Annotated in this window: 56 protein-coding genes (1 of these 56 only partly in view); 33 read left to right on the top strand and 23 right to left on the bottom strand. The window is 66.1% G+C overall.

What is annotated here, in order from left to right:
* The 6 genes in view from fghA to ACOI1H_RS08015 are tightly spaced (at most 3 nt apart) and all read left to right on the top strand, a layout consistent with a single transcriptional unit that may run on beyond the window.
* Positions 1-644, top strand: the 3' portion of a protein-coding gene (gene fghA / locus ACOI1H_RS08040; protein ID WP_422436495.1) for an S-formylglutathione hydrolase. Its footprint begins 184 nt before the window's first position; 644 of the gene's 828 nt are visible here — the last part of the coding sequence; its start codon lies off the left edge, out of view; its stop codon occupies positions 642-644.
* A complete protein-coding gene (locus ACOI1H_RS08035) occupies positions 610-1,110 on the top strand; it encodes a YaiI/YqxD family protein (RefSeq protein WP_422436494.1) in 501 nt (166 codons plus the stop codon). The genes fghA and ACOI1H_RS08035 overlap by 35 nt, the downstream gene beginning before the upstream one ends.
* Positions 1,111-1,113: 3 nt before the next feature.
* Positions 1,114-1,746, top strand: a complete 633-nt coding sequence (locus ACOI1H_RS08030) for an HAD family hydrolase (RefSeq protein ID WP_422436492.1) — start codon at positions 1,114-1,116, stop codon at positions 1,744-1,746.
* Complete coding sequence (locus tag ACOI1H_RS08025; protein WP_422436490.1) at positions 1,743-2,657, top strand: ornithine cyclodeaminase family protein; 915 nt, start codon at positions 1,743-1,745, stop codon at positions 2,655-2,657. Before ACOI1H_RS08030 ends, ACOI1H_RS08025 begins: the two co-directional genes overlap by 4 nt.
* Positions 2,644-3,435 (top strand): phytanoyl-CoA dioxygenase family protein, encoded by a 792-nt coding sequence (locus ACOI1H_RS08020; protein ID WP_422436489.1) that lies wholly within the window; start codon positions 2,644-2,646, stop codon positions 3,433-3,435. The genes ACOI1H_RS08025 and ACOI1H_RS08020 overlap by 14 nt, the downstream gene beginning before the upstream one ends.
* On the top strand, positions 3,432-4,328 hold the full coding sequence (locus ACOI1H_RS08015) for an alpha/beta fold hydrolase (protein WP_422436488.1): 897 nt from the start codon (positions 3,432-3,434) through the stop codon (positions 4,326-4,328). The genes ACOI1H_RS08020 and ACOI1H_RS08015 overlap by 4 nt, the downstream gene beginning before the upstream one ends.
* A gap of 5 nt (positions 4,329-4,333) precedes the next feature.
* Here the strand turns inward: ACOI1H_RS08015 and ACOI1H_RS08010 are convergent, their stop codons facing one another.
* Positions 4,334-5,575 (bottom strand): MFS transporter, encoded by a 1,242-nt coding sequence (locus ACOI1H_RS08010; RefSeq protein ID WP_422436486.1) that lies wholly within the window; start codon positions 5,573-5,575, stop codon positions 4,334-4,336.
* A gap of 67 nt (positions 5,576-5,642) precedes the next feature.
* Between ACOI1H_RS08010 and zapE the strand changes: the two genes are divergently transcribed.
* The gene (gene zapE, locus ACOI1H_RS08005) at positions 5,643-6,698 is read left to right on the top strand and encodes a cell division protein ZapE (protein WP_422436512.1); all 1,056 of its coding nucleotides are present in this window, start codon (positions 5,643-5,645) and stop codon (positions 6,696-6,698) included.
* A 211-nt stretch (positions 6,699-6,909) separates the two neighbouring features.
* Here the strand turns inward: zapE and ACOI1H_RS08000 are convergent, their stop codons facing one another.
* The 5 genes from ACOI1H_RS08000 to ACOI1H_RS07980 all read right to left on the bottom strand — a co-directional run bounded on the left by ACOI1H_RS08000 (position 6,910) and on the right by ACOI1H_RS07980 (position 11,721).
* Positions 6,910-7,443, bottom strand: a complete 534-nt coding sequence (locus tag ACOI1H_RS08000; protein WP_422436485.1) for a hypothetical protein — start codon at positions 7,441-7,443, stop codon at positions 6,910-6,912.
* Between the two features lie 104 nt (positions 7,444-7,547).
* Positions 7,548-8,837 (bottom strand): bifunctional folylpolyglutamate synthase/dihydrofolate synthase, encoded by a 1,290-nt coding sequence (locus tag ACOI1H_RS07995; protein WP_422436484.1) that lies wholly within the window; start codon positions 8,835-8,837, stop codon positions 7,548-7,550.
* A gap of 85 nt (positions 8,838-8,922) precedes the next feature.
* Positions 8,923-9,861 carry an acetyl-CoA carboxylase, carboxyltransferase subunit beta gene (accD, locus tag ACOI1H_RS07990; RefSeq protein ID WP_422436483.1) on the bottom strand — a complete coding sequence of 313 codons (939 nt, stop codon included), beginning with the start codon at positions 9,859-9,861 and terminating at the stop codon, positions 8,923-8,925.
* A gap of 56 nt (positions 9,862-9,917) precedes the next feature.
* A complete protein-coding gene (locus tag ACOI1H_RS07985) occupies positions 9,918-10,805 on the bottom strand; it encodes a CPBP family intramembrane glutamic endopeptidase (RefSeq protein ID WP_422436481.1) in 888 nt (295 codons plus the stop codon).
* Positions 10,806-10,842: 37 nt separating this feature from the next.
* Complete coding sequence (locus ACOI1H_RS07980) at positions 10,843-11,721, bottom strand: type II CAAX prenyl endopeptidase Rce1 family protein (protein WP_422436480.1); 879 nt, start codon at positions 11,719-11,721, stop codon at positions 10,843-10,845.
* A gap of 128 nt (positions 11,722-11,849) precedes the next feature.
* Here ACOI1H_RS07980 and ilvD point away from each other — a divergent pair, with 128 nt between their 5' ends.
* The 7 genes from ilvD to ACOI1H_RS07945 all read left to right on the top strand — a co-directional run bounded on the left by ilvD (position 11,850) and on the right by ACOI1H_RS07945 (position 19,247).
* On the top strand, positions 11,850-13,613 hold the full coding sequence (ilvD, locus tag ACOI1H_RS07975; protein ID WP_422436478.1) for a dihydroxy-acid dehydratase: 1,764 nt from the start codon (positions 11,850-11,852) through the stop codon (positions 13,611-13,613).
* Between the two features lie 65 nt (positions 13,614-13,678).
* On the top strand, positions 13,679-14,239 hold the full coding sequence (locus ACOI1H_RS07970; protein WP_422436476.1) for a dihydroxy-acid dehydratase: 561 nt from the start codon (positions 13,679-13,681) through the stop codon (positions 14,237-14,239).
* Positions 14,240-14,310: 71 nt separating this feature from the next.
* Positions 14,311-15,084: a DUF6478 family protein gene (locus tag ACOI1H_RS07965; protein WP_422436475.1), complete on the top strand. Its 774-nt coding sequence runs from the start codon at positions 14,311-14,313 to the stop codon at positions 15,082-15,084.
* A gap of 15 nt (positions 15,085-15,099) precedes the next feature.
* On the top strand, positions 15,100-15,480 hold the full coding sequence (locus tag ACOI1H_RS07960) for a hypothetical protein (RefSeq protein ID WP_422436474.1): 381 nt from the start codon (positions 15,100-15,102) through the stop codon (positions 15,478-15,480).
* 63 nt (positions 15,481-15,543) lie between these two features.
* A complete protein-coding gene (locus tag ACOI1H_RS07955; RefSeq protein ID WP_422436473.1) occupies positions 15,544-17,568 on the top strand; it encodes an FAD-dependent oxidoreductase in 2,025 nt (674 codons plus the stop codon).
* Positions 17,565-18,209 carry an SGNH/GDSL hydrolase family protein gene (locus ACOI1H_RS07950; RefSeq protein WP_422436472.1) on the top strand — a complete coding sequence of 215 codons (645 nt, stop codon included), beginning with the start codon at positions 17,565-17,567 and terminating at the stop codon, positions 18,207-18,209. Before ACOI1H_RS07955 ends, ACOI1H_RS07950 begins: the two co-directional genes overlap by 4 nt.
* Positions 18,210-18,341: 132 nt before the next feature.
* Positions 18,342-19,247, top strand: a complete 906-nt coding sequence (locus ACOI1H_RS07945; RefSeq protein ID WP_422436470.1) for a LysR family transcriptional regulator — start codon at positions 18,342-18,344, stop codon at positions 19,245-19,247.
* Positions 19,248-19,423: 176 nt separating this feature from the next.
* Here ACOI1H_RS07945 and ACOI1H_RS07940 read toward each other — a convergent pair whose 3' ends face one another.
* Genes ACOI1H_RS07940 through ACOI1H_RS07925 form a run of 4 tightly spaced genes read right to left on the bottom strand, consistent with a single transcriptional unit; the run spans position 19,424 to position 22,357 of the window.
* Entirely contained in the window at positions 19,424-20,359 is a 936-nt protein-coding gene (locus tag ACOI1H_RS07940) for an OmpA family protein (RefSeq protein WP_422436468.1), read from the bottom strand.
* Positions 20,356-20,922, bottom strand: a complete 567-nt coding sequence (locus ACOI1H_RS07935; protein ID WP_422436467.1) for a peroxidase-related enzyme — start codon at positions 20,920-20,922, stop codon at positions 20,356-20,358. Before ACOI1H_RS07935 ends, ACOI1H_RS07940 begins: the two co-directional genes overlap by 4 nt.
* Positions 20,919-21,638, bottom strand: a complete 720-nt coding sequence (locus ACOI1H_RS07930) for a GNAT family N-acetyltransferase (RefSeq protein ID WP_422436465.1) — start codon at positions 21,636-21,638, stop codon at positions 20,919-20,921. Before ACOI1H_RS07930 ends, ACOI1H_RS07935 begins: the two co-directional genes overlap by 4 nt.
* Positions 21,635-22,357, bottom strand: a complete 723-nt coding sequence (locus ACOI1H_RS07925; RefSeq protein WP_422436464.1) for a competence/damage-inducible protein A — start codon at positions 22,355-22,357, stop codon at positions 21,635-21,637. Before ACOI1H_RS07925 ends, ACOI1H_RS07930 begins: the two co-directional genes overlap by 4 nt.
* A 40-nt stretch (positions 22,358-22,397) precedes the next feature.
* Between ACOI1H_RS07925 and sfsA the strand changes: the two genes are divergently transcribed.
* From sfsA to ACOI1H_RS07910, 3 genes are all read left to right on the top strand, one after another.
* Positions 22,398-23,096, top strand: a complete 699-nt coding sequence (sfsA, locus tag ACOI1H_RS07920) for a DNA/RNA nuclease SfsA (protein ID WP_422436510.1) — start codon at positions 22,398-22,400, stop codon at positions 23,094-23,096.
* Positions 23,097-23,162: 66 nt separating this feature from the next.
* The gene (map, locus tag ACOI1H_RS07915) at positions 23,163-24,032 is read left to right on the top strand and encodes a type I methionyl aminopeptidase (protein WP_422436463.1); all 870 of its coding nucleotides are present in this window, start codon (positions 23,163-23,165) and stop codon (positions 24,030-24,032) included.
* A 161-nt stretch (positions 24,033-24,193) separates the two neighbouring features.
* Positions 24,194-25,231 (top strand): TRAP transporter substrate-binding protein, encoded by a 1,038-nt coding sequence (locus ACOI1H_RS07910; RefSeq protein WP_422436461.1) that lies wholly within the window; start codon positions 24,194-24,196, stop codon positions 25,229-25,231.
* Between the two features lie 37 nt (positions 25,232-25,268).
* Here the strand turns inward: ACOI1H_RS07910 and ACOI1H_RS07905 are convergent, their stop codons facing one another.
* From ACOI1H_RS07905 to ACOI1H_RS07895, 3 genes are read right to left on the bottom strand one after another with little or no spacing between them, the layout of a single operon-like run.
* Positions 25,269-25,910 carry an HAD family hydrolase gene (locus tag ACOI1H_RS07905; protein WP_422436459.1) on the bottom strand — a complete coding sequence of 214 codons (642 nt, stop codon included), beginning with the start codon at positions 25,908-25,910 and terminating at the stop codon, positions 25,269-25,271.
* Positions 25,907-26,461 carry an RsmD family RNA methyltransferase gene (locus tag ACOI1H_RS07900; RefSeq protein ID WP_422436458.1) on the bottom strand — a complete coding sequence of 185 codons (555 nt, stop codon included), beginning with the start codon at positions 26,459-26,461 and terminating at the stop codon, positions 25,907-25,909. Before ACOI1H_RS07900 ends, ACOI1H_RS07905 begins: the two co-directional genes overlap by 4 nt.
* Positions 26,458-27,669 (bottom strand): NAD(P)/FAD-dependent oxidoreductase, encoded by a 1,212-nt coding sequence (locus ACOI1H_RS07895; protein ID WP_422436456.1) that lies wholly within the window; start codon positions 27,667-27,669, stop codon positions 26,458-26,460. The genes ACOI1H_RS07900 and ACOI1H_RS07895 overlap by 4 nt, the downstream gene beginning before the upstream one ends.
* Positions 27,670-27,754: 85 nt before the next feature.
* Here ACOI1H_RS07895 and ACOI1H_RS07890 point away from each other — a divergent pair, with 85 nt between their 5' ends.
* Positions 27,755-28,246, top strand: coding sequence for a peroxiredoxin (locus ACOI1H_RS07890; RefSeq protein ID WP_422436454.1), 492 nt, complete (start codon positions 27,755-27,757; stop codon positions 28,244-28,246).
* A gap of 46 nt (positions 28,247-28,292) precedes the next feature.
* On the opposite strand, the gene ACOI1H_RS07885 is transcribed toward ACOI1H_RS07890, so the two are convergent.
* Genes ACOI1H_RS07885 through ACOI1H_RS07855 form a run of 7 tightly spaced genes read right to left on the bottom strand, consistent with a single transcriptional unit; the run spans position 28,293 to position 34,956 of the window.
* Positions 28,293-29,144, bottom strand: coding sequence for a mechanosensitive ion channel family protein (locus ACOI1H_RS07885; protein ID WP_422436453.1), 852 nt, complete (start codon positions 29,142-29,144; stop codon positions 28,293-28,295).
* A complete protein-coding gene (locus ACOI1H_RS07880; RefSeq protein WP_422436451.1) occupies positions 29,144-29,431 on the bottom strand; it encodes a 4a-hydroxytetrahydrobiopterin dehydratase in 288 nt (95 codons plus the stop codon). The genes ACOI1H_RS07885 and ACOI1H_RS07880 overlap by 1 nt, the downstream gene beginning before the upstream one ends.
* Positions 29,428-30,606, bottom strand: coding sequence for a GNAT family N-acetyltransferase (locus tag ACOI1H_RS07875; protein ID WP_422436449.1), 1,179 nt, complete (start codon positions 30,604-30,606; stop codon positions 29,428-29,430). Before ACOI1H_RS07875 ends, ACOI1H_RS07880 begins: the two co-directional genes overlap by 4 nt.
* Positions 30,607-30,637: 31 nt before the next feature.
* Positions 30,638-31,393, bottom strand: a complete 756-nt coding sequence (locus tag ACOI1H_RS07870) for a glycerophosphodiester phosphodiesterase family protein (protein WP_422436448.1) — start codon at positions 31,391-31,393, stop codon at positions 30,638-30,640.
* The gene (locus tag ACOI1H_RS07865) at positions 31,390-31,851 is read right to left on the bottom strand and encodes a RidA family protein (protein ID WP_422436446.1); all 462 of its coding nucleotides are present in this window, start codon (positions 31,849-31,851) and stop codon (positions 31,390-31,392) included. The genes ACOI1H_RS07870 and ACOI1H_RS07865 overlap by 4 nt, the downstream gene beginning before the upstream one ends.
* A 58-nt stretch (positions 31,852-31,909) precedes the next feature.
* Complete coding sequence (locus ACOI1H_RS07860) at positions 31,910-33,214, bottom strand: HlyD family type I secretion periplasmic adaptor subunit (RefSeq protein ID WP_422436444.1); 1,305 nt, start codon at positions 33,212-33,214, stop codon at positions 31,910-31,912.
* Positions 33,211-34,956, bottom strand: coding sequence for a type I secretion system permease/ATPase (locus ACOI1H_RS07855; RefSeq protein ID WP_422436442.1), 1,746 nt, complete (start codon positions 34,954-34,956; stop codon positions 33,211-33,213). Before ACOI1H_RS07855 ends, ACOI1H_RS07860 begins: the two co-directional genes overlap by 4 nt.
* Before the next feature lie 224 nt (positions 34,957-35,180).
* Between ACOI1H_RS07855 and ACOI1H_RS07850 the strand changes: the two genes are divergently transcribed.
* The gene (locus ACOI1H_RS07850) at positions 35,181-35,654 is read left to right on the top strand and encodes a hypothetical protein (protein ID WP_422436441.1); all 474 of its coding nucleotides are present in this window, start codon (positions 35,181-35,183) and stop codon (positions 35,652-35,654) included.
* Here ACOI1H_RS07850 and ACOI1H_RS07845 read toward each other — a convergent pair whose 3' ends face one another.
* Positions 35,655-37,784: a transglycosylase domain-containing protein gene (locus ACOI1H_RS07845; protein WP_422436439.1), complete on the bottom strand. Its 2,130-nt coding sequence runs from the start codon at positions 37,782-37,784 to the stop codon at positions 35,655-35,657. It abuts the gene before it with no gap.
* Positions 37,785-38,058: 274 nt separating this feature from the next.
* On the opposite strand from ACOI1H_RS07845, the gene ACOI1H_RS07840 reads away from it, so the two are divergent.
* The 8 genes from ACOI1H_RS07840 to ACOI1H_RS07805 all read left to right on the top strand — a co-directional run bounded on the left by ACOI1H_RS07840 (position 38,059) and on the right by ACOI1H_RS07805 (position 46,392).
* Positions 38,059-38,397: a P-II family nitrogen regulator gene (locus tag ACOI1H_RS07840; RefSeq protein ID WP_422436437.1), complete on the top strand. Its 339-nt coding sequence runs from the start codon at positions 38,059-38,061 to the stop codon at positions 38,395-38,397.
* A 30-nt stretch (positions 38,398-38,427) separates the two neighbouring features.
* On the top strand, positions 38,428-39,795 hold the full coding sequence (locus ACOI1H_RS07835; protein WP_422436435.1) for an ammonium transporter: 1,368 nt from the start codon (positions 38,428-38,430) through the stop codon (positions 39,793-39,795).
* Positions 39,796-40,019: 224 nt separating this feature from the next.
* Positions 40,020-40,358: a P-II family nitrogen regulator gene (locus tag ACOI1H_RS07830; protein WP_422436433.1), complete on the top strand. Its 339-nt coding sequence runs from the start codon at positions 40,020-40,022 to the stop codon at positions 40,356-40,358.
* A 41-nt stretch (positions 40,359-40,399) separates the two neighbouring features.
* Entirely contained in the window at positions 40,400-41,692 is a 1,293-nt protein-coding gene (locus tag ACOI1H_RS07825) for an ammonium transporter (RefSeq protein WP_422436508.1), read from the top strand.
* Positions 41,693-41,792: 100 nt separating this feature from the next.
* On the top strand, positions 41,793-42,791 hold the full coding sequence (gene dgcN, locus ACOI1H_RS07820) for an N-acetyltransferase DgcN (RefSeq protein WP_422436432.1): 999 nt from the start codon (positions 41,793-41,795) through the stop codon (positions 42,789-42,791).
* Between the two features lie 68 nt (positions 42,792-42,859).
* Positions 42,860-43,825 carry an N-acetyl-D-Glu racemase DgcA gene (gene dgcA / locus ACOI1H_RS07815; protein ID WP_422436431.1) on the top strand — a complete coding sequence of 322 codons (966 nt, stop codon included), beginning with the start codon at positions 42,860-42,862 and terminating at the stop codon, positions 43,823-43,825.
* Between the two features lie 4 nt (positions 43,826-43,829).
* Entirely contained in the window at positions 43,830-44,687 is an 858-nt protein-coding gene (locus tag ACOI1H_RS07810; protein WP_422436429.1) for a D-amino-acid transaminase, read from the top strand.
* Between the two features lie 112 nt (positions 44,688-44,799).
* The gene (locus ACOI1H_RS07805) at positions 44,800-46,392 is read left to right on the top strand and encodes a DEAD/DEAH box helicase (protein WP_422436427.1); all 1,593 of its coding nucleotides are present in this window, start codon (positions 44,800-44,802) and stop codon (positions 46,390-46,392) included.
* Between the two features lie 81 nt (positions 46,393-46,473).
* Here ACOI1H_RS07805 and ACOI1H_RS07800 read toward each other — a convergent pair whose 3' ends face one another.
* Entirely contained in the window at positions 46,474-47,697 is a 1,224-nt protein-coding gene (locus tag ACOI1H_RS07800; protein WP_422436425.1) for a Coenzyme F420 hydrogenase/dehydrogenase, beta subunit C-terminal domain, read from the bottom strand.
* A gap of 179 nt (positions 47,698-47,876) precedes the next feature.
* Here ACOI1H_RS07800 and ACOI1H_RS07795 point away from each other — a divergent pair, with 179 nt between their 5' ends.
* The 3 genes from ACOI1H_RS07795 (at position 47,877) to ACOI1H_RS07785 (ending at position 51,530) form a co-directional block, all read left to right on the top strand.
* Positions 47,877-49,043 carry an MFS transporter gene (locus ACOI1H_RS07795; protein ID WP_422436423.1) on the top strand — a complete coding sequence of 389 codons (1,167 nt, stop codon included), beginning with the start codon at positions 47,877-47,879 and terminating at the stop codon, positions 49,041-49,043.
* Positions 49,044-49,107: 64 nt separating this feature from the next.
* Complete coding sequence (locus tag ACOI1H_RS07790; protein ID WP_422436421.1) at positions 49,108-50,130, top strand: aspartate-semialdehyde dehydrogenase; 1,023 nt, start codon at positions 49,108-49,110, stop codon at positions 50,128-50,130.
* A 206-nt stretch (positions 50,131-50,336) separates the two neighbouring features.
* Entirely contained in the window at positions 50,337-51,530 is a 1,194-nt protein-coding gene (locus ACOI1H_RS07785) for a GAF domain-containing sensor histidine kinase (RefSeq protein ID WP_422436419.1), read from the top strand.
* Positions 51,531-51,724: 194 nt separating this feature from the next.
* Here ACOI1H_RS07785 and ACOI1H_RS07780 read toward each other — a convergent pair whose 3' ends face one another.
* Positions 51,725-52,372 (bottom strand): carbonic anhydrase, encoded by a 648-nt coding sequence (locus ACOI1H_RS07780; RefSeq protein WP_422436417.1) that lies wholly within the window; start codon positions 52,370-52,372, stop codon positions 51,725-51,727.
* Positions 52,373-52,520: 148 nt separating this feature from the next.
* Between ACOI1H_RS07780 and ACOI1H_RS07775 the strand changes: the two genes are divergently transcribed.
* From ACOI1H_RS07775 to ACOI1H_RS07765, 3 genes are read left to right on the top strand one after another with little or no spacing between them, the layout of a single operon-like run.
* A complete protein-coding gene (locus ACOI1H_RS07775; protein ID WP_422436415.1) occupies positions 52,521-52,895 on the top strand; it encodes a hypothetical protein in 375 nt (124 codons plus the stop codon).
* Between the two features lie 60 nt (positions 52,896-52,955).
* Positions 52,956-54,320, top strand: a complete 1,365-nt coding sequence (locus tag ACOI1H_RS07770; protein ID WP_422436414.1) for a leucyl aminopeptidase family protein — start codon at positions 52,956-52,958, stop codon at positions 54,318-54,320.
* A complete protein-coding gene (locus tag ACOI1H_RS07765; protein WP_422436413.1) occupies positions 54,317-55,165 on the top strand; it encodes a C40 family peptidase in 849 nt (282 codons plus the stop codon). The genes ACOI1H_RS07770 and ACOI1H_RS07765 overlap by 4 nt, the downstream gene beginning before the upstream one ends.
* Positions 55,166-55,260 lie beyond the last annotated feature (95 nt).

The following is a 55,260-nucleotide window of genomic DNA, read 5'->3' as shown; positions in this document are numbered from 1 at the left end:
AGGCGGGCGCGCAGCAATGGTGCGCCGCACAGGGCATCGGTCTCGTGTTTCCCGACACCTCGCCGCGCGGCGAAGGTGTCGCCAACGACGAGGCCTATGACATGGGGCAGGGGGCCGGGTTCTACATCGACGCGACCGAGGCACCGTGGTCGCCCCACTTCCGGATGGAATCCTACCTCACGAAGGACCTGACCGACCTGCTGGCCGCCGAGTTCCCGCTCGACATGGACCGGCAGGCCATCACGGGCCACTCGATGGGCGGCCACGGCGCATTGACGCTCGCGATGAAGCATCCGAACCGCTTCCGCTCCGTCTCGGCCTTCTCGCCGATCTGCCACCCCTCCGCATCGGACTGGGGGCGCAAGCAGTTCACCGGCTACCTTGGCGCGGATGCCGACTGGACCGGCCATGACGCGACGCTGTTGATGCAGTCGAAAGGCTTCGATGGCCCGGTGCTGGTCGACCAAGGCACCGACGACCAGTTCTACGACCTGCTGAACACCGGCGATTTCGCCGCGGCCTGTGCCGTCCGCCGTCAGGACGCACAGGTGCGGCTGCAAAAAGGCTACGATCACAGCTATTTCTTCATCTCGAACTTCATGGAAGAGCATGTCGATTTTCACGCGCAGGCGCTTTACGCATGATCGTTTGGGCAGAGGGTCGCAGGTGATCTACGTCGATGCCGACGCCTGCCCGGTCAAGGCAGAGGTGGAGCGCGTGGCGACCCGCCACAAGGTCCGCACCTTCGTCGTGTCGAACGGCGGCATCCGCCCGTCGCCCAATCCGCTGATCGAAACCATCGTGGTCCCGGACGGCCCGGATGTCGCCGACATGTGGATCGCGGACCGCGCGGGGCCGGGGGATGTCGTCATTACCGGCGACATCCCGCTGGCCGCCCGCTGCGTCGAAAACGGCGCACAAGTGCTGAAGCACAATGGCGAAGTCCTGACGCCCGCGAACATCGGCAACATCCTCGCCACCCGCGACCTGATGGCCGACATGCGCGCCGCCGACCCGTTCCGCCAAGGCGGCGGCCGGCCGTATTCCAAGGCCGACCGCTCCCGCTTTCTCGACGCACTCGAACGCGCGCTCCGCGCCGCAAAAGGATAGACCATGCCCGTGACCGCCGCCATCAAGGCCGTCGTCTTCGACATCGGCAACGTGCTGATCGAATGGCAGCCCGAACGCTTCTACGACGCGACCGTGGGCGAGGCGCGCCGTCGCGCGATGTTCGCAGCCCTCGACCTGCACGGCATGAATGACGGCGTGGACCGTGGCGATCATTTCCACGACGCCGTGACGGCCTTCGCGGCACTGAACCCCGACTTCCACGCCGAGATCATGATGTGGCACGACAACTGGGCCGACATGGCCAGCCCCGCAATCCCGCACGCCGTCCGGCTCCTGCGGGCCTTGCGGGCGAACGACGTGCCCTGCTTTGCCTTGTCCAATTTCGGTATCCAGACCTTCGAGATTGCCGAAGGACGCTATGATTTCTTGCACGAATTCGATCGTCGCTACATTTCCGGCCACATGGGCGTCATCAAGCCCGACGTCGCGATCTACCAGATGCTGGAGGACGACTGTGGCATGGCCCCCGGCAATCTGTTGTTCACAGACGACCGTATCGACAACATCCGCGCGGCCAATGCACGTGGTTGGCAGACCCATCTGTTCGACGGACCCACCGCCTTTGCCGACCGTCTGGTGGCCGAAGGTCTTCTGACACCGGAGCAAGCGCAATGACCCAGCAGATCCCCTTCGCCGCCGAACGCCACCTCGACTGGCTTGCGCTGACCGACGCGCTTGCCGCCGGCCACGACCTGCCGCCGGCCAAGGTAGAGGACGTCTTCCTTTACCAAGGTGACAACACGCTGCTGAACCGATCTGCCTGGATCGCGGGGCTGGGCGTGCTGGTCAAGGCCGCGACGGTGTTCCCCGGCAATCCGGCCAAGGGCAAGCCGATGGTCGGCGGTGCCGTGAACCTGATTTCCGACGACGACGGATCGCTGACCGCGATCCTTGATTTCGCGCTGGTGACGAAGTGGAAGACCGCCGGTGACAGCCTGCTGGCGGCGCGGCACCTTGCACGCCCGGACAGTCGCAACATTCTGATCGTCGGTGCGGGGACCGTAGGCCGCAGCCTGCTGGCCGCCTACGGCGCGGCCTTCCCGGACGCGCAATTCACGGTCTGGAACCGGTCGCCCAAGGGGGCAGAGGCTTTCGTGGCCGACTACCCGCAGGTTCGTCTTGCCCAAGACCTCGAATCCGCCGTGCGCGCCGCGGACATCGTGACCTGCGCCACCATGTCCACCGACCCGATCATCAAGGGGGACTGGCTGCAACCCGGCCAGCACATCGACCTGATCGGGGCCTACCGCCCCGACATGCGCGAGGCCGACGACACCGCGATCAAGCGCGCCCGCGTCTTCGTCGACAATCGCCACACCACGATGGCGCATATCGGCGAATTGAAGGCCCCGCTCGATGCGGGCGTGATCCCGTCGGATCACGTCAAGGCCGACTATTATGACCTGTCGTCATTCCGGCGCCATGACCCTGACGAAATCACCCTGTTCAAGAACGGTGGCGGCGCGCATCTCGATCTGATGACCGCCGACTACATTCTGAGGGCTGTGACCGATGCTGCTGACTGACACGCAAATTGCCGACTTTCAGCGCGACGGGGCCGTTGTGCTCCGGGGCCTGATGGCCGATTGGGTCGACACGATGGCAGAGGGCATCGCCGCCAACATGGCAGAACCCGGCCCCTACGCGTCCGAGAACGCGGTGTCCGAGGGGCGCTTCTTTGACGATTACTGCAACTGGCAGCGCATCCCGGCGTTCCGGTCCGTCGTGACCGACAGCCCTGCTGCGCAGATCGCCGCCGAAGCGATGCAAAGCCAAACGGCTCAGTTTTTCCACGACCATGTTTTGGTCAAGGAACCCGGCACGCCCAAACCCACGCCCTGGCATCAGGACTCCCCTTACTACCTCGTCGCGGGCACGCAGACTGTCAGCCTGTGGATGCCGTTGGACCCCGTGCGCGAGGCCTCCTTGCGGTTCGTCGCCGGGTCGCATCGCTGGGACCGGATGGTCCGCCCGGTCAGTTGGGCCGACGACAGCGACTTCTATGCCGGTTCGCACGATTGGACACCGGTGCCCGACCCCGACGCGGACCCCGGCGACATGCGCGTGCTGGAATGGCCGATGGACCCCGGCGACGCGGTCCTGTTCGATTTCCGCACCGTCCACGGTGCGCGCGGCAACACCGGCAGCACCCGCCGCCGCGCCCTGTCGCTGCGGTTCGTGGGCGACGATGCGCGGGTGGTGGCGCGCCCCGGCCGCACCTCTCCGCCTTTTCCGGGGCACGACATGGCCCCCGGCGACCGGCTGCGCCCCGACTGGTTCCCCGTTGTCTGGACAGCCGCGTGATCTGGGCGCTGATCCTCGCCGCATTGGCGGCCCTCGCCCTCGTGCCGCAGTACCAAGAGGCACAGCGTCATCCCGTCACCGCGGCCGACCGTGCAGCGGCCCCGGGCAAGGTCGTGACCCTGACGCAGGGCGAAACCTATATCCGGTGGCACGGTCCGGTGCGTGGGCCGGTCATCGTCGCGATCCATGGCCTGACAACGCCGTCGCAGGTCTTTGACGATCTGGCGGGGCGGCTTGCTTTACTCGGCTACCGCATCCTGACCTATGATCTTTACGGCCGCGGCCTGTCGGACCGCGTGCCCGGACCGCAGAATGCCGCCTTCTTCTTGCGCCAGCTTGACGATCTGTTGACCGATCAGCAACTGGACGAGGACGTGATCTTGCTGGGCTATTCGATGGGCGGGGCCATCGCCGCCGCCTTTGCCGCCGCCCAGCCGCACCGCGTCGGCCGCGTCATCCTCCTCGCCTCCGCCGGGATGGAGATTAATGAACCCGATTTCTGGAGAACCGCCGGCCGCCTGCCGGTGCTGGGCGACTGGCTGGCCGGCACCTTTGGCGCGTCCCGTCTGGCCAGCGAGATCGCCAGCCCTTCACCGCTGGAAGAGGTGCAGCGCGCCGAGCTGACCCGGCGCGGCTATATCCAGGCCGTGCTGTCCAGCCGCCGACACTTTCTGACCGAGTCGCAAGAGACCGCCCACCGCCTGCTGGGGCGTGAAGACGTCCCTGTCGCGGCGATCTGGGGCGGACAGGACCCGATCATCCCTCTGCGGGCGCTTGGCACGCTGGCCCAATGGAACCGCAACACGGTGCAAGAGGTGGTGACCGACGCCGATCACAGCCTGCCGTGGCGGCACGCGGAACAGATCGTCGCGATCCTGCGGCAGCGGGACTAGGGCGATCAGGCCGGCAAGGCCGCCGGGGCCGTGCGTTCGCGGATCGGCAGATGCACGATGGCGCTGAACGCCCCGACACCGACACCGATCCACCAGACGGCGGTATAGCTGCCAAAGGCGTCATACAGCCGCCCACCCAGCCAGACCCCCATGAAGCTGCCCAACTGGTGCGAAAAGAAGACGATGCCGTAGAGTGTACCCATGTAGCGCAGCCCGTAAAGATGCGCGACAAGTCCGGACGTCAGCGGCACGGTCGCCAGCCACAGGCTGCCCATGGCAAGGCTGAACAGGATCACCGTTGCAGGCGTGATCGGCGTCAAGATGAACGCCGCCGCGACGAAGGTGCGCGCGGCATAGATCCCCGCCAGCAGATATTTGCGCTGGAACCGCTTGCCCGCCCAGCCCGCCAGCAAGGTGCCGCCGATGTTTGCCAGCCCGATCAACGAAATCGCAATGGCCCCCAGCGCGCTGGTGGTCGTGATGCCGAGGCCCGCAAGGATGCCGCCGGCCATGATCGGGCCGCACATTTCTGTCACGAAGGCGGGAAAGTGCGCGGTGATGAAGCCGAGCTGGTAGCCACAGGAAAAGAACCCGACGAAGATCAGCATGAACGACGGATCGCGCATCGCGCGGTTCAGGACATGGCCCATGCTCTCTTCCAGCACCGCGCGCGATGCGGGGGTCGGGCTGCGCATCATCGGCAGTACCGCAAGCGATGAAAGGATCAGGCCCGCGAACACAAGGAACACGCTTTGCCACGTCATCAGCGTCAGAAGCCATTCTGCCAGCGGCGCGCCAAAGACCTGTCCGGCGGACCCGGCAGCGGTCGCCACGGCGAGCGCCATCGACCGGTTGTCGTCGCTGGCCGCGCGTCCCACGACGGCAAGGATGACGCCAAAGCCGGTGCCGGCGATTCCGAAGCCCACGAGGATCTCGGTCATCTGGGCCGCCAGCGGCGTGGTGGCCCCCGCCGATAGCACGAGGCCCGCGGCATACATCACCGCGCCCAGGATGATTGCCTTGCGGTCGCCCACCTTCTCCGCGATCGCACCGAAGAACGGCTGCCCGAACCCCCAGGCCAGGTTCTGGATCGCGATGGCAAGGCTGAACTCGGCCCGCGGCCAGTTGAACTCTGCGGCGATGGGAATCTGGAACACGCCAAAGGATGCGCGGATCGCGAACCCCGTCATGATGATGACGCAGCCGGCAATCAGGACGGGATTCAGAAGGGGCGAGCGCTGTAGCATGGCAAAGCTAGATGGCGGCCCGCGTGAATTGTCAATTCCGCACACACCGCCTAAGTCATGCCCCATGATGACCGTGACCCAAGCCTATGACGCCGCCGTTGCCGACGGCCGCCTGACCCGCGACGCCGCACAGGAAGGCGTGCTGCCCGAACTCGACCGCATCCAGGCCGCCTTGGCCGAGCCGGTGAAGCGGGGCCTGTTTCGTAAGGCCCCGCCGCCGCCCAGGGGGCTGTACATGTGGGGGGGCGTCGGTCGCGGCAAGTCGATGCTGATGGACCTCGCTTATGCGGCCATCGACGCGCCCAAGCAGCGCCAGCATTTCCATGCCTTCATGCAGTGGGTCCACGCCGAGATCGGCGAGGCCCGCAAGACCGGCGTGGACGATGCCATCAAGCCCGTTGCGGCCAAACTTGTCGCCGACATCCGCCTGCTCGCCTTCGACGAGATGCAGATCAGCGACATCACCGACGCGATGATCGTCGGTCGCCTGTTCGAGGCGCTTTTCGCCGCCGGTGTCACCGTCATCACCACGTCGAACCGGCCACCGGACGATTTGTACAAGGACGGGCTCAACCGGCAGATCTTCGCGCCGTTCATCGACCTGCTGAAGGACCGGATGGTCGTCCATGAACTTGCCGCCGCCGTGGACTACCGGCAAGGACGGCTGGCCGGGACGCCGACCTACTTCACCCCGATCAACGCCGACAGCCGCGCGCGGATCAAGGACGTCTGGGACGACCTGAGCCACGGTCAGGGCGCACCGCTGACCCTGCGGATCAAGGGGCGTGACGTGACCCTGCCGCAGTTTCACAACGGCGTCGCGCGGGCGTCCTTTTACGACCTTTGCGGCAAACCGCTGGGGGCGGCGGATTACCTCGCCCTCGCCGATGCCGTGCGTGTGCTGATCCTGGAAGACATCCCCTCGCTCGGACGCGACAACTTCAACGAGGCGAAGCGGTTCGTGACCCTGATCGACGCGCTGTATGAAGCGCGGACGCGGCTGATCTGCACCGCCGCCGCTGCCCCTGAATACCTGTACCGTGAAGGCGAGGGATCATTCGAATTCGAACGCACGGCCAGCCGCCTGCGTGAGATGCAGGCCGACGGATGGGCCGATACCTGACGCGGGAGGCCCGTCGTTCTTCGGGTCTATAATATCCCAGGGGTCTGGGAGCAGAGCCCTCACCCGGTCGTCATGGCCCCCGCGCCCAAGCAAAAAGGCAGGCCCTGGGGAACCTGCCTTCCTGCTCTGCCAAATTTTCCGGGGATGCGGTGGTTGGCCCACCCGTTCTCTCCGAAGTTGAATTCACCATAATGTGAGGGGTGATTCGCAGTCAATCCCCTGATTCGCGAATCGGTGCCTTGCTCATGGGAATCGTGTTGCGGCAGTCGGGCGTGACGGGGTCCAACGTCGCCAGAAACGGCGTCGCAGGGTGGATACTGCTGGTTTCGACATAGGTGCCGTTGACGCAGATATCCTGCGCGTAGTTGCCTGAATTGAATCCGAAACCCGGACTGCCGCAGTTCTGCACATTGCCATCGGCGTTCCAGCCCTGGCTGTGTGTCCCGGCAAAACTGCCGCCGGTCAGGAATGTCATGCCCATCGGATCGAACCGCAGATGCCATGTGGTGCCAGGCGCGACCTGATGCATGTCCCAGGTCCCCAAAAGCTGTCCGTCGATGTAACCGGCGATCTTGAATGCGGTCACATCTGCCTCCGTCACGACGGCCCGGAACATCTTGGCGTCGGGAATCTGCATCCGGCCGGTCATGGTGTAGCCGCCTTCGCCACGCCAGCAGAAGTTCACGTTGGCCGCCGTCGCGGTCATCGGGGCTAGGGCGGTCATCAGGGCAAGCGGGCGAAGCATGAATAATTCCGATCAAATGATGACCGAATTGTAGCAAAATTGCGGCGGGCTGTGAAATCCAAACGTTACCTTTTCGTTAACGTCACCGAAACAGAGCGTTCCGCTCAGACCGGTCCGCCGGTGCCGTTCAGGCGCAGCACATGGCCCGCCAGATACAGCGATCCGCAGATCAGCACGCGCACAGGACCCTTTGCGGACAGATCGCGCAGCGCGGTTTCCACATCCGGCGCGATCGTGGCAGCAAGGCTCACGGATGCGGCGTGGCGGGCTGTTTCCTCGGCCGGGATCGTCGCCGCCTCGCCGGGGATCGACACGGCGGTCAGGCTGGCCGCCACGCCAGTCAGCGGCGAGAGATAGCCTGCGATATCCTTCGTGTTCAACATGCCGCAGATCAGATGCGTCGGGCGCGGCGGCAGGCCCTTCAGCGTCTGCGCCAGCACGGCTCCGGCGGCGGGGTTGTGTCCGCCGTCAAGCCAGAGCTCTGCCGGCCGCGCGAGATCCGCCAGCGCGCCCTCATCCAGCCGTTGCATCCGCGCCGGCCATGCCACGCGGGTCATGGCCGCGGCGCTGGCGGTCTCTGCGTCGTCGCCCGCAAGGTGGCGCAGGGCGGCAATGGCCATGCCGGCATTGCCGATCTGGTGCGGGCCGGGCAGGGCGGGCAGGGGCAGGTCCAGCAGGCCGCGTTCGTCCTGATAGATCAGGCCGCCCCGTTCCTCGCTCACGTGCCAATGCTGGCCATGCACAAGCAGTGGCGCGCCCAGCCGCGCGGCTTGCCGCTCGATCACCGCCAGGCAATCATCGTGTTGCGGGCCGACGATGCAGGTTACACCGCGCTTGATGATCCCCGCCTTCTCGGCCGCGATCAAAGGCAGCGTGTGCCCAAGGTAGCTCTGGTGGTCCAGATCGACCGGCGTGATGATCGTCAACGCAGGTCGGGCGACCACATTCGTCGCATCGAGCCGCCCGCCAAGCCCCACCTCCAGCAGCGTGAAATCTGCCGGGGTATCGGCAAAAGCCAGCAGGGCTGCGACGGTCGTGATCTCGAAATAGGTGATCGGCACCGTGCCGTTGGCGGCTTCGACCCGGTCCAGCAGGGCAGCCAGCGCATCCTCGGCGATCAGCGATCCGGCCAGCCGGATACGTTCGTGAAACCGCGCAAGATGAGGCGAGGTATAGGCATGGACTGCGCGGCCCTGCGCCTCCAGCCCCGCGCGGATCATCGCCTGCGTGCTGCCCTTGCCGTTGGTGCCTGCGATATGGATCACCGGGGGCAGGCGGTCCTGCGGATCGCCCAAGGCACCAAGAAGCTGCCACACACGGTCGAGGGTCAAGTCGATCACCTTCGGATGCAGGGTCATCATCCGTTGCAGGATCGCGTCGGAAGTCAGGGTCATCGCAGGCTCCGGCCACGGCGGCATGCCAGCGTCAGGCCCGGCGCAAACCGCATGTCACGGCAGCCAAGAGCAAGGCCTGTTTCGGTCACGCCTTGGCCTGCGCCTCCGGTGCGGCTGCCTCGTCCATCGCGTGGCTGTCGATGTGCGGCGGCGGCAGGTCGCCGGCAACGGCGGGCGGCAGTTGCATCAGCATCCGCAGGATGGTGACCAGTTCGTCCTTCAGGTCCGTTCGCTTCGTCACCCGGTCCAGCATGCCGTGGTCCAGCAGGTATTCCGCCCGCTGAAACCCTTCGGGCAATTTTTCACCGATGGTCTGTTCGATCACCCGCGCCCCGGCAAAGCCGATCAGGGCATTCGGTTCCGCGATCTGCACGTCGCCCAGCATCGCGTAGGACGCGGTGACGCCGCCCGTGGTCGGATGGGTCAACACGACGATGTAGGGCAGGCCCGCTTCCTTCAGCATCTGCACGGCGATCGTGGTGCGCGGCATCTGCATCAGGCCCAGGATGCCCTCCTGCATGCGCGCGCCGCCGGCCGCGGAAAACAGGATCAGCGGTCGGCCGATCTCTACCGCGCGCTCGGCCGCGGCGACGATGGCGTTGCCGACATACATCGACATCGATCCGCCCATGAAGCCGAAGTCCTGCACCGCGGCGACGACCGGCGTGCGGCCCATGTCACCCTCTGCCACCAGCATCGCGTCACGCTCTCCGGTCTTCTTGCGGGCATCCTTCAGGCGGTCGGTGTATTTCTTCTGGTCGCGGAATTGCAGCGGATCGGTGACAGGTTCCGGCACCTTGATCTCGGTGTAGACTCCGCCGTCGAACAGCGCCGTCAGCCGGTCGCGGGCGGTGATCGGCATGTGATGACCGCAGTTCGTGCAGACGTTCAGGTTGTCCGCCAGTTCGCGGTGGAACAGCATCGTGCCGCATTCCGTGCATTTGGTCCACAGGTTGTCCGGGACCTCGCGCCGCGAAAACAACGAGTTGATCGTCGGACGGACGTAATTCGTGATCCAGTTCATGCGCGGCACCTATCATCTTGTCGCACCGATTTAGGCCGGGGCGCATCCGATTGCAATCAAGCCCTGACCGCGACGCGCGCCGCCAGCCACATCACGAGGACCCCTAGCGCGGAATAGGCAAGGTCCAGAAAGGTCATCGGCGACAGCAGGCCCGCCAGCCCGTCCGCGTTCTCGACGTAGGTGTCGGCGGGCAACAGAAACAGCGCCAGCCCGAATCCGGGCGTGCCGACGTAGCCCAGCACAAGGGCCGCAAACAGGTTGTTGCCCAGATGCAGACCGATCGCGGCCCCCAGGTTGCCGGTCCGCGCCACAAGGTCGCCACAGGCCGCGCCCAGCAGTCCGGCCCAGACCGCCCAGAGCGCGCCCTCGGCCAGCCCCGCGCCGTTCAGCAGGTGACTGATCCCGAAATAGACCGACGGTCCCACCAGCCAGACCCGCCTGCGCAGATCGCGCGCCGCAAGTTGCTGCGTCAGGTAGCCCCGGAAATAGACTTCCTCGGTCGTGACCTGCACCGCGATGGCAAGGGCGGCGGGGATCAGCCAGACCAACCAGCCGCCGACGGGCGCCAGCGTCAGCCAGGGGATGTCGGGCCCCAGATCGAAAGGTTGCTGCACCAGCAGCACGAGGCAGACCGCGATCAGGCTGCGCCGCAGGTCGCGCCAGAAGGCCGGGCGCGGGCCGATCAGGCTGCCCAGCCCGCGCCGGTGCAGCAGGCGCACCAGCACCAGCAGCACAATCAGGTCCAGCCCGAAGCCCGCGTAGCTCAGCACCTCGATCCCTGCGTCGGACCACTGCGGCCCGACAAAGGGAGTGGCCAACATCGGCGTCAGGGCGAACCCTGCCTCGAACCCGATCCAGACAAGCGCGATGCGCCACAGGTCCGTCAACGGCTCTGCCGCGCGGCGGAAGGTCAGAAGCGGACGATAGGCATCGGGCAGGTGCATGGCGCAGGTGTGACCCAGCCGCGCTGTGCGCGCAATCTCAGTTCCGCGCGTCGCGCCGCAGCAGACGGCGCAGCACCAGCCAGATCGCGATCTGCGTGACCAGATCGGCCATGACCGGCAGCAACGGCATGTCGGTGATCGCGTAAGGCGTCGCATGGCTGGCAAAGGCATCCATCTGGCCCATGTTGCCCAGCACGATCATCAGAAAGGCGTTGTTGGCGAAATGCCAGCCCCAGCCCCAGCTGCCACCGATGCTGCCGCTGATCCGCGTGATGTCGGCCCAGGCCAGACCGGTGACGCCGATCATCACCACGACCAGCCCGTTCAGCGCACCGTTCGTCACCGGGTCCCAGTGCAGCGCGGCGAAGAGCACCGGCGGGCAGGCGAACCAGATCACCGGATTGCGGAACCGCGCCGCCAGTTGCTGCAGGATATAGCCGCGAAAGACCAGCTCTTCGGCACCCGTCTGGACCAGCACCAGCAGGACGGCCCAGGGCAGCCATGTCAGGACATGATCCAGCCCGTGCACCGGCGTTGCGTCATAGACCCAGGCCCACAGGCACAGGTTCAGCCCCTGTGCCACCGCAAAGACCCCCAGCGCCAGTCCGAAGTCTCGCACAACGCGGGCCGGCGGGCCGAACAGAGTCGCAGGTGCACGGGCGTGCAGCAACCGTACGGCGATGAAGACGCCAAAGACGACCCCGGCGAAGGAGCCCATCATCAGGCTCATCGACAGGGGCGTCGTGCCGCGCCACGCCATGTCGTTCGGCAAAAAGGGCGCGAAGGAAAAGGCGGCGATGACCACCGCCGCATAGATGCCGACAATTAGCATCAGGCCAAGGATCAGCCGCCACAGGGCAGGTCGGGCTCGGGCGGGCGCTGTGAAGGCCGCGAAGGCGGCGGTCTGGAACGGCATCGCGCCTCCGGCTGCGGGTAGGATGCAGCCTTGCCCGCCGGGGTATGGGATCGCAAGACCCCGCATTGCGGCTTGTGTCAGGGCATGTCGCAAATTAGACCATTGCCAACACGAAAGGACCCGTATCCATGGCCACCAACCGCCCCGACAAATCCCGTCTGCCCAGCCGTCACGTCACCGAAGGCCCCGCGCGCGCGCCGCACCGGTCCTATTACTACGCGATGGGCCTGACCGAGGAAGACATCGCACAGCCCTTCGTCGGGGTCGCCACCTGCTGGAACGAGGCCGCACCCTGCAATATCGCGCTGAACTGGCAGGCCCAGTCCGTGAAAAGCGGCGTAAAGGAAGCCCACGGAACGCCCCGCGAATTCACCACGATCACCGTCACCGACGGCATCGCGATGGGGCATGAGGGGATGCGCTCTTCTCTTGCTTCGCGCGAGGCCATCGCGGATTCCGTCGAACTGACGATGCGCGGCCACGGCTATGACGCCCTCGTCGGCCTTGCCGGTTGCGACAAGTCGCTGCCGGGCATGATGATGGCGATGATCCGTCTGAACGTGCCGTCGGTCTTCATGTATGGCGGCTCGATCCTGCCGGGCAAGGTGCCGGAAGGTGCCGATGTTCCCGCCGATTTCGCCAGCCGCGACCTGACCGTGCAGGACATGTTCGAGGCGGTGGGCCGTTACCAGAACGGAGAGATGACCGACGAACAGCTGGCCGTCCTCGAAAAGGTGGCCTGCCCGTCCGAAGGGGCCTGCGGCGGCCAGTTCACTGCCAACACGATGGCCTGCGTCAGCGAGGCGATCGGTCTGGCGCTGCTGAACTCCTCGGGGATGCCGGCACCGTTCAAGGATCGTGGGCAGTATGGCGTGGCATCGGGTCACGCCGTCATGCACCTGATCGAGCAGAACATCCGCGCCCGCGACATCGTCACGCGCAAGTCGCTGGAAAACGCCGCCCGCGTCGTGGCCTGCACCGGCGGGTCCACCAACGCCGGCCTGCACCTGCCCGCGATGGCGCACGAAGCCGGGATCGATTTCGACCTGTGGGACGTCTGCGACATCTTCAAGGACACGCCCTATTTCGTCGACATGAAGCCGGGCGGTCAGGCGGTCGCCAAGGACCTGTATGACGCCGGCGGCATCCCCGTCGTGATGAAAGAGCTGCGCAAGGCCGGCCTGATGCACGAGGATTGCATGACCGCTTCGGGCTACAGCATCGGCGAAGAGATCGACAAGATCACCCGTGACCCCGACGGCAAGACCATCCACTTTATCGACAACCCGATCACCAAGACCGGCGGTGTCGTCGGCCTGCGCGGCAACGTGGCCCCCGAAGGGGCCATCGTGAAGGTCGCCGGCATGACCGAGGACCAGCAGGTCTTTTCCGGCCCCGCCCGCGTTTTCGAATGCGAGGAGGATGCCTTTGCCGCCGTCAAGGCGCGCACCTACAAGAAAGGCGAGGTGCTGGTCATCCGCAACGAAGGCCCCGCCGGCGGCCCGGGCATGCGCGAGATGCTGGCGACCACCGCCGCCCTGTCCGGTCAGGGCATGGGCAAGAAGGTCGCTCTCATCACCGACGGCCGCTTTTCGGGTGCCACGCGCGGGTTCTGCGTCGGCCACGTCGGGCCAGAGGCCGCGCGCGGCGGTCCCATTGCCCTGTTGCAGGACGGCGACATCATCACCATCAACGCCTTGACCGGAGAGTTGTCGGCGAATGTCAGCGACACGGAATTCGACAAACGCCGCGCCGCATGGGCCGGCCCGCGGGAAACGATCTACGCCTCGGGCGCGCTGTGGAAATACGCCCAGCTTGTCGGTGGCGCGCGGCAGGGGGCGGTGACGCATCCCGGGGCCAAGCACGAAAAACACATCTACATGGACCTCTAGGGACCATGTTGCGCCGGATTGCCCTCTGGGCTGTCGCAGCGGCTGGTCTGGCTGCGTGCGAACCGATGCTCAACCCATCCGGTCCGCCGCCCGCCTCGGTCCGGCTGGCCAACGCGGTCAACGTGCAGGGGCCGCAAGGGTATTGCGTCGATCCGGTTGTCACGAAACCGCGCGAAGGCTTTGCCCTGCTGGCGGCCTGTGCCGCCATGACGGCCGACGACAGCGACGCCTATCCCGCGGCCATCGCCCTGATCACGGTCCAGGTCGGGGCCGTGGACAGCGCCGTTGTCCAAGGGCAGGAGGACGCGTTCAGCGCCTTCATGGACACGCCGCAAGGGGCGGCGCTGCTCTCGGCCTCTGCCATCGGCGGGCCGGTCGCCGTGCGCCTGACCCAGACCGATCCCAATGCCGTCGCCGTCTATACCGAAGACGCCGGCCCCCCCGGCATCAGCGGCACCCAGCCGCAGGCCTGGCGCATGTTCACCGACATCAACGGACGGCTGGTCACGATCTCGGTGCGGGGGCTGTCGGACGTGGCACTGTCGCAATCCCGGTCGCGGGCGCTCCTCGATGCGACGCTGGCGGTGTTGCGCGCCGCCAATGGTGCACCACAGACTGACGCCTGATCGCAGGCTCTTGTTTCCTTTCTGGAAACAACTTGCCAGATAGAACCAAAGCATCGACAAAAAGGGCCGACATGGGGCGCAGGACCGACAGCGTGATCGAGGCGATGCTGCACGCCCGCGTGCTGCGGCGCTGGACCCGTGCCGCCCGCATGGCCCCGATGGCAGAGCTTCAGACGTTGCGCAGTCAGCGACAGCAGGCCCGCGACCTTTCGGCGCGGTTGGCCGAACTGATCCACGTCGCGGACAGCCGCCTCGCCTTGCCGCGCATCGGGTCCAACGCCTTTTCCCGCCCCGGCGGCACACTCTGGTCCTGGCGGCCGCAACTTTGGCGCGGTCCCTTGCGGCGCAAGGGCATGACGGCCGTGGCCAGCCGCACCAGCCTTGGCGACGAGGTCACCCTGTTCCACGATTGCGAGATCAGCGAACTCACCCTGCGCCAGGTTCGCAACACGCGTGAAGAGGATCTCGCACCCTTCGGTCTGCGTCTCGATGTCTTTCGCTTCGACGGGTCGTTCCTGTCGCTTGTCCTCGACATGCCGCCAGAGGCCGTCCACGGCATGAGCAAGCGTCACATCGTCCGCGTTTCGGCCATCGTCGAGGTCGAAAAGCCGCTGGAAATCTTTGCCCGCCTGAACATCAAGCATGGTCCGAACACTGAAACCACGGTGCAGGAATTGCCGCTCCAGCGTGGCGAAAGCATCGTGGAATTCGATCTCGCCTACAGCGACCTCAACGAAAGGCGGATCGAGAAGGCATGGCTGGACCTGATCTTCGAGGGGCCGGAGATGAACCAGATCACCCTGCGCGACGTGACGGTCTGCCGTTACCCGCGCGCCGAAATCTAGCTTGACGGAGGCCCGATGTCCGACCTGACCCTGACCAAATCCCGCATCATCGGTGGCGTCTGGACCGGCATCCTGACCGGCCATGCGGGCGACGACGCGCCCACGCTAAGTCTGACCCACAAGGGAGAGCCGCTGACCGGCCTGACCAGCGTGCGGCAGGACGACGGCACCTGGCGCGTCGACGCGCCGATCCCGGCCGACCGTATCGCCGATGGTGTCCAGACCTTCGTCATCGCGGACACCACCGGCGGCGACACGCTCGCCAGCTTCGCCTTTCTGGCAGGGGAATCGCTGGCCGAGGATATCCGCGCCGAAATGGACCTGATGCGCGACGAACTCGACATGCTGAAGCGGGCGTTTCGCCGTCACTGCCTCGAAACCGCGGTCGAGGAGTGACGCCGCGTTGGGGGTGACGCGGAGCGACCCTTGCGGCAGATTGCGCGGCAGGGGGACCAGACCATGACCGACTATCCGCACCTGCTCGCGCCGCTCGACCTCGGCTTTACCACGCTGAGGAACCGGGTGCTGATGGGGTCCATGCATACGGGGCTGGAAGAGACCCGCGACTGGAACCGCGTCGCTGAATTCTACGCCACCCGCGCGCGCGGCGGGGTCGCGCTGATGGTCACGGGCGGCATGGCCCCGAACGTCGAAGGCGGCGTTTTCCCCGGGGCTGCGGGTCTGTTCACGGACCAGGACATCTCGAACCACCGCATCGTCACCGACCGGGTGCATGACGCGGGCGGCAAGATCGCGATGCAGATCCTGCACGCGGGTCGCTACGCCTACGGCCCCAAATGCGTGGCCCCCTCGGCCATCAAATCCCCGATCTCGCCCTTTGCGCCCACCGAACTGGACGCTGCGGGGATCGAAAAGCAGATCGCCGACATCGTCACCGCCGCTGGCCGCGCCCGCGAAGCGGGTTACGACGGGGTCGAGATCATGGGGTCGGAAGGTTATTTCCTGAACCAGTTCCTTGTCACCCACACCAACAAGCGCACCGACGACTGGGGCGGCAGCTACGCGAACCGGATGCGCCTGCCGGTCGAGGTGGTGCGCCGCGCGCGTGCCGCCGTCGGGCCCGATTTCATCATCATCTATCGCCTGTCGATGATCGATCTGATCCCCGACGGGTCCACCTTCGACGAGGTCGTGCTGCTCGCCAAGGCGATCGAGGCGGCAGGGGCCACGATCCTGAACACCGGCATCGGCTGGCACGAGGCACGCGTGCCGACCATCGCCACATCCGTCCCGCGCCGCGCCTTTGCCTGGGTCACGCAAAAACTGATGGGTCAGGTCGCAATCCCGATCATCACCAGCAACCGTATCAATACGCCGCAGGTGGCGGAGGATGTGCTGGCCGACGGCTGCGCCGACATGGTCAGCATGGCGCGCCCATTCCTCGCCGATCCCGATTTCGTCGCCAAGGCCGCACGCGGCCGCGCGGAGACCATCGCGCCCTGCATCGCGTGCAATCAGGCCTGCCTCGACCATACCTTCGGTGGCAAGCTGTCGTCCTGCCTCGTCAATCCGCGCGCCTGCCACGAAACTGAACTGACCCTGCCGCCAGTCACGACTGCCGCAAAAGTCGCCGTCGTGGGGGCTGGCCCCGCCGGCCTGTCCGCCGCCCTGACGGCCGCTGCGCGCGGGCATGAGGTCACGCTTTTCGATGCGGGCGACGACATCGGCGGCCAGCTCAACATGGCGCGACAGGTGCCGGGCAAGGAGGAGTTTCACGGCCTCGTCGACTGGTATCGCACCAGCGTGGCGGAATCGAAGATCGACCTTCGATTGAATACCCGCGTCTGCGTCGATGACCTGGCCGATTTCGACCACGTCATCATCGCCACCGGCGTGCGTCCCCGCGATCCGGCAATTCCGGGGCAGGACGGCCCGAACGTGCTTTCCTATATCGACGTGCTGCGCGGCAAAGCCGTCGTGGGTGAAAACGTCGCGATCATCGGGGCGGGCGGCATCGGGTTCGACGTGGCGGAATACCTCGTGACCGGCGACAGCCCGACGCTGGACCTGCCCGCCTGGATGGCAGAATGGGGCGTCACCGACCCCGCCATTCAGCGCGGCGGCCTGTCCCCGGACGGCCCGCAACCGGAAGCCCCCAGGCGCAAGGTCACGCTGCTGCAACGCAAGGCCACCAAGGTCGGCAAGGGCCTTGGCAAGACGACCGGCTGGATTCACCGCGCGTCCTTGCAGATGAAGGACGTCGCGATGGTGGGCGGGGTGAACTACGAACGCATCGACGCGGACGGTCTGCACGTCACCTTCGGTGCGGCGCGCGAAAACCCGACCCTGATCGCCGCCGACACCATCGTTCTGTGTGCCGGTCAGGAAAGCGAGCGCAGCCTTGCCGACGTCCTCGCGGCCAAGGGCATCGCTGCCCATGTCATCGGCGGTGCCGATGTGGCCGCCGAGCTGGATGCAAAGCGTGCCATCGACCAGGGCACCCGCCTTGCGGCGGCGCTGTGATCCGCCGCCTCGCCCTCTGCCTGTTGCTGGCCGGTTGCGCTGCACCGCAGCAAGGGCCCGTCACGATGCTGGCTGTCGGTGACAGCATTCTGTCCTGGAACCGCCTGTCGGGCGGCGACATTCCACGGGTCGCGGCGCAGGCCACGGGCCGGGCCGTGGACAATCGCAGCGTGTCCGGCGCGCGGTTCCTGCGGTCGATTCCCAACCAATACCGCGAAGGCCCCTGGGACTGGGTCATCGTGAACGGCGGGGCCAACGACCTGAAGCGCACCTGCGGCTGCGCCGGCTGTGACGACACGCTCGACGCTCTCGTGACGCCCGACGGGCAAGGCGGTGCCATGGCCGATTTCGCCCGCACTCTCGCCGCACGCGGCCACCGGATAGCCTTGCTGGGCTACTATGGCACATCCATTGCCGGTGGCCCCTTCGCCCCCTGCGCGGACGAGTTGACAGAGCTGTCCCGCCGCCTCGACCTGCTGGCAAACGACGATGTGGCCATCATCTTCGTCGATGCCAAGGACGCGATCGATCCCGCCGACCTGAGCCTTTACGACGGCGACCTGACGCATCCCTCGCCCGTCGGTGCCGCACTGATCGGGGCCTTGATCTCCCGGTCCATCGCAACCGCATCCTCCGACTGATTACCCGCGAAAGTTGTTTCGTCCTGCGCACCAGTCCTTGGCAAAACCCCCTTATTGTCAGGCCCGCGCCCCAAACCTGCCCAGATTGACGACCATGACTGGCGCATCAGTTTTTAGCGTTAGGACACCGGCATGGATCGCCTTACCGAAATGGAAGCCTTTGCCACGGTCGTGGACCAGGGCGGCTTTACTGACGCGGCGAAGAAAATGGGGATCTCGAAATCCGCCGTCTCCAAGCACGTTTCCTCGCTCGAGGCACGCCTTGGCGCGCGCCTGCTGAACCGCACCACCCGTCGCGTCAGCCCGACGGAAATCGGCCTGGCCTATTATGACCGCGCCCGCCGCGTGTTGAACGACGCGGGCGAGGCGGATGCGCTCGTGACCTCCATGCAGTCCGCGCCCTCGGGCCTGTTGCGCATTTCCGTCGCCACCGATTTTGGCGTGAACCACCTGTCGCCGGTACTGGGCGACTTCCTGTCGGAATTCCCCGACATCACCGTGAACATGGTCCTGAACAACCGCTACGTCGAACTGATCTCCGAAGGCTTCGACATGGCCGTCCGCATCGGAGAGCTTGAGGATTCCACCCTGCGCGCCCGCAAGCTGACCGACACGACGCGCCGGATGATCGCAAGCCCCGGATATTTCGCGAAACACGGTCGCCCGGACAAGATCGATGACCTGAACGATCACAAACTGCTGCACTACTCCAACGCCGCGAATTCTGCCGTGTGGAAGCTGATCGCCCCCTCGGGCGAAAAGCGTCAGGTCCGCACCGCCGGCTGGCTGACGGTCAATGACGGGCAATCACTGCTGAACGCCTGCATCGGCGGCCTCGGCATCGCCTATCTGCCCAGTTTCCTTTACGGCGACGCGATGGCCAAGGGCCTGGTCGAGGAAGCGATCCCCGATCTGCCCGCCGATACGCAGGGCATCTACGCGGTCTATCCGCCGGGCCGCTTCACCCAGCCCAAGGTCCGTGCCTTCATCGATTTCCTGGTCCATGCCTTCGCCGACAAGGGACCCGACGCCTGGTAGGGCTGCTGCACTTCCCTGTTCTGTCCGCGTCTCTCACACGGTCCAGCCACACGAGAGATGACATTCAGGTCGAGTTTGCCTTTCTTCTGGTCGAAAATATCCCGGGGGTCCGGGGGCAGCGCCCCCGGCGGATAGACGGGCCTCTGGCCCTTCGATGCGACGTCAGCGCACCGCACTCATTCGATCGGGCCTGTGACCACGGCCTCCACCCGGCGGTTCGCCTCTCGCCCCGCGGGATCGAGGTTGCTGGCGATCGGTGACAGATATCCCATGCCCGCCGCCGTCAGCCGTCCCCGCGCGACGCCATGATCCGCGACCAGCCGTTCGACCACCGCCGCCGCTCGACGACGAGAGATTGCGATGTTGCCATCCAGTCCACCTTCGCTGTCCGTATGGCCCACGATGCTGACCAGCAGCGCCGGGTTTTCCGCCATGTAGTCAGCCAGCGCCTGCAAGGCGGGCAGGTCGGCCTGTTCCAACGTGACGGTGCCAGAGCCGAAGGTGACGCCGTCCAGCACCGCGTGGCCCGTGTCAGCCAGGGCCTGCGCCAGATTGCCGGTCGTTGACGGACCGGGGGCGCGGACGGCCTGTGCCGTGGGGGCCGTCAGATCAGGGGCCTCGGCCCCCACTGGCACCACCCGGATCACCTGCACGAATCCCGCCTGCGGCGTGCGGCTGACCAGCAGGCTGACGGCGCGCAACCCGTCCGCATCGCGCCGTGTCGCCGACAGGTACCGAAAATCGGACAGGTCCACCTGCATCGCGGGCGGTGCCGCGACGGCCGTGCCGAACCGGAAATCGAAGCCACCGCAGCCTTCAGTGTCGCATTCCAGAATCACCTCGTAGCCGGCCGCGCGCAACTGGTCGCGCAGCGGCCGCAGCAATTGCAGGCTGGCGAGCCCCTCGGCCGCCACACGCCAGACCTGCCGCGTCGTGGCACCCTCCACCACCTGCGCCGGCACCCGCATGCCATCCCAGGGACCGGTGGGCAGGTCATAGCTGTCCAGCGGTTCGACCTCCTCGACCTCCAGCGTGGCATTGCCGGGCAGGGTCAGGACCTGTGCCGTCAACGCGCCGGGCCACAGCAGCAGCAGGCCAAGGCTGCGGATCATCGGGCCTGGGCGTGATATTCGGGATTGGGGCGCATGTCCGTGGCCGACGCCACGCGGTTCGTCATGTTGAAGAACGCGGCCACGGACGCGATGTCCCAGATGCCACGGTCGTCAAAGCCCGCGTCGCGCAGCAGCTGCCGGTCGTCCTCGACGATGCGGGCGCTGTCCACAGTCAGCTTTTCCGCGAATGCCAGCATCGCGGTCTGGCGTGCGTCCAGTGCGGCGGCGCGCCAGTTCATCACCATCATCTCGCCCAGCGCGGGATCGCCGGACAACTGCCGCACGGCGGCCCCGTGGGCGGTCAGGCAGTAGAAGCACTTGTTGATCGAGGACACCACGACCGCGATCATCTCGCGCTCCAGCTTCGTCAGGCCCGAGTCCGCCAGCATCAGATCGTTGTAAAGTGGTGTGAAGGCATCCAGCTTGTCGATATCGAAGGCATAGGCCCGCAGCACGTTCGGCACCATGCCCAGCTTGTCCTGACAGATGTCGAAGTATTTCTGCGTCGCGGGCGGCAGCGGGTCCACCTGTGGCAGATCGAGGGCGGTAGGGCGGTCGGTCATGGCTGTTCCTTCGGCAAGACCCGGTAATGGTAGCTCCCAACTTGAGACAACCCAAGTCCGGCGTAAAGCGCGTTGGCACCGGCATTCGTCGCCGTGACCAGCAGGCTGAACCGGGTCGCCCCTTGTCGCTGCGCCCACCGTGCGGCGGCGCGGGTCAGGTGCTGCGCCAATCCCTTGCGCCGGTGTTCGGGCACCACCTCCAGCGCGTGTAGCATGGCGGTCTCGCCGTGGACCGCCACGAACAGCGTTCCCGCTGGCCGGTCGTCGATGCGGCCAAAGATCGTGGTCTTCGGCCCGCCAGCCCGGTCCATCACGGCCAGCCGTTCCGGTCCGATTTGCCCCTTGGCCCAGATGTCGCGCTGGGCGGCCAGCGGCGGCCAGACGGTAAAGGCGGTGACCGGCGGCACCGGATCGCGTGTCAGATCGGCCACGGGGCAGGCCCGGATCAGCGTCGCGTCGCGAATGATGTAGCCTGCGTCGGCCAGCAAAAGGTCCAGCGCATCCTCGCCGTCGCGGCACATGAACACGACCTCTTGCCCAAGGTCCTGCATCGCCTGCGCCCCCTGCGTCACATCGGCTGCCGTGACCGGCCCGGTGGCCGTCGCCGCACTCGCCCGGTTGCCGCCGCCCTTGCCGGTGCGGATGACCCAGGACCCCACCTCGCGCCGTTCGGCAGCGGGCCAGGTCGCGTCGATCACGGCGCTCCAGTCGGTCATGCGGGAAACAGTGCCTGCACCTGCGCGATCGCGGCCTGCACGCGGACCGCATCGGTCCCCCGGATCACGATGTTGGTGCCGTAGATGCCGTCCTTCTGGAACGGATACGACCCGAGGCTCAGGTCCGGGTGATCCTGCGCGATCTGCGCCAAGGGGGCCGCCACGTCACCCTCGCCGCGCATGATCCGCCACGTTTCCGACAGCAGCGGCGCACCGTGGGCGAGCCTGCTGATCACGCTCGCCACCATCGCCTCGAACACCGACGGCACACCGGCCATGACATTGACGTTGCGGATGGTGAACCCCGGCGCGGTGCTGACCGGGTTGTCGATCAGACTGGCCCCGTCGGGGATGCGGGCCATGCGCAGCCGCGCGTCGTTCAGCGTCGTCCCCACCCGGTCGTAATGCGCCTGAAGCAGCGCGCGGGCGTCGTCGCGCACGTCTACCCGCACGCCAAAGGCCGCGCCCATCGCATCCGCCGTGATGTCGTCATGGGTCGGCCCGATCCCGCCAGAGGTGAAGACGTGGTCGTAGGCGTCCGACAGCGCCCGCACCGCTGCAACGATGGCTGCCTGATCGTCGCTAACGACGCGCGCTTCCTTCAGCTCGATGCCCACGGCTGTCAGCGCCTTTGCCAGATGGTTCATGTTGGAATCGCGGGTCCGGCCGGACAGGATCTCGTCTCCGATGACAAGCATCGCGGCAGTGGGGTTTGGCATCGGCTTCTCCTTGGGTGTTGGTCACGGTATAGCCCCGGCGATGGACTTTGCCACGCCCCTGATCCCCGCCACGCTGATCCGCCGTTACAAGCGTTTTCTGGCCGACGCGGTGCTGGATGACGGCACCGCAGTCACGGCACATGTCGCCAACCCCGGTGCGATGACCGGCACCGCGATCCCGGGCAGCCGCATCTGGCTGGAACCCAACGACAACCCGCGCACAAAGCTGAACTTTGGCTGGCGCCTGTTGGAACGGGACGGCGATTTCGTCTGCGTCGACACGTCGCTTGCGAACCGCATCGTCGCCGAAGGGTTGCGCGCGGGGGGCGTGCCGGGAACTGCGGGTCACGACACCATCCGGCCAGAGGTGAAGTATGCTGACGCCAGCCGCGTCGATTTCCTGCTGACGGGCGGCGGTCCCGACCTCTACATCGAGGTCAAGAGCGCGAACTTCTGCCGCACCCCGCCGCTGGTCGAGTTTCCCGACAGCGTGACCCAGCGCGGTGCGCGGCACATGGGCGATCTGGCGCGGATGGTGGCGCAGGGGCATCGCGCGATGGTGCTTTACCTGATCACGCGGACCGACTGCACCACCTTGACGGTAGCCCGCGACATCGACCCGGCCTATGCCGCAGCTTTCGATGACGCCCGCGCGCAGGGGGTCGAGGTGCTGGCGATGGATTGCACGATCAGCCCGCACGCGGTCACGCTGGGGCAGGTCAGGCCGCTGGCCCTTTGACGGGGTGGAACCGGACGGCAAAACCGCATATGTGCGGAACGAACAGCAGCTTGCGGGACCGACACGATGACCGACACCACCCATTTGACCCGCGATGGCATCCGTCTGCACGCGCTTTCGGACTTCGGCGGCATGAACCGCGCCGGCAGGCTCGCTGCGCAGATTCTCGACGACATCGCCGATCATGTGGTGCCGGGGCAATCGACTGCCACACTCGACCAACTGATCACCGACTGGGTGGCGCAGGCGGGTGCGACCACGGCCACCGTGGGCTATCGCGGTTATCAGCACGCAAGCTGCATTTCCGTCAACCACGTCGTCTGCCACGGCATCCCCGGTGCCCCGATCCCCAAGGGTCGCGACGAGACGATTTCCAAGAACCTCGAAAAGCGGCGTGACGACGACAAGCTGAAGGAAGGCGACATCCTGAACATCGACGTCACCGTGATCGTCGACGGCTGGTATGGCGACACCAGCCGCATGTATGTCGCAGGCACACCGTCGCCCAAGGCTGCCCGCCTGATCGAGGTGACGCACGACAGCCTGATGAAGGGGATCGAGGCCGCAAGACCCGGCAACACCTTCGGCGACATCGGCCACGCGATCCAGACCTATGCGGAAAGCCAGCGCATGTCCGTCGTGCGCGACTTCTGCGGTCACGGTCTGGGCCGCGTGTTTCATGCGCCGCCCAACGTGCTGCACTACGGTCGCCCCGGCACCGGTGCCGTGCTGGAGGAGGGCATGTTTTTCACTATCGAGCCGATGATCAACCTCGGGCGGCCGGAAACGCAGGTGCTGGCCGACGACTGGACCGCCGTGACCTTCGACAAGTCGCTGTCCGCCCAGTTCGAACATTCCATCGGCATCACGGCGCAGGGATGCGAGGTCTTCACCACCTCGCCCGCCGGTCGCTTCTATCCGACACAGATCGTCTGATCCGTCGCCACCGCCTATGCTGGCCGAGGCCCTGCGGCCTGATGGCCGCATCACCGGACCGGAAAAACAGTGACCGACGACTTGCAATCCACGTCGGTCACAGCCATGTGATGCGCACCACTAGCGGTGGCCCCCCCGATCGTCAGCAGAAGGATGCAGTCATGCACCAGTCCCTTGCCGCCGCGCTTGCGGCCGCGCTTGCCCTGTCCACCCCCCTTGCCGCACAAGAGGTCACGCTGCGGTTCCAGCACTTCGTCTCGCCCGCCAGTGCCAATCCCACGCATTTCATGCAGCCCTGGGCGGATGCCATCGCGGAACAGTCCGACGGGCGTATCAAGGTCGAGCTATATCCGTTCATGCAACTGGGCGGGGCCGCCCCCAGCCAGTATGACCTGATCCGCGACGGTGCCATCGACGGCGGCTGGGTCATCCCGTCCTACGAACCCGGCCGTTTCCCAGCCGCCGAGGCGCTGGAACTGCCCTTCATGACGCCCAAATCGGGTGAGGAGGCGTCAGAGGCCGCCTGGCACTATACGCAGGCCCATCTGATGGACGACTTCGCCGACGTCCATTTGATCGCGGCGCACATGCACGGCCCCGGCATCATCCACAAGACCGGCCCCGGTGTCACCGCGATCGAGGATCTGGCGGGCGTCAAGCTGCGCGGCCCGTCCCGCCCCGCCACCGACCTGCTGACCGCGATGGGCGCGCAGCCCATCGGCATGCCCGTGCCAGCCTTCACCGAGGCGCTGTCGCGCGGCGTCGTCGACGGCGGCGTCATCACCTGGGAAATGTCGCCAAGCCTCAAGCTGGACGAGCTGACCGACAGCCACACCGACGTCGCGGGGGAGGATGCTCTCTACAATCTCTATTTCCTCTGGGCGATGAACAAGGGCGTCTATGACGCGATGCCTGCGGACCTGCGCGCCGTGATCGACGCGAACTCAGGCCTGATGGCCAGCCGCTGGGCGGGAAAGGCGCATGACATCGGCGACGCCGACGGGCGCGCCGTGATGGAGGATGCGGGGAACGAAATCGCCGTGATCTCAAAACCCGAAACCGCGCGGATCAAGGCGCTGGGGGACGAAGTCCGCGCCGACTGGATCGCCGAGATGGACGAGCAGGGGTTCGACGGCGCGGCGCTGGTGCAGGACGCCACCGATGCGATGACCGCCGCACGCGGCACGGCGACCGACTGAACGACAGTCGCGCCGCATCCTGCCCGGTGCGGCGCGCCTAGACCCCCAGCGCCACAGCGATCTGCGCCATGTCCGTAACCGGCGTGACGGCGTATTCGGCCGCGCGCGCCGGTCCACCCTCTGCCACATAGGCAAAGCAGCCGCAGCCCGCCGCCTGTGCCGCACGCCATCCGGCGGGCATGTCGTCGACCATCCATGTGCGCGCGGGATCGGCCCCTGCCACCTTCATCGCGTGCAGCAACAGGTCCGGCGCGGGCTTTGGCGCGTGATCGTAGGCCGAATGGATGCGCACGTCGAACCGCTGCAACAGACCGGACGCGGCCAGCGAAATCTGCATCTTCTGCATCGGACCGTTCGACGCGATGGCCGTGGCGATGCCCGCCGTCTCCAGCCGGTCGATCAGGTTCAATACCCCCGGCACGACATCGACCCCGGCGCGCAGTCCCGCATAGACCTCCTCATAGGCGGCCTCCAGCCAGTCGGGCGGCAGGACGGCGCCGCGCCGCGCCGCCTCCTCGCCCACCAGTTTCAGCGTGCCACCGGCAAAAAGCGTGTGGATTTCCTGCGGCTGGATCGGCAGGCCGTGCCGGGTCAGGTTGGCAGCGATGATGCGGTCCGTCACCGGCTCTGTATCCACCAGCACGCCGTCGCAGTCGAAGATCACGAGGTCTGGGATCATATGGCCTCCATCACAGTAATCCAGGTGTCGCCATAACGGCGGCTGTCGCCGGCCCGGAACCCTTGCGGGGCGATCTGGGCGGTGCGCTCTTCCCAGACGATGACCGTGCCGGGGATGATCCAGCCTGCCGCCCGCGCCGCGCGCAAGGCAGGCAGGCCCAGGTTCAGCCCGTAAGGCGGATCGAGGAACACGAGACCGCAGGCCTCACCGGGCGGGATCATGTCGGCCTTGCAGCGCAGCACCGTGCAGTCCGGCCCGCGCCGCAGTTTGACGATGTTGCCCGCGATCAGCTTTTGCGCCACCGCGCCGTCATCGACAAAAGTCGCGTGACTGGCCCCGCGCGACAGCGCTTCCAACCCCAGCGCGCCGGTGCCCGCGAACAGGTCGAGCACGCGGCCCCCGCGCACCGGATCGCCGAACCGACCGCCTTGCAGCACATTGAACAGACTTTCGCGCACCCGGTCCGAAGTCGGCCGCAAATGCGCATTCACATCACCCTCACCGACGGGGACGAGCGCTGTTCCGCGATGTGTGCCGGCAATGATCCTCACGCCCGCAGCAGCGCCTTCATGTCCGTCGCAGGGTCCGTCACGACGGCGGGGGCGGGGCTTCTGCCCGCTTCGATCAGCCGCTTGCCGACCATGTAGTTGCGCACGTCCGACATGGCGTCGATGGCGATCAGATCGCCGCCCCGGTAATACCAGTGCGACCGCGCGCCGTCCGCGCCCGCCTTGACATGCACCGCGTCATAGCCGGTGTTCAGGCCCGCGATCTGGAGTTTGCAATCGTATTGGTCCGACCAGAACCAGGGTGCCGGCGTATAGGTCACATCGCGGCCCAGCAGGTTGTGCGCCACGATTTCCGCCTGGTCGATGGCGTTGCCGACGCTTTCGATCCGCACCCGGTCCCCGCGCCAGGGGGTCGAGGCGCAGTCGCCCGCCGCCCAGATGTGCGTGTCCGACGTGCGGCCATGGGCGTCGCAGGCGATGCCGTTGTCCAGCGCAAGACCAGCGCCGTCCGCCAGTGCCGTGTCGGGCTGGATGCCGACGCCGACCACGGCAAAGTCGATGTCAAGCCGCGTGCCGTCCGCAAGTTCCGCGCCAGTCACCGCGCCGTCTCCGGTCAGGCGTACTAGCCCCGTGCCTTCCCGGATGTCGACGCCATGACTGCGATGCAACGCGCGAAAGAAATCCGAGGTCTCGACGCAGGCGACTCGTTGCAGGATGCGCGATGCCGCCTCGACCAGCGTGACGGTCACGCCGCGCTTGGCCGCGACCGCCGCCGCCTCCAGCCCGATATAACCTCCGCCGACAATCAGGCAGCGCGCGCCTGCGGCAAAGGCCGGGGCCATCGCATCCGCATCCGACAGGTCACGCACCGCATAGACGTTGTCCAGCGTGCCGCCGATCGCGGCGGGCAGCGTGCGGGGCCAAGCCCCCGTCGTCAGCACGAGGTCGTCATAGGCCAGCACGCAGCCGCCCGACAGCGTCACTGTCCGTGCCGCGGCATCGACGCCCACCGCGCGGGTCCCCAGCAGAACCGTGACGCCGTTTTCGGCATACCAGCCTTCGGGCCGGAAAAAGAGCCTGTCGCGCGACATCTCGCCCAGCAGATAGGCCTTGGACAGGGGCGGGCGCTGATACGGCACGATGGGTTCCGCACAGACCAGCGTGATGCCGTCCTGCACGCCTTCGGCCACAAGCTTGCCGATCAATGCCGCTGCCGCCTGTCCGCCGCCGATCACCACGATCCTGCGCATCCTGCCGCATCCCTTCTCTGGTCCTCTTGCGGCGCACCCTATATGCCTTCGCGTGACAGTGGCAATTCAAGAAGGATGACGCACCATGACCATCACCACAGGGGATACGCTGCCCGACGCTTCGGTTCTGACGATGGGCACCGAAGGGCCGCATGCCGTCTCGATCACGGATAAGGTCAAGGGCCGGACGGTCGTGATCTTCGGCCTGCCGGGCGCCTATACCGGCACCTGCACCTCGGCCCACGTCCCCAGCTTCATCCGCACCTTGCCTGCCCTGCGCGAAAAGGGCGTGGAAGAGGTCATCTGCATTGCCGTCAACGATCCCTTCGTGATGAAGGCCTGGGGCGACGCAACGGGGGCCATCGACGCGGGCATCACCATGCTGGCAGATGCGGAATCAACGTTCACCACGGCGATCGGCATGAGCTTCAGCGCCCCGCCCGTCGGGTTCGTGAACCGGTCCAAGCGTTACGCGATGCTGGTCAAGGACGGCGTCGTCACCATCCTGAACGAGGAACCGGGTCCGGGCCAGTGCGACGTGTCGGGCGGCGAAAGCCTGCTGGCCGCAATGGGCTGAAAGCCCGCCGGTCGCGCCGTTGCTGCGGCGCGACCGGCACCCTGCTTCAGTCCGCGTCATTGACGATATGAACGGTGCGGTTGGGGAAGGGGATGTCGATGCCTGCGGCGTCAAGCGCTTCCTTGACCTTGCGGGTCATGTCCGCCTGATACTGGAAATAATCCGCGCGGCTGCACCAGATGCGGACCAGAAAATCCACCGAGGATGCGTTCAGATTGTTCACCTGAATGAAGGGCTCCGGGTCACTCAGGCTGCGCGGGTCGGCCATGATCGTATCAAGGATCACCCGTTCCGCCTCGGCCAGATTGGCACCGTAGCCCACGCCAAAGGTCCATTCCGCCCGGCGCTGCGGATAGACGGAATAGTTGACGATCGTGTTGCCCCAGACCTCCGAATTCGGAATGATGATCTGGAAGTTGCCGATGCTCGCCATTTCGATGAAGTTCAGGTTGATTGACTTCACCGTGCCGCTTTGCCCGTTGATTGTCACGAAATCGCCCAGCTTGATCGGGCGGAAGAAGATGATCATCACCCCCGCCGCGACGTTGGACAGCGTGCCCTGCAATGCCAGACCGATTGCCAGACCCGCCGCACCGATGACGGCCACGACGCTGGTCGTCTGCACGCCGAAGGTGTTCAGCACGAACAGGAAGGCAAAGCCGATGATGATGTAGCGGACGATGTTGCCCAGAAAGATGAACAGCGTCTCGTCCAGATGGCGGTTATTGCGGCCGACGCTTTCCACCCGCCGCGACACCCAGCCGCCGATGATGAAGCCGATGATCAGGATGATGATGGCGGTCAGTACCGATCCGAAGGCCGACACGAGGAATCCGACGGTCAGCACGTCCATGATCGACGTGCCGTTGATGATCGGGGTATTGAGGAGGTTCTGCATCAGTCTTCCGAAAGTTTGTCCATGATCTGCGCGAGCTTCGCGTCGAGCGCGGTCAAACCATCCGCGTCATGGGTGGTCAAGGCGACCTCCACTGTCTTGTAGACATTGGACCATTCGGGGTGATGGTTCAGCTTTTCCGCATGGATCGCGGCACGGGTCATCCAGCCGAACGCCTGCACGAAGTTCTTGAATTCGAACGTCTTGGTGATGGCGTCGCCGCCCTCGGCGAGCGTCCAGCCGGCGTCCAGCAGTGGCTTGATCTCGTCCTGCGTCAGTTTCTCGGTCATTGCTGTTCCTCTCGGGTATCGCGCTTGAACGGACCGTAAGCGGTCAGCACCTCGATCTCTTCGTCCACGGCGCGGGTTTCAGCGATCAGGTAACGCGCAATCGCGTCACGGAAAGCGGAATCCCTGATCCAGTGCAGCGAATGGGTCGCGACCGGCAGGTAACCGCGCGCCAGCTTGTGTTCGCCCTGCGCCCCAGCCTCGACCCGGGCCATGCCATTTTGTATCGCGTAATCAATGGCCTGATAGTAGCACAGTTCGAAATGCAGGCTGGGGTGATATTCGGTGCTGCCCCAGTAGCGGCCATAAAGCGTGTCGCGCCCGATGAAGTTCAGCGCCCCCGCGACGGGCCGGTCGCCGTCCAGCGCCAGCACCAGCAGCATGTCCTCGCGCAACGTCTCTTGTGCCCTGTCGAAGAAGGCACGCGTCAAATAGGGCGTGCCCCACTTGCGGTTTCCGGTGTCCTGATAGAAGCGCCAGAAATTGTCCCAGTGCTGCGGTTGGATGGCGTCGCCGGACAGCGCCACGATTCGCCCACCGAAACCCTGCGCCTCGGCCCGTTCGCGGCGGATGTTCTTGCGCTTGCGGCTGGACAGGTCGGCCAGAAAGGCGTCGAAGTCCGCGTATCCCCGGTTCTCCCAGTGAAATTGCTGGCCCACCCGCGGCATCAGTCCCATCTTTTCACCCGCCAATGCCTCGGCTTCGGTGCAAAAGGTGATGTGCAGCGACGACAGGTCGTTGTCCGCCGCGATCTGCACGGCCCCTTGCACCAGCGCCGCCATCCCCATCGCCTCAAACCCCGGCCGCGTCAGGAACCGACGCCCAGTCGCCGGGGTGAACGGCACGGCGATCTGCAATTTCGGATAATAGTCGCCGCCTGCGTTCTCATAGGCCTGCGCCCAGTTGAAATCGAAGATGTATTCGCCCTGGCTGTGCCCCTTGGCATATAGCGGCGCGCAGGCGATGACCTGCCCGTCGGCGCGGGCCACCAGGTAGCGCGGCTGCCACCCCGACCGTCCACCGACGGACCCGGACTCCTCCAGCGCCTTCAGGAACCTGTAGGTGGTAAAGGGGTCCTCTGGCCGCCCGTTGCCGGGGCAGGCGCAGGCGTCCCAGTCGGCCTGCGCGATGTCGGACAGCGACGGGTGGGCGGTAATCTCGACGGTGGGGGTGTTCATGGTCCGCTACGTGGTCGCATCGCGTCGCGCGTCAAGCTGCATATCCCTCGAACGTGATGTTGTCGGCGTGGATGCGCGCCTGCGTCGCATCCTCGGGTGACCGGATCGTCCAGCACAGGATCGCCGCCCCGTGCTGTTCGTTCAGTTCCTTCACGCGGGGATGATCCAGTTCTTTGTGATAATGACTGATGAAGCTGGCACCGACATGGCCGTAGTCGGGAATCTGGCTGAGCCGTTCCAACGTGGGCTGCGGGATCGCGGGCCAGTCGGCGGGGTCGAACGATCCGGTCGTCAGGCCGCGCGGCACGTCGGGCAGCAGTTTGCCCATCTCGGCCACGGCATGAGGGTTGAACGACATGACCGCAACCGGCCCCTTGTAGCCAGCCAGAACCTGCGCCACCGCACGGCCCATCGGCCCGATCTGCGGGCCAAGGCTGCCGTCCTGATCCTTGATCTCGATCAGCAGTGGAACGCGCCCGGCCACGACCTGCAACACCTGCGCCAGCGTCGGAATGGTCGTGCTGTCGCCCATCAGCGGAATCTGCGCCAGTTGCGCCGAGGAACGTTGCGCGATTGCCCCCTGTTCGATGGTCAGCCGCCGCAGGTCGTAGTCGTGGAAGACCATCGGCACGCCGTCGCTGGACAGTTGCAGGTCGATCTCGATTCCGTAGCCGTGGGTGATGGCCTCCTTGATGGAACTGAGGGAATTTTCGACCCGGCCGTGCGCCTTGTCGTGGAAGGCGCGATGCGCGATGGGCCGCGTGACGAAGGCTTTCGGCAACATCATGCGATCTCGAACACGGCTTCGATCTCGACCATGACACCCCTCGGAAGGCTGGCGACGCCCACGGCGGACCGCGCGTGTCGCCCCTTGTCGCCCAGTGCGTCGACAAGGAAATCCGACGCCCCGTTGATGACCTTCGGCTGATCCGTGAAATCCGGGGTGCAGTTGACCATGCCCACCAGTTTCACCACCCGCACCAGCCGGTCGAGGTCGCCGTCGCAGGCCTTCTTCAATTGCGCCAGCAGGCTGAGCGCGCAGGCACGGGCCGCAGCGGCACCCGCCGCCACGTCGACCCCGTCGCCCAGCTTGCCCTGCATCAGCCCGTCCGGGCCTTGGGAAATCTGGCCTGACACCCAGACCTGATTGCCCGTCACCACGAAGGGGACGTAATTCGCCGCCGGGGCCGGCGCATCGGGCAGGGTGATGCCAAGCTCGTTCAGTCGTGTCTCGATCGTGCTCATCGCCGCGGCTCCCTTGTGTTTCAGGCCGAACCTAGGGCGCGGCGGGGGCGGCGTCCATCTAGGAGTCGCGGAAAGCCTTGGCGAAATAATCGGCCATCGGTTTCAGGAAATATTCCATCGGCGTCCGCTCTGCCGTGCGGACATAGGCTTCGACCGGCATACCTGGGATCAGGGTCATGCCGGCGGGCAGCTTGTCGATCTCGCCCTCGTCCATCTGCACCTCGGCCCGGTAGAAGGACGCGCCGTTCTGTTCGTTCTGGAACGCATCGGCCGAGACCTGCGTGACATGTCCGGTCAGCTCCGGCGTGCGGCGCTGGTCGAAGGCCGAGAGGCGCAGAACCACGTCCTGACCCAGATGGATCTGGTCGATGTCCGTGACCTGCACCCGCGTCGCGATGACCAGCGGGCGGTCCTGCGGCACCAGATACATCAGTGGATCGGCAGGCCGGATCACCGACCGCGGCGCAAAGACCGTCAGCCCGTAGATCACGCCGCCCACCGGCGCGCGGATGTCCAGCCGGTCAAGCTGCTGGCGCAGGGTCCGCCGGCGTTCGGACAGTTCGAGTTCGTTGTATTGCAGGTCGCGCAGGCGGGTGATCGCCTCCTCGCGGCGGGTGGTGGTCAGGCCAAGCACCTGAATCTCGATCTCGGTCCGCCGTTCGGCCGCCTGTGCCGCCTGGGCTGTCAGTTCGCCCATCCGACCCTTCATGTTCGATGCCTCGCGCCGCAGCGCCAGCACGCGGCTGGCCTGCGCCAGACCGCGGTCAAGCAGGCTTTGCTGGTCGGTCAGTTCCTCCTCGATCAGGGCGGTCTGTTCGACCATTGCGGTCTGCTGGGCCGTGATCCCGTCGATCTGGCTGGCGATCTGCATCTCCTGCTGGGCCAGTTGCTCTGTCGCCTTCCGCAGGCTGTCGAGCCGCGCCTCGAACAGGCGCTGCTGCCCCTCCATCAGGTCGGCCGCGGCGACCCCCGCCTCCTGCAGGAGGGGGTCAAACGTGAGTTCGGTCGCGCCGTCGCGTTCGGCCTCGAACCGGGCGCGGCGCGACAGGATTTCGTAAAGTTGCCCTTCGACGACCGCGAGTTCGCTGACGATGGCCGAGGAATCGAGCTGGATCAGCATGTCGCCCGCTGCGACCTCCTCGCCCTCGTCGACGAGGATCGCGTCGACCACGCCGCCGTCGGGGTGCTGGATGACCTGACGGTTGCGGTCGACCTCGATCTGGCCCTGCGCAATGACGGCCCCGGTGATGTTGGCAAAGACGGCCCAAGTGCCGAAACCGCCGACCAGGACGCCCACGGCAAGCGTACCCGTGATCAACGGCTTCGCGGCGGACCAGCGGCTGGGGATGTGGGGATCGGTCATTGCACGCCCGCCGCCTGTCCGGCCGTGGCGGTGATCTGGTCGGCGTTGCGCAGCACGTCGCGCAACACCTCTTCCTTGGGGCCAAAGGCGCGCCGCGTGCCGTTTTCGATCACCAGCAGCAAGTCGCATTCCTGAATGGCGGCCGGCCGGTGCGCCATGATGAAGACCGCCTTGCCTTCGGATTTCGCCACCCGGATCGCGTTGTTCAGCGCCATCGATCCGTCGTTGTCGAGGTTGCTGTTCGGTTCGTCCAGCACGAGGATCACCGGATCGCCATACATGGCGCGGGCCAGCCCGACGCGCTGCATCTGCCCGCCTGACAGCCGCCCGCCGCTGGCGGTGACGCGGGTGTCGTAGCCGTCGGGCAGCTTCAGGATCATCTCGTGCGCCGCGGCCTTCTTGGCGGCGGCCACCACAGCGGCATCGTCGGGGGTCATCGACATGCGCGCGATGTTGTCCCGGATCGTGCCGTCGAACAATTGCACCCGTTGCGGCAGGTAGCCGATGTATTTGCCCAGCGTATCCGCATCGTATTGTTCCAGCGACGCCCCATCGAGGCGGATCTTGCCACCCGCTGGCCGCCAGACGCCGGTCAGCGCGCGCGCCAGCGTCGACTTGCCCGCACCAGAGGTGCCGATCACGCCGATGGCCTGCCCCGGCTTCACCTCGAAGCTGATCATCCGGAGCGCCGCCTGGCTTTCGCCGGGCGGGACGACCGTGACGCTGTCGGCGGTCAGGATCGCGCGGGGGGCGGGCAGGGTGGTGCGGGGCGTGTCCTCGGGCACCTCACCCAGCAGGCGCGACAGACGTGTCCATCCTTCGCGGCCCTTTTGAAAGGCGGCCCATTGACCCACGATCGTCTCGATTGGGGCAAGGGCGCGGCCCATCAGGATCGACCCCGCGATCATCGCACCGGCGGTCAACTGACCCTCCAGCACCAGCAGGGCGCCAAGGCCCAGCATGGCCGACTGCAGGAACAAGCGGAACGTGCGGGTCATCGCGGTATAGGTCCCGGCGGAATCGGAGGCCCCGATCGTGGCGTCCAGTGACGCGCCCCGCGCGATCTGCCAGCGGTCGAACGCCGCCCCGCGCATGCCCAGCGCATGCACCATCTCGCTTTCGGTGCGGATCTGCGCACCCAGCGCCTCGGACTGAAAGGATGCCGCGTTGGCGGTTTCCAGCGGCGTCTTCGTTGCGATCTGGTTGGCCACCGCCACCACGACCAGCACCGCACCCCCGACCAGCGCCAGGATGCCCAGCGCCGGGTGGAAAATGAAAATGCCGAAAAAGAACAATGGCGTCCACGGCAGATCGAACAGCGACATCAGCGCAGGCGACGTGATCAGCCGCTGCACCGCCTCCAGATCGCGCAGGGCGGTGCGCGCTTCTTCCGGCGGGCGGGACTGGTTCGACGCGCGCAGCGACGCCGCAAAGACCCGGCGATCCAGCCGGGCCTGAAACCGCGCGCCCAGGCGGCCCATGACCCGGCCGCGCACGAAATCGAGGATGCCCATCATGCCGTAAAGGAACGCCACCAGCACGGACAGCGCGATCAGCGTTTCCAGGCTGCGGCTGCCCAGCACCCGGTCATAGACGTTGAGCATGTAAAGCGGTCCGGTCAGCATCAGCATGTTCACGAAAAAGCTGAAGATCGCGACGGCCCAGTACAGTGGCCGACCTTCGCGGCGGACGGCGGCAAGTTCGGCTGCACCACGTTTCACAGCCTGATCGTTGTTGCTCATGCCCTGCGCCCCGTTTCCGACCCTTCGCGGACCGTTCTCTCATCCTAACCCTCAAACCCTTACGAAACACCTGAATTCTGCGTCAGCGCGGGCGCGTCGTGGCGTTGTCGCCACATCATCGGATCGATCCCGTAAACGATGTGTCGCCGTGCGGGCAACGTGACACGGGACCAGAGAATGAATAACATCACGCGGATCATGGCGCAGCAGGGGGGAATGCAGCGATGAAATCGATTTGCGGTCATGCCATGCTGGCAGGCCTTTGTGCGACCGCGACCATGGCCGGGCCTTACGACGGCACCTACAGGCAGGCGGCGAACGCCGAATGTGCGCTGGTCGGGATCGACGGCGGATCGGTCAAGATAGAGGACGACATCTTCTACGGGGTCGAGGTGGAGTGCCGTATGGCGAACCCGGTTAACGTCCTCGATATGGATGCGCTGCTATACACGATGCAGTGCAGCGGCGACGATACCGTCTTTTCGGAACGCGCGATGCTGATGAACAAGGCGCAGGACGACGGCATCATCATGGTCTGGGACGGCTACGCCTTCGTCTACGACCGCTGTCCTGCCCCCGGTGATGGGCCGTCCGTGACCGATCCGGTCGCCGACGCAGCTCCCACGATCCCGCCGCCGGCGGATCCCGTCACACCGGCCGATGCCCCCGCAGGGACGCCGGCCGACTCAACCGACTGATCAGTTCAGCCCGTTCAGGATATTGCCCAGCACGTCCAGGATCTCTCGATCCGCGGTAATGCCTTGATCCGGAACGATATTGCCGCCGGCGCTGGCGCCGGGCAAGTCCAGCGGCAAGGGCTTCGGCGTTTCGCCCGCCACGACGCGCGACACCGTCGCCTGCCAGATTTCCGCCGGCAATCCACCGCCCGTGACACCGGTCATCGGGCTGTTGTCGTCATAGCCCATCCAGACGCCCACGACGTATTCCGCGTTGAAGCCGATGAACCACGCATCGCGAGAGGAGTTTGTCGTTCCCGACTTGCCCGCCAGCTCCCACCCCGGGATCTGGGCCCGCGTGCCGGTGCCGCGGGCGACGACCTGGCTCATCATGTAGGTCAGTTGCCGGGCGGCCCTTTGCTGGATCACCCGTTCCTGCAGGCCGGTCCCCTGATTGTCCATCAGGGGCGCGTCGTCGCCCTTCAGGCGCAGGTCGATCAGACCATAGGGCTGCACCGCCGATCCGCCGTTCAGGATGCCCGCATAGGCCCCCGTCATCTCGAGCAGGGTGCTTTCGGATACGCCCAGCGCCAGGGCGGGGCCGGCGGCAAGGTCGCTTTCGATCCCGAACTTGCGCGCCACGTCCCGCACCAGATCGCTGCCCACCGCCTCCGACAGGCGGATCGCCGGGATGTTGCGCGATTCGTACAGGGCCTCGGTTAAGGTCACGGGCCCCTTAAAGACATGGTCGTAGTTGTCTGGCGTCCAGGACGGAGAGCCCGGAATGTTGATCGTCAACGGCGCGTCGTTGATCATGTCGTTCGGGCTCCACCCCAGGTCCAGCGCCGTCGCGTAGATGAAGGGTTTGAAGGCCGACCCCGGCTGCCGTCGTGCCTGTGTGGCGCGGTTGAATTCGCCAGAGGCCCGCACGTCGCGCCCGCCGACCATGCCGCGCACGGCACCGTCCGCGCTCATCACGACAATCGCGGCCTGCGCCTCGGACGACGGCTTCAGCTTGGCCTCGAAGATCGACAGCAGCGCAGTTTCCGCCGCCGTCTGGATGCGCTGGTCCAGCGTGGTGCGGATCACCACGTCCTCTGTCGTGTCGCGGGTCAGGAAATCCGGGCCCTGAGCCATGATCCAGTCGGCAAAGTAGCCGCCCGCCTTGGCCTGCGCGGCATCGCTCAATTGCGCGGGTCGTGCGCGGGCCTCGGCCGCTTGCTCGGCCGTCAGGTAGCCCTCCTCCTCCATCAGACCGATCACGACATTGGCGCGACCGACCGCCCGGTCCATGTTGCTGGTGGGCGCATAGCTTGTCGGCGCTTTCAGCAGCCCCGCCAGCATCGCGGCTTCGGCCGGACCCACCTCGGCCGCGGACTTGCCGAAATAGCGCTGCGCCGCAGCCTCGAACCCGCGGCTGCCCGCACCGAGGTAGGCGCGGTTAAAGTAGATGGTCAGGATGTCCTCCTTGGAATAGGCGACCTCCATGCCCATCGCGAAAATGGCCTCTTTCGCCTTGCGCCAGATCGTCGTGCGACGGCAGTCGTCCTCATAGGCCGCCTCCGACTCCCATTCCGACGTATCGTAGGGCACGCCAAGGCACAGCAGTTTGGCGACCTGTTGCGTGATCGTCGATCCGCCATTGCCCGACAGCGGGCCGCGCCCCTCGCTCAGGTTGATGCGGATGGCGCTGGCGATGCCGCGCGGGCTTAGCCCAAGGTGGCGGTAAAAGCGGCGGTCCTCGGTCGCGACGACTGCATCGTGCAGGTAGGGCGACACGCTGTCCGCCGTGACCATCCCGCCGAACTGGTCGCCGCGCCAGGCAAAGACGCTGCCGTCCCGGTCCAGCATCGTCACCGATCCCCGCGTCCGGGCATCGACGATGGTCGTGATCGGCGGCATCTGCGACGCGAAATACAGCACCGCACCCGCCAGGATCACGCCGAAGGCCAGTCCCAGCCGCCAGGCGACCCGCAGGCCCAGTCCCAGCAGATAGGTGAACGGAAACAACAGCCAGCCGACCAGCCCGCGCTTGCGTGGCGCAGCCTTGCGCCTGCGGCGTTTCGGTTCCGGCTTGGCCGGTGCAGCGGCCCGCGCATCATAGCGCCGATCCGCAACCAGCGATTTTCCCGAAGTGGTGCGTCTTGCCATTGTCTGCCCGGTCCGTCTTTTGACTGCTTTTGGCGATCTTATCCTGCGATGTCGCCCATGTCCCGCGCACTGGGCGATTCTCCGCTGCCTTTTTGTGAACGCATAACAATTCAGCATCAGCTCGCAGTTGTGCAAAAATTGTGCGACAACGCAGGATTCCGGGGCGCGGGCGGGCAGGGTTTCCTTGTGCCGCACACCGTCCACCGTCCCTTTTGACCCATCCGCAGCGCCGGGGGTCAAACCTCCGCCACAGGGAACGAGGGAAAAAAAAGACGTGAAACTGATTATTGCAACGATCAAGCCGTTCAAGCTGGAGGAGGTCCGCGAGGCGCTGACTGCCATCGGCGTGCGCGGCATGATGGTGTCCGAGATCAAGGGCTTCGGGTCCCAGTCGGGTCACACCGAGATTTACCGTGGGGCCGAATACGCCGTGAACTTCGTGCCCAAGGTCAAGCTCGAGATCGTGGTTCCCGATGCGATGGCCGAACAGGTCGTCGCCACCATCGCCAGCACCGCAAAGACCGACAAGATCGGCGACGGCAAGATCTTCACCCTCGACGTCGAAGGCGCGCTGCGCGTCCGCACCGGCGAATTGAACGACGATGCGCTGTAAGCGCCGCCATCACAAAGGGACCGACATCCGATGAATACCACACTTCAAAAAGCACTGATGGCCGGGGCGGCGCTCGCTCTCCTGCCCATCGTCGCCATGGCGCAGGATACCACCGCCGCCGAGGCCGTGACCGAAGTTGCAGAGGCGGCGGCCCCGACCTTCGACGAAATCGGCCCCTACATCATGACCACGCTGCTGTTCCTGATCGGCGGCTTCCTCGTCATGTGGATGGCCGCAGGCTTCGCCATGCTCGAGGCCGGGCTGGTGCGGTCCAAGAACGTCACCACGCAGTTGACCAAGAACATCGCGCTGTTTGCCATCGCGGGCATCATGTATTGGCTGGTCGGCTTCAACCTGATGTATCCGGGCGACGGCTGGACCATCGCGGGCTATGTCGGCACGCTGTTCTCGCCCACCGTGCTGGAACCCGTCGGCCTCGACGCCGCCTCGGCCTCGCTCGACTATGCGTCCGTCGCCTCCGACTTCTTCTTCCAGCTCATGTTCTGCGCCACCACCGCCTCGATCGTATCCGGCACGCTGGCCGAACGCATCAAGCTGTGGCCCTTCCTGATCTTCACCGTCGTCCTGACCGGCTTCCTCTACCCGATCGAGGCATCCTGGCAGTGGGGCGGCGGCTGGCTGAGCGAGATGGGCTTCTACGACTTCGCAGGCTCCACTCTGGTGCACGCCGCTGGCGGCTTTGCAGCCTTGGCCGGTGCGCTGGTGCTGGGTCCGCGGATCGGTCGCTACAAGGACGGCAAGACCTTCCCCATGCCAGGCTCCAACCTGGCGCTTGCCACGCTGGGGACGTTCATCCTGTGGCTCGGCTGGTTCGGCTTCAACGGCGGGTCGCAACTGGCCGCCGGCAACGTGGGCGACATCACCGACGTGGGCCGCATCTTTGCCAACACCAACATGGCAGCCTCTGCCGGTGCGGTGGCCGCGATGATCCTGACGCAGTTGATGTACGGCAAGGTCGACCTGACGATGGTGCTGAACGGCGCGCTGGCGGGCCTCGTGTCCATCACGGCGGGTCCGCTCGATCCCTCGCTGTTCGGCGCGCTGCTGATCGGGGCCGTGGGCGGTATCATCGCCGTGCTGGTCGTCCCGATGCTCGACAAGCTCAAGATCGACGACGTCGTCGGTGCGATCCCGGTCCACCTCGTCGCCGGGTTCTGGGGCACGATGGTGGTGCCGTTCAACTCGCCCGACACCTCTTTCGTCACGCAGTTCGTGGGCTTTGCCGCCATCGGCATCTTCATGTTCGTCGTGTCGCTGGTGGTCTGGCTGATCCTCAAGGCGGTCATGGGCATCCGTGTCAGCGAAGAGGCAGAGATCAACGGCCTCGACATGTCCGAAATGGGCATGGAAGCTTATCCGGAGTTTGCGAAGGGCTGACCTCCCACAGACCCTTTGCAGTGGCCCGGGCAGCGATGCCCGGGCCATTCTTGTTTTAGCTCACGCTTTCCATTCCGCCCGTTTCTTGGGCGGCCCGATGCAAAAACGGGCCACGGACCCTTGAGGTGCCACTGTTTCAGGCAGACGGGTCCGCAATCCGCTTGTTCTGCCTGCAAGACGGGCGACTGCTGACGGCCAGGTGCATGGGACGAAGGGAGTCTGTCATGAAACTGATTATCGCCGTGATCAAACCGTTCAAGCTCGACGAAGTGCGCGAGGCGCTGACGGCCGTCGGCGTGCGCGGCATGATGGTGTCCGAAGTCAAGGGCTTCGGGGCCCAGTCAGGCCATACCGAAGTCTATCGCGGCGCGGAATACCTCGTGCAATTCGTGCCGAAACTGCGCCTTGAAATCGTGGTGCCGGACAGCCTGGCCGAACAGGTCGTCGCCACCATCGCCGCCACCGCCAAGACCGACAAGATCGGCGACGGCAAGATCTTCACCCTCGACGTTGAGGCCGCCATGCGCGTCCGCACCGGAGAGACGAACGACGACGCGCTGTAAGCGGCGCACTGGGGACAACGGGAATGAAATTGAAGACATTGATGACTGCGGGAGCAGCGGCCCTGCTGCCGACATTGGCACTGGCGCAGGATGCGACGCCGACCGTCGACAAGGGCGACGTCGCCTGGATGATGACCGCCACGCTGCTGGTGCTGTTCATGATCCTGCCGGGGCTGGCGTTGTTCTATGGCGGCCTCGTGCGGACCAAGAACATGCTGTCGGTGCTGATGCAGTGCACGCTGATCACCGCGATGGTCATGGTCGTCTGGGTGGTCTGGGGCTACTCCTTCGCCTTTGGCGGCGGCACGTCGCCCTACTGGGGTGGCATGGGCAAGCTTTTTCTGGCGGGCGTCAACGCGGACAGTCTGGCAGCCACCTTCACCGACGGCGTGATGATCCCGGAATACCTGTTCATCGCCTTCCAGATGACATTCGCCGCGATCACGCCCGCGCTGATCGTCGGGGCCTTTGCCGAACGGATCAGGTTCTCGGCCCTGCTGCTCTTCGTGCTGCTCTGGGTCACCTTCGTCTACTTCCCCATCGCCCACATGGTCTGGGACGCCTCCGGCCTGATCTTCAACATGGGCGCCATCGACTTTGCCGGCGGCACGGTCGTCCACATCAACGCAGGCATCGCGGCGCTGTGCGGGTCGATCATGATCGGCAAGCGCGTGGGCTTCGGTCGCGACAACATGGCCCCGCACTCCATGACCCTCACGATGGTCGGGGCCGCGATGCTGTGGGTGGGCTGGTTCGGCTTCAACGCCGGTTCCAACCTCGAGGCGACGGCGGGTGCCACCCTTGCGATGATCAACACCTTCACCGCCACCGCGGGTGCGATCCTGGCGTGGTGCGGGATCGAGGCGCTCACCCGCGGCAAGGCCTCCATGCTGGGGGCTGCGTCGGGCATGGTCGCGGGCCTTGTCGCCGTGACCCCGGCCTGCGGCACCATCGGCCCGGTGGGCGCGATCGCACTGGGGGCCATCGCCTCAGCCGGGTGCTACTTCTTCGTGGCCGTGGTCAAGAACAAGATGGGCTATGACGACAGCCTCGACGTCTTCGGCGTCCACGGCATCGGCGGGATCATCGGTGCGGTCGGAACGGGCATCTTCACCGCGCCGGGACTGGGCGGCACGGGCGGCGACGACTATTCGCTGGCCGGCCAGACCCTGATCCAGATTCAGGCGGTCGTCATCACCATTGTCTGGTGCGGCATCGCGTCCCTGATCCTTTACAAGTTGGTCGACCTGCTGATCGGCCTGCGCGTGACGGAAGAGGACGAACGCATCGGCCTCGATCTGTCCGCCCACGGCGAACAGGCCTACCACGGCTGACGTTCCATCACGCAACAGGGACTCGGGCGGGGCATCGGACTGGTGCCCCGCCCGTTCCCGTTCTAGGCTGCCCCGATCCCAATTCCCCGGAGAGGTCCCCATGATCCAGACCCCCTATCTGCTGTTCCTCGGCGATGCGCCCGACATGCTGGCCTGCAAGGTCGCCATCGGCATCCGCGACTGGCGGCCCGATCATGTGGTCGGCCAGTTGCGCCTGCCCGAATGTCGCGCCGACCTTGCCCTGACCGAGATGACGCTGGACGAGGGTCTGGCCGCCGGGGCGAAGACCCTCGTGATCGGGGTCGCCAACCGGGGCGGCCTGATCTCGCCCGCGTGGAAGGACGTCCTGCTGACGGCGCTGGCGGCGGGCTATGACATCGCGTCGGGTCTGCACAACCTGCTGCGCGAAGACCCCGACCTCGTCGCCGCCGCGATCCGGCACGGTCGCACCCTGCACGACGTCCGCATGCCGACCGTCAAGTATCCCATCGCATCGGGCATCCCGCGCACCGGGCGCCGCGTGCTGACCGTCGGCACCGATTGTTCCGTCGGCAAGATGTATACCGCGCTGGCGATGGACGCCGAGATGAAGGCGCGCGGGCTGAAATCCAGCTTTCGCGCCACAGGCCAGACCGGCATCCTGATCACCGGGGAAGGCGTGCCGCTGGATGCCGTGGTCGCCGACTTCATGGCGGGAGCCGTCGAATGGCTGACGCCCGACAACGACGCCGACCACTGGGACCACATCGAAGGGCAGGGCAGCCTGTTCCACATCAGCTATTCCGGCGTGACGATGGCGCTGGTCCACGGCGGCAGGCCAGACGCGCTGATTCTCGCACATGAGCCGACCCGCACCCACATGCGCGGTCTGCCGGACTACGCACTGCCGACACTCGAGGCGCTGCGCGACACCGCCCTGCCTTTGGCGCGGATCGCGAACCCCGCCTGTCTGGTCGTCGGCATTTCCGTGAACACGCAGCATCTGGCCGACGATGCGTTCGAAGGATACCTGCGCGAAGTCGAGGATCGCATGGGCCTGCCGACCGTCGACCCCTACCGACAGGGTGCCGGACGGCTGGTGGATGCACTGCTTGCGTAAGGGAACGGTCCTGCAAGCAGGACCGTTGCCTCCGGCGGGAGTTTGTCTGGCCAGATGAAAGGGATGTCATGCACATTGAGGTGACGCGGGACGTATTCCCGCTGGCGCAGGTCTTTACCATCTCGCGCGGATCACGGAACGAGGCGCAGGTGCTGACCGTGACGGTCACGGACGGGGATCTGGCGGGCCGCGGCGAATGCGTGCCCTATGCGCGCTACGACGAGACGCTGGACAGCGTGACGGCACAGATCGCCGGACTGCCGGCGGATCTGACGCGCGACAGCCTGCAACACCTGCTGCCCGCCGGGGCCGCGCGCAACGCGGTCGACTGTGCCCTGTGGGACCTTGCCGCCAAACAGGCGGGTGTGCGTGTCTGGGACCTTGCAGGTCTGCCCGAGCCGCGACCGACCGTCACGGCCTATACCCTGTCGCTCGACACGCCCGACGCGATGCAGCGGCAGGCGGCGCTGAACGCGCATCGCCCTCTGTTGAAGATCAAGCTCGGCACCCCCGACGACATGGCGCGGCTCGAGGCGGTGCGCCGCGGCGCGCCCGAACCGGTCATCATCGTGGACGCGAACGAAGGCTGGACGGCGGAGGTCTATGCCGACCTCGCCCCGCATCTGCTGCGTCTTGGCGTGGCAATGGTGGAACAGCCGCTGCCTGCCGGGGCCGACGAACTGCTGGCCGACATCGCCCGCCCGCTGCCGGTCTGCGCCGATGAAAGCTGCCACGACCGCGCGTCCTTGCCGAGCCTGCGCGGCAAATATGACATGGTGAACATCAAGCTCGACAAGACCGGCGGTCTGACAGAGGCACTGGCGCTGAAACGCGCGGCCGAGGCCGAAGGCTATGCCGTGATGGTCGGCTGCATGGTGGGATCGTCGCTGGCGATGGCCCCCGCCACGCTGCTGACCGCAGGCGCCGCCTTCACGGACCTTGACGGGCCGCTGCTTCTGTCGCAGGACCGCACGGCACCTTTGCACTATGACACCGCTGGCGTGCACCCGCCCAGCGCCGCACTTTGGGGATGACACCATGCGCACCGTCTATCTGAACGGCGATTACCTGCCAGAGGACGAGGCCAAGGTCTCGATCTTCGACCGTGGCTTCCTGATGGCTGACGGCGTGTATGAGGTGACCTCCGTGCTGGACGGCAAGCTGCTGGACTTCGACGGTCACGCGGTGCGCCTGCAACGCTCGCTCGATGAGCTCGACATCCGGCATCCTTCCAGCAAGGAGGACCTGCTGGAGGTCCACCGCGAACTGGTGCGCCTGAACGACATCACCGACGGCATGATCTACCTTCAGATCACGCGCGGCAATCCCGGCGACCGCGACTTTGCCTATCCGGCCCCCGACACGGCACCGACCGTCGTGCTGTTCACCCAGTCCAAGCCCGGCCTGGCGGACAGCCCGGCGGCAAGGCAGGGGATCAAGGTCATCTCGATCCCGGACCAGCGCTGGGGCCGCCGCGACATCAAGACGGTGCAGCTTCTGTATCCCAGCATGGGCAAGATGATGGCCAAGGCCGCAGGCTGCGACGATGCCTGGATGGTAGAGGATGATGTCGTGACTGAAGGCACGTCCAACAACGCCTATATCGTCAAGGGCAACACGATCATCACCCGGCAACTGGGTCACGAGATCCTGCAAGGCATCACCCGCGCCGCCGTCCTGCGCTTTGCCCGCGAGGCGCAGATGAAGGTCGAGGAACGCCCCTTCACGATTGCAGAGGCGCTTGCGGCGGACGAGGCCTTCGTCACCTCGGCGACCACCTTCGTCATGCCGGTGGTCGAGATGGACGGCCAGCCCGTCGGCACTGGCAAGCCCGGTCCAGTCGCGGCGCGCCTGCGGGAAATCTACCTGGACGAAAGCCGCAAGGCCGCGATCTGACGCGCGCATCCTGTCCATTCTGAAACAGGTTTGACCCCGCGCGCCTTTTCGCTGTGCCGGGGATCAAATGCTGGGGTCCCGCGTTTGCTGACACACCGTCAGAGGGATCACGATGTCCACCCGCCAATTGAACGACCGCGACCACGACCTGCTGTTTGGCGAGGACGCGCTGGAACCCGGCGACGCGGTCGTCCACTTCGAACACGGCCTTGCCCGCTATGACGGTGTCATGGAATGCGACCTCGGCGACGCGCACCAGACGCTGACGACCTTCGTCTATCGCAACGGCGGCAAGATGATGCTGCCCGCGCAGGAAGGCCACGACTTCTGGCGTTTCGGTGCCCCCGCCGACAGCCTGACGCTGGACCGGCTGAAGTCCGACGACTGGGCGCGGCGGCGTGACGAGATGATCGTGGAATTGCGCGAAAGCGCCGACCGCATGATCGAGATCGACCGCGCCCGCAAGACCGCCCGCGCGCAGCCGCTTACGCCTGATGCCGGGGCCTTTGCCGCCTTCGCAGACGCTTTCGGCCACGCCCCCACCCGCGACCAGACCCGCGCCATTGCTGCCGTTCTGGACGATCTGGCGCAGGTCACGCCGATGGACCGGCTGCTGATCGGCGACGTCGGTTTCGGCAAGACCGAAGTTGCGCTGCGCGCCGCCGCCGCTGCGGCGCTGGCCGGCCATCAGGTCGTCGTCGCGGCCCCGACGACGGTGCTCGCGCGGCAACACTTCGCGACCTTCACGGCCCGGTTCGCCCAGACCGGCATCCGGATCGCCGAACTCTCGCGGTTGACAGGGGCCGAGCACCGGCGCGCGGTCCGCGATGGTCTGGCCGATGGTGCCATCGGCGTCGTCGTTGGCACGCAGGCGCTACTGGACGACACCCTGTCCTTTGCCAGCCTTGCCCTTGTCATCATCGACGAGGAGCAGAAGTTCGGCGAGGACCAGAAGGATCATCTGCGCCACTTGGCGAACGGCATCCACGTCCTCAGCATGACCGCGACGCCCATTCCCCGATCGCTTGCCGCCGCGGAAATCGGCCTGGTCGACGTGTCGGTCGTGGCCACCGCGCCAAAGAATCGCAAACCGGTGAAGACCCGGCTGATGCGCCGCGATGCGGACGCCATCCTTGACGCGATCGCGGTCGAGGTGGCGCGGGACGGTCAATGCTACATCGTCTGCCCGCGGGTGTCGGGCGTGGATCGGCTGGACGCGGTTCTGAAGGCCCGCAAGGTCGACTTCAGTTACATCATAGCCCACGGCCAGATGCCGGACGAGGAGATGGCGGCGGCGATGCTCCGCTTCATGAACGGCGATGTCGACGTGCTGCTGTCGACCTCGATCATCGAAAGCGGGCTGGACAACGGTCGCGCCAACACGATGGTCGTCTGGAACGCCGACCGCTTCGGTCTGTCGCAACTGCACCAGTTGCGCGGCCGGATCGGGCGCAGCCGCCTGCCCGCGCACATGCTGCTGATGACCGACGTGGACCTCGACGACGGCAGCGACGCCGCCGCGCGCCTGACCGCCTTTACCGAGATGTCCGAGGTCGGTGCAGGCTTTCGGATCGCCCGCAGGGACCGCGACATCCGCGGCTTCGGCACGCTCGACGGGACCGACCAGTCCGGCCAGATTTCGCGGCTGGGCATCGGGCTTTACCGCCACATCCTGCGCAACCATCTGCGGACCGCACCGGCGTGAAGGGCGACCGCGTCGGTCAACCGTGCAGCGGGTGCTGCCGCCATCGCGAAACAGCGCCGTGATGTTCTGCGGTTGTCCCACTCACGGCGCGTCGACGCCGCTTTGTTCTGTCGCATCGGGCGTCAGCCCGTAGGGCGCGGCGATCCGCCAGACGTGGCCGGGGATCATGTTCTTCATCTTGGCCGGTTCCTCGCGGCGCAGGTGCAGGATCGTCTCGGCCGCCTTCATCTCGACCCGCGCACGGGCGAACTCAAGGCCCTTCGGCCCCAGCTTCGGCATCAGCCAGCCCATCAGGGGCCGCATCCACTGCGGCATCCGCCGCAGCGGCAGGCCACCCGCAGCCCGCGCGGTGTTCGCGATGAAGCCCTTCACCGGCCCCGCCCGCTTGCCCCGCGACCCCGGCGCCGACAGTGCCACCCGGTCGCCCAGGGCCGCCAGCATCTCGGCCCCGCGGTCATTGCGCACGATCAGCCATTGGTCGCCCTCGCCGGCCATGTAGCCGACGGTGATGTCCGCCAGCCGGTTCGTGTAATCCACGCAGGTCCGGCAGGTCAGCGGAAAGAAGTCGCCCGGCAGGTCCGACAGCGGTAGTTGCAGGAACGGGATCAGCCGCCGCGTACCGTCGGTGAACCGCAGTTCCACGTGATAGTCGGCGCGGAATTCAAGGTAGGTCACGGTCTCGGGCACATCCGTTAGCCGCGCCAGAAAGCCGTGGAAATTGGCCGTCGTCGTGTTGTCCGAACAGGGCGTGCCGATGACGTAAAGCCTGTCGAAGCCCAGCTCCGCCTCCAGCGCGCGCAGGGCATGGATCTGGCACGGTATCCCGATGACCGCGATCCGCCGATGACCCGCCGCCCGCGCCGGTTCCAGCAAGGCCAGCAGCGGCGCATAGCCCATCCGCATCCCCCGCGCCTGCGCCATCTGCGCGGGCGTGGTCAGGATCGCGGGGCGCGGGGCCCAGCGGTCGGCGGCGTCAGGAACCATCGCCAGCACCGCATCGACGGCCTTGGTGCGCAGCAACTCCGCCGCCAGCCCGGTCGTGATCCCCGTCCACTGCGCCCCATCGGCGGGCTGCACCATCCGGGCGCGGTACATGGCCCGATGCACGCCAAAGATTTCCTCGTCGCCCTGCGTCCCGGCGATACGCCCATGCACACGGACTTCCGCCGCCGGATAGTCCGGCCTGATGAATTGGCAGGCGCGCCCGCAGGCCGCGGCATCCGCCATCCGGCTAACGCCGCAATCGGTGCAGAGCCCCCGCGGCGCAGGGTCGGCAAAGCGGGGCAGGGTGGGGGTATCCGGCATGGCCCGACCTTACGCCCCCCACCCGCACTGTCCAGCCAGCCTGACACCTCATCCGGGTTTCCGGCTTCTTCTCGTCAAAAATACCTCGGGGTCTGGGGCCGCGCCCCAGGACAACCGCCACCCCTTGCGCAACCGGCGATCGCCGTGCCACGACGATGCCGACAAGGAGAGCGCACCCCATGACCAAAGGCCTGATCGTCCTTGCCCTGTCCTACGCGCTGTCGCAATTCTTCCGTGCCTTCCTGCCGGTCCTCTCTCCGGTGCTGAAGGCCGATCTCGGGGCGACGCCCGAGAACCTCGCCACCGCGTCCGGCGTCTGGTTCCTCGTCTTTGCCGCGATGCAGATACCCGTGGGCGCGGCTCTGGACCGGTTCGGGCCTCGCTGGACTGCGTCGCTGCTCTTCGGCGCGGGTGGGGCCGGGGGCGCGCTGGCCTTTGCGCTTGCGCAGTCGCCCGCGCACATCACGCTCGCGATGGCGCTGATCGGCGTCGGCTGCTCTCCCGTCCTGATGGCCGCCTACTACATCTTCGCCCGCCAGTATCCCGCGCGCCTCTTCGCCACCCTTGCCACGGCGATGATCGGTCTCGGCTCGCTCGGCAACATCGCCGGTGCCTCGCCGCTGGCCTGGGCCGTGGCGACCTACGGCTGGCGCCCCAGCATGGTGGCGCTCGCCGTCCTCAGCCTGTTCACCGCCGCAGCCATCGCGTTCCTCGTGCGCGACCCCGACCGGATCGGCACCGACGCCAGCGGCTCCGTCCTCGATCTGCTGCGCATCCCGGCCCTCTGGCCGATCTTCGCGATGATGTTCGTGAACTACGCCCCTGCGGCGGGGGTCCGGGGTCTCTGGGCCGGGCCGTATCTCGAGGAAATCTTTGCAGCCGATACCCTGACCATCGGCCGCGTCACCTTGGTCATGGGCCTTGCGATGATCGCGGGCAACTTCGCCTACGGCCCGCTTGACCGGATGCTGGGCAGCCGCAAGTGGGTCGTGATCGGCGGCAATGTCATCGCCCTTGCCGCACTTGTCGCACTGGCGCTCGATCCCGCCGCCGGCCTGTTGCGCGCGACCGCCCTGCTGGCGATCCTCGGCTTCGCGGGCTCTGCCTATGGCATGATCATCGCCCACGGGCGGGCATTCTTTCCGCCGCACCTTACCGGGCGCGGCGTCACGCTGATGAACCTCTTCGGCATCGGCGGCACCGGGCTCATGCAATACGCAACCGGCCCGATCTACCGCGCCGGGGCCGCGCCGGACCAGTCCTTCACATGGCTCTTCGCCGCCTTTGCGGCGCTTCTGGCCGTCGGGTTGCTGATCTACCTCACGGCCGGCGATCGCACCGACTGACCCCCTTTCCCTTTGCATCAATGGCGCGTAAGACCCGCCGGGTCTGAACCAAGGAGCGTGACAGATGGGTTACAAGGTCGTCGTCGTCGGCGCCACGGGCAACGTGGGCCACGAAATGCTGAACATTCTGGCCGAGCGGGAATTCCCGATCGACCAGATCGCCGCACTCGCCAGCCGCAAATCGTTGGGCACCGAGGTGAGCTTCGGCGAGCGCACCCTGAAGACCACCGACCTGGACACCTTCGATTTCACCGGCTGGGACATCGCGCTCTTCGCCGTAGGCTCCGAGGCGACGCAGAAATACGCCCCCAAGGCCGCCGCCGCCGGTTGCGTCGTGATCGACAACTCGTCGCTTTATCGCTACGACGCCGACGTGCCGCTGATCGTGCCCGAGGTGAACCCGCAGGCCGTCCACGGCTACAAAAAGAAGATGATCATCGCCAACCCCAACTGTTCCACGGCACAGATGGTCGTGGCGTTGAAGCCCCTGCACGACCGCTCCACGATCCGCCGCGTCGTCGTCAGCACCTACCAGTCCGTGTCCGGCGCGGGCAAGGAAGGCATGGACGAGCTCTGGGACCAGACGAAATCCATCTACAACCCGACGGATTCCAAGCCGCCGACGAAGTTCACCAAGCAGATCGCCTTCAACGTGATCCCGCACATCGATGTCTTCCTCGATTCCGGTGAAACCAAGGAAGAATGGAAGATGGTCGCCGAGACCAAGAAGATCCTCGATCCGAAGATCAAGGTCACGGCCACCTGCGTGCGCGTGCCGGTCTTCGTCGGCCATTCCGAGGCGATCAACATCGAGTTCGAGAACCCGCTGGATGCCGATGAGGCGCGCGACATCCTGCGCGAATCCCCGGGCATCATGGTGATCGACAAGCGCGAGGACGGCGGCTACGTCACGCCCGTCGAATGTGTCGGCGACTACGCGACCTTCATCAGCCGCATCCGCGACGACAGCACTGTCGACAACGGCATCAACCTGTGGTGCGTCTCCGACAACCTGCGCAAGGGCGCCGCCCTGAACGCCGTGCAGATCGCCGAACTCCTCGGCCGCGAGTGCCTCAAGAAAGGCTGACCGGTCGGTCGTCTCGATAGAATGCGCAATCCGGCAACGGGTTGCGCGTTTGCATTTGCGCCACCGGGTGATATGTCATCCGACATGCCGAAGAAGGACGGGCCTCAGGTGGTCTGGCCGTGTTCGTGGTTTACCCAGTTGTATCGATTTGATCGGCTTATCCTGTCTCAACAGCCCATCTTTTAGCCTTTCAGGACGGACACCCGATGGTTGACGCCGACACCGATTTCCAGCGTGATATTGCCGCCATCGCCAGCAATGCGCAGGTGCCGGTGATCCTGGAAACCATCCAGCTTGCGACCGGCATGGGCTTTGCCGCCGTCGCGCGGGTTACCGACAGCCGGTGGATCACCTGCCGGGCCGTCGACACCATCGCCTTCGGTCTCCTGCCCGGCGATGAACTCGACATCGAAACGACCCTCTGCCACGAAGTGCATCGGTCCAATGCCGAGATCGTTATCGACGATGTGGCGGCCGACAAGGTCTGGTCCGACCACCGTTCGCCCGTGCAATACGGCTACCGCAGCTATATTTCCGTCCCGATCCATCGCCGCGACGGCAGCTTTTTCGGCACGCTCTGCGCCATCGACCCGACGCCCCGCACCGTGTCAGACGACCGCATCGTCAGCATGTTCCGCCTGTTTGCGCAGATCATCGGCGAAGGGCTGGAGATGTCAGAGCAACTTGAAGTTTCGGAAGCCGCCGTCGGTCACGAACGCCATCTCGCAGACATGCAGGACCGCTTCATCGCGATCCTCGCGCATGACCTGCGGAATCCGGTCAGCGTCCTGTCGTCGGGCTTCCGCATGATGGAACGACGCGAGATGTCGGACGACCTGTCGCGCATCGTCACGCTGATGAAGGGGTCGGTCAAGCGCATGGCCCTGCTGATCGAAAACCTGCTGGACAGCGCGCGCAAGCGCACCGGCGAGGGGCTGATCATCAATGCGACAGCCAACGGGGGTCTGGTGCCCGTCCTGCAACAGATCGTCGAAGAACTGGCGGCCGTGTCCCCCGATCAGCGGATCGAGGCATCGATCGACCTGCCGGACGTACTGGTTTGCGACAGCGACCGGGTGGCGCAACTGCTGTCGAACCTGCTGGCCAACGCCGTCACCTATGGCACGCCGGACACCGTCATCACGCTGGACGCCCATATCGAAGGCAAGGCGCTGGTCTGCACCGTCAGCAATCAGGGCGCGCGGATCGGCGATGCACAGCGCGCCCGGCTGTTCCTGCCCTTCGAGCAAGGCACCGGCCGCGCCAGCCGCGAAGGGCTGGGTCTGGGCCTTTATATCGCGGCAGAGATCGCCAAGGGGCATGGCGGCACGCTCGATGTGGACAGCAACGAGGCGCGCACCGTCTTCACCCTGCGCCTGCCCGATGTGCTGCCGACCTGACCCCGCGGCCTGACTCGCAACCACAGAACCGCCGGGCAGGACGCGATCCAGACCCGGACGAAGCGGTTCGACCGGAATCGGCAGGCACCGCAAACCGCGCCGGCAGCCGCCAGTTGCGCCCGAATGCCTGCCAGACCGCTTCAGGCCACGCGGGGGACGAGATCGACGCGATTGTTGCCTGCCTTGCGGTCGCGTCAGACGGTGACAAAGCCCTTCACCGCCGGGTCGTAGTGTTCCAGCGATCCTTCGCCGATGTGGTTCCACAACCCGTGCAGCGACAGCATCCCGTCGTCGACCGCCGCCTTCACGAAGGGGAAGGTCATCAGGTTCTCGAGGCTGACCAGAACCGCCTCCTTCTCCAACGCGCGCAAGCGTGTGGTGGGGTCGCCCTGTGGCAGCCGGTCGTAGCCGGGCCTCAGAATGTCCATCCAGCGGCCGACGAAACTCGTCTTTTCGTCCAGTTCCGGCGCGTGGCCTTCGCACATGTCGAAACAGCCCTGCACGCCGCCGCAGCTTGAATGGCCCAGCACCACGATATGCGCCACCTTCAGCGCCGTGACCGCGTATTCGACAGTCGCCGATGTGCCGTGCTGCTTGCCGTCCGCCGCATAGGGCGGCACGAGGTTCGCGATGTTGCGGTGGATGAAGAATTCGCCCTGATCCGCTCCGAAGATCGAGGTCACATGCACCCGGCTGTCACAGCAGGAAATCACCATCGCCCGCGGATGCTGACCGTCCTCCGCCAGCCTCTTGTACCAGCTTCGGTTCTCCGCGTAGGTCGTGGCCTTCCAGCCCTGATAGCGTTTCACGAGGTATTCGGGCAGCGGCGTTGCAAATTCCACGGGGCGGACTCCTGGCGGGATATGCGGGCAGGTTAAGCCGAATTTGAACGGATTTCGAGCGATTTCGTGGGTTTGCGTCAATCAAATGGTGACCACGCACGGCCTAAGACGGGGCATCGAAAAGCACCTGTCACAAAGGCCCATAACCATGAGCATCGTCACCGTCCTGCAATGCCATCGAAATCCCGCGATGGACCCCGGACCGCTGTCCGAGATCTACAAGGACCTCGGCGACAAGGTGGCCGAGGAAACGATCTGCCGCGCGCTCGAAGACCTCGCCGTGCGGCTGAATCGCCTTCAGGACATCCGCGCCATCGCCGGATTTGAGGAGCTGGTCAGGCAGTCCAACCGCATGGCCGCCGTGGCGCAGGGCATCGGCCTGACCGAGGTGGCGACCGCCGCCCGCCACGTCGCCACCTGCGCCGCCCAGAAGAATGGCGTCGCCCTCGAAGCGACGATGTGCCGGCTCGACCGCGGCTTTGACCTCGCGATATCGCAGGTCTGGGATTTCCGCGACTTCTGATCCGGCCTTGCCGCCGCCGATCAGTCCGTTACGCTGGAGGGAGCCAGAATGGACCCTCGCATGATCACCTTCGCCCCCCCCGACAGTTCCGCAATTCCCCTGCATGTCATCGACGCCGATGATATGGACGGCATCCCCGCACCGCATCGCGCCTGGGCGCTGACCTGCGGCTTCAAGGGTGCCTCCGGTGTCACCCTTGCCATTCCGAACCCCGACGGCACCGTCGCGGCGGCCCTTGTCGGCAACGGAAGCGCCGCCAGCCGCCGCCGCACCCGGTTCGGTGTCGCCGCCGCCGCGCGCAAGCTGCCTGCCGGGACCTATGCCTTGGCCTCTGGTCTTACTGGCGACGCATTGACGGAAACGGCGCTGGGCTGGCTGATGGAATCCTACGATTTCCACCGCTACGCCAAGCCGAAATCCGACCCCGCCCGCCTTGTCGCCCCCGAGGGCGTCGACGCCGCCCGCTTGGAAGCCATCGCCGCCGGAGAGGCGCTGACCCGCGACCTGATCAACACGCCGACCAGCGACATGTCGCCCGCCGACCTCGAATCAGCGGCCCGCACGCTGGCCGACCGGCACGGCGCGCGGATCGCGGTCATCACCGGCGACGACCTGCTGACGCAGAACTTCCCGATGATCCACGCGGTCGGGCGCGCCTCGGCCACGCCGCCACGCCTGATCGACATGACCTGGGGGACCGAAGGCCCGCACATCACGCTGGTCGGCAAGGGCGTCTGCTTCGACACCGGTGGCCTGAACATCAAGCCCGGCAGCAGCATGGGCCTGATGAAGAAGGACATGGGCGGTGCCGCCACCGTGCTGGGCCTTGCCCACATGATCATGGCGCTCGGGATGCCCCTGCGCCTGCGCGTCCTGATCCCTGCGGTGGAAAACTCCATTTCCGCCAATGCCTTCCGCCCGCAGGACATCCTGACCAGCCGCAAGGGGCTGACGGTCGAGGTCAACAATACCGACGCCGAAGGCCGCCTTGTCCTGGCGGACGCGCTGGCCTTCGCCTGCGAGGAGGAGACCGCCCTCGTGATCTCTATGGCGACGCTGACCGGGGCCGCCCGCGTTGCCGTCGGCCCGGACCTGTCGCCGTTCTTTGCCGACGACGACAACCATGCGACCGCCCTTGCCACCGCCGCCGGCCGCGTCGCCGATCCGGTCTGGCGCCTGCCGTTCCATGATCCGTACGAGGACATGATCGAACCCGGCATCGCGAACCTCGACAACGCGCCCTCCGGCGGTTTCGCTGGCGCAATCACCGCAGCGCTGTTCCTGCGGCGATTTACCGACAAACCCTACATTCACTTCGATATCTACGGCTGGAACCCCACAGCCAAGCCCGCCCGCCCCAAGGGGGGCGTCGGCATGGGCGCGCGCGCGATCCTCGACGCTCTGCCTGACCTGCTGAAACTGTGACCACCTCCGTCCCGCACGACCGCCGTCTCTGGCCGGCCAATGCGCGTGTCGCCCTCCGCAGCCTTGGCCCGCAAGCCGGGTTGACCCCGGTGGACGGCACGCCCGCGACCCTGACGCACCCCGTCACCGACCTGCTGACCGCGCCGGACGGCCGCCGTGACCGGCAGCTTCTGCTGGGGCAGGCTGTGACGGTGCTGGAAGATCGCGCCGGCTGGTCCTTCGTGCAGGCGGGCGACGGCTATGTCGGCTATGTCCCCTCGGACCGGCTGACTGCCGAAACCGTGCCGACCCACCGCGTCGGCACCTTCGCGACCCACGCCTATGCCGCCGAGGACATGAAGTCGCCCGACGTCATGCAACTGCCCTTTGGTGCGCGGGTCCGCGTGCTGGACGAACGCCGCGCCTTTTTCGAAACCCCGCAGGGCTTCATTCCCAAAAAACACCTGCGCCCCCTCGACCGGCCCTTCACCAGCCCGGCGACCATCGCGCAGTTGCACTTCGGCGTGCCCTACCTCTGGGGCGGCAATTCCACGCGCGGGCTTGACTGTTCCGGCCTGATCGCGGCCGCCCTGACCGCCTGCGACATGCCTTGTCCCGGTGATGCCGACCTGCAGGAACAGGCGCTTGGTGATGCCTTGGCCCCCGACGCAGAGCTGCAACGCGGCGATCTGATCTTCTGGTGCGGTCATGTCGGCATGATGGTGGACCCCGCGACGATGATCCACGCGAACGCCAACGCGATGGCGGTGACCTATGAACCGCTCGCCAACGCGATCCTGCGCATTCGCACCGTCGAAGCCTCCGAGGTGACATCCCGCCGCCGCGTCAAGGGTCTGTGCATCTAGGGGAAGATGTCGTTACCGCGGGACTGCCACGTGTGGCGTTGCGGCCTGAGCCAGCGCCGTGGCAACGTTTGGCGTCAACACGTGGTTAATGTTAG

It is taken from the genome of Loktanella sp. DJP18 (assembly GCF_049310965.1).
In the GTDB taxonomy this organism is placed as follows: domain Bacteria; phylum Pseudomonadota; class Alphaproteobacteria; order Rhodobacterales; family Rhodobacteraceae; genus Loktanella.
Note: the sequence above shows the minus strand (reverse complement) of the source record. Positions and strands in the feature narration are given on the sequence as shown.

Coding starts and splice junctions, on each gene's coding strand:
- ACOI1H_RS07860 (WP_422436444.1), bottom strand. CDS start 33,214: ATGACCGATCCCCACATCCCCAGCCGCTGGTCCGCCGCGAAGCCGTTG.
- ACOI1H_RS07905 (WP_422436459.1), bottom strand. CDS start 25,910: ATGATCCCAGACCTCGTGATCTTCGACTGCGACGGCGTGCTGGTGGAT.
- ACOI1H_RS07995 (WP_422436484.1), bottom strand. CDS start 8,837: ATGACCCTGACTTCCGACGCGATCCTGCAACGGATGATGACCCTGCAT.
- ACOI1H_RS07880 (WP_422436451.1), bottom strand. CDS start 29,431: ATGACCGAGAAACTGACGCAGGACGAGATCAAGCCACTGCTGGACGCC.
- ACOI1H_RS07955 (WP_422436473.1), top strand. CDS start 15,544: ATGACCGACTATCCGCACCTGCTCGCGCCGCTCGACCTCGGCTTTACC.
- ACOI1H_RS07830 (WP_422436433.1), top strand. CDS start 40,020: ATGAAACTGATTATCGCCGTGATCAAACCGTTCAAGCTCGACGAAGTG.
- ACOI1H_RS07805 (WP_422436427.1), top strand. CDS start 44,800: ATGTCCACCCGCCAATTGAACGACCGCGACCACGACCTGCTGTTTGGC.
- ACOI1H_RS07770 (WP_422436414.1), top strand. CDS start 52,956: ATGATCACCTTCGCCCCCCCCGACAGTTCCGCAATTCCCCTGCATGTC.
- ACOI1H_RS07890 (WP_422436454.1), top strand. CDS start 27,755: ATGACCATCACCACAGGGGATACGCTGCCCGACGCTTCGGTTCTGACG.
- ACOI1H_RS07925 (WP_422436464.1), bottom strand. CDS start 22,357: ATGCCAAACCCCACTGCCGCGATGCTTGTCATCGGAGACGAGATCCTG.
- ACOI1H_RS07795 (WP_422436423.1), top strand. CDS start 47,877: ATGACCAAAGGCCTGATCGTCCTTGCCCTGTCCTACGCGCTGTCGCAA.
- ACOI1H_RS07845 (WP_422436439.1), bottom strand. CDS start 37,784: ATGGCAAGACGCACCACTTCGGGAAAATCGCTGGTTGCGGATCGGCGC.
- ACOI1H_RS07855 (WP_422436442.1), bottom strand. CDS start 34,956: ATGAGCAACAACGATCAGGCTGTGAAACGTGGTGCAGCCGAACTTGCC.
- ACOI1H_RS07775 (WP_422436415.1), top strand. CDS start 52,521: ATGAGCATCGTCACCGTCCTGCAATGCCATCGAAATCCCGCGATGGAC.
- ACOI1H_RS07935 (WP_422436467.1), bottom strand. CDS start 20,922: ATGACCGACCGCCCTACCGCCCTCGATCTGCCACAGGTGGACCCGCTG.
- ACOI1H_RS07835 (WP_422436435.1), top strand. CDS start 38,428: ATGAATACCACACTTCAAAAAGCACTGATGGCCGGGGCGGCGCTCGCT.
- ACOI1H_RS07910 (WP_422436461.1), top strand. CDS start 24,194: ATGCACCAGTCCCTTGCCGCCGCGCTTGCGGCCGCGCTTGCCCTGTCC.
- ACOI1H_RS07960 (WP_422436474.1), top strand. CDS start 15,100: ATGTCCGACCTGACCCTGACCAAATCCCGCATCATCGGTGGCGTCTGG.
- ACOI1H_RS07865 (WP_422436446.1), bottom strand. CDS start 31,851: ATGAGCACGATCGAGACACGACTGAACGAGCTTGGCATCACCCTGCCC.
- ACOI1H_RS08000 (WP_422436485.1), bottom strand. CDS start 7,443: ATGCTTCGCCCGCTTGCCCTGATGACCGCCCTAGCCCCGATGACCGCG.
- ACOI1H_RS08025 (WP_422436490.1), top strand. CDS start 1,743: ATGACCCAGCAGATCCCCTTCGCCGCCGAACGCCACCTCGACTGGCTT.
- ACOI1H_RS07980 (WP_422436480.1), bottom strand. CDS start 11,721: ATGCCGTTCCAGACCGCCGCCTTCGCGGCCTTCACAGCGCCCGCCCGA.
- ACOI1H_RS07790 (WP_422436421.1), top strand. CDS start 49,108: ATGGGTTACAAGGTCGTCGTCGTCGGCGCCACGGGCAACGTGGGCCAC.
- ACOI1H_RS07970 (WP_422436476.1), top strand. CDS start 13,679: ATGCTCAACCCATCCGGTCCGCCGCCCGCCTCGGTCCGGCTGGCCAAC.
- ACOI1H_RS07850 (WP_422436441.1), top strand. CDS start 35,181: ATGAAATCGATTTGCGGTCATGCCATGCTGGCAGGCCTTTGTGCGACC.
- ACOI1H_RS07875 (WP_422436449.1), bottom strand. CDS start 30,606: ATGAACACCCCCACCGTCGAGATTACCGCCCACCCGTCGCTGTCCGAC.
- ACOI1H_RS07825 (WP_422436508.1), top strand. CDS start 40,400: ATGACTGCGGGAGCAGCGGCCCTGCTGCCGACATTGGCACTGGCGCAG.
- ACOI1H_RS08010 (WP_422436486.1), bottom strand. CDS start 5,575: ATGCTACAGCGCTCGCCCCTTCTGAATCCCGTCCTGATTGCCGGCTGC.
- ACOI1H_RS07895 (WP_422436456.1), bottom strand. CDS start 27,669: ATGCGCAGGATCGTGGTGATCGGCGGCGGACAGGCGGCAGCGGCATTG.
- dgcA (WP_422436431.1), top strand. CDS start 42,860: ATGCACATTGAGGTGACGCGGGACGTATTCCCGCTGGCGCAGGTCTTT.
- ACOI1H_RS07945 (WP_422436470.1), top strand. CDS start 18,342: ATGGATCGCCTTACCGAAATGGAAGCCTTTGCCACGGTCGTGGACCAG.
- ACOI1H_RS07885 (WP_422436453.1), bottom strand. CDS start 29,144: ATGCAGAACCTCCTCAATACCCCGATCATCAACGGCACGTCGATCATG.
- ACOI1H_RS08030 (WP_422436492.1), top strand. CDS start 1,114: ATGCCCGTGACCGCCGCCATCAAGGCCGTCGTCTTCGACATCGGCAAC.
- ACOI1H_RS07940 (WP_422436468.1), bottom strand. CDS start 20,359: ATGATCCGCAGCCTTGGCCTGCTGCTGCTGTGGCCCGGCGCGTTGACG.
- ACOI1H_RS07985 (WP_422436481.1), bottom strand. CDS start 10,805: ATGCACCTGCCCGATGCCTATCGTCCGCTTCTGACCTTCCGCCGCGCG.
- ilvD (WP_422436478.1), top strand. CDS start 11,850: ATGGCCACCAACCGCCCCGACAAATCCCGTCTGCCCAGCCGTCACGTC.
- zapE (WP_422436512.1), top strand. CDS start 5,643: ATGACCGTGACCCAAGCCTATGACGCCGCCGTTGCCGACGGCCGCCTG.
- ACOI1H_RS07870 (WP_422436448.1), bottom strand. CDS start 31,393: ATGATGTTGCCGAAAGCCTTCGTCACGCGGCCCATCGCGCATCGCGCC.
- accD (WP_422436483.1), bottom strand. CDS start 9,861: ATGAACTGGATCACGAATTACGTCCGTCCGACGATCAACTCGTTGTTT.
- ACOI1H_RS07930 (WP_422436465.1), bottom strand. CDS start 21,638: ATGACCGACTGGAGCGCCGTGATCGACGCGACCTGGCCCGCTGCCGAA.
- sfsA (WP_422436510.1), top strand. CDS start 22,398: ATGGACTTTGCCACGCCCCTGATCCCCGCCACGCTGATCCGCCGTTAC.
- ACOI1H_RS07810 (WP_422436429.1), top strand. CDS start 43,830: ATGCGCACCGTCTATCTGAACGGCGATTACCTGCCAGAGGACGAGGCC.
- ACOI1H_RS07965 (WP_422436475.1), top strand. CDS start 14,311: ATGGGGCGCAGGACCGACAGCGTGATCGAGGCGATGCTGCACGCCCGC.
- ACOI1H_RS08020 (WP_422436489.1), top strand. CDS start 2,644: ATGCTGCTGACTGACACGCAAATTGCCGACTTTCAGCGCGACGGGGCC.
- ACOI1H_RS08035 (WP_422436494.1), top strand. CDS start 610: ATGTCGATTTTCACGCGCAGGCGCTTTACGCATGATCGTTTGGGCAGA.
- dgcN (WP_422436432.1), top strand. CDS start 41,793: ATGATCCAGACCCCCTATCTGCTGTTCCTCGGCGATGCGCCCGACATG.
- map (WP_422436463.1), top strand. CDS start 23,163: ATGACCGACACCACCCATTTGACCCGCGATGGCATCCGTCTGCACGCG.
- ACOI1H_RS07800 (WP_422436425.1), bottom strand. CDS start 47,697: ATGCCGGATACCCCCACCCTGCCCCGCTTTGCCGACCCTGCGCCGCGG.
- ACOI1H_RS07785 (WP_422436419.1), top strand. CDS start 50,337: ATGGTTGACGCCGACACCGATTTCCAGCGTGATATTGCCGCCATCGCC.